Here is a 56,704-nt window from a genome sequence, read left to right on the forward strand (position 1 = left end):
ATTGGGCTTGCTGGCGGCTCTGGTCTTGCGCCTTGGTGGGCGTTTGCAAGCCGGGCAGGCCATTCACTTTGGTCCGTATCTGGTCCTGGGAGGCTGGGTCATGCTGTTTTCCCTGCCGCGCATTTTGTAAAACATGATTCGTTTTTTCCACAATTAAACAGGCTGTGCAGGCCTTGTCCGCGCTACCACAGCAAAAGTTTGGACCCGTATGGGAGTCGTGGTAAAACGTCCGGGGCCAGTCGGGCTGGCGGGAGTTCCGCCCGAGCTGTATGTGGAAGTACAACGCGGTTCCATGGACATTGTCCCGCTGACAAAGCAGACGGGAACCTGAGGATGAAGGCATGATTATTGTTGTTGGCGCCGGTGTGGCGGGCTTAGCGGCGGCGCGTCGCCTGAGTATGCAAGGTCAGGAAGTAACGCTGGTGGCTCCTCAGGAGCCCCAGCCCTCGTTTGGTGAGACCTTGTCCGAACGCGGGGCCGTGGTCTTGACCAGCCTGGGCTGGGCAGGCTGTCTGGATGAGACGGTAGCCTTGCGTTCACAAGGGCGTTTTTCGGTATGGGGTAGCGCAGGACTGCGCACCGTGCAGGATGAAGACGGGCAGGGCTACCTGCTGGACAAGGCCCGTCTGGAGCAGGCGCTGCTTGAGCGCGTGCAAAAAGAAGCGAAGGTCAGTATTCGCCAGACACGAGTTCTGGGCCTGGAGCACCAGCCTGAAGGTGTGGTTGCCAGGCTGGCAGATGGTAGCAGCCTGGAAGCTGCTGCTTTAATCGACTGTACTGGTCGTGCAGCCTTGTCCGCCGGAGCGGCCGCCCAGCGTCATCGTCTGGATAGACTGGTCGCTGCCTGGCAAGTCTTTGACCTGCCTGAAGGGGCAGAACCCTTGGCTGCTTCCCTGGTAGAAGCCGTCGAGTTGGGGTGGTGGTACTTGTCCCCCATGCCGGGTCATCGCCTGATGGTGGCCTTGTTTTCGGACTCGGATCTTTTGCCCGATGGTTTGAGTCGAGATGGTTCGGTCTGGGCCGGTTTGCTGGGCTGTGCCGACGCGGCACGAGTGCGTATGGAAAGCCTGGGCTTGGATAATCAGATGGCTGCTCACACTCCTAAAGTCAGCGCTGCCGCTAGCTGCACCGTGTCTTACTTCGTGGAAGGCCGCATCTTGCGTGCCGGTGATGCAGGCGCGGCCATGGACCCCCTGGCCGCCAATGGCCTGGCAACGGCCTTGTGGAGCGGATCACAATCGGCACAGGCTGCTGTAGCTCTGACAAAAGGCAATCCCGAGCCGGCGCGTGCTTACGAAAAGGACTATTTGTTAGGTTTGGTGCGCCACCTGAATTCGCAGCATGCTTTGTATGGCATGGAGCAACGCTACGCGGCGCAGCCTTTCTGGCAGCGTCGTCATCGCGCCTTGGAGTGATGGTAAAGAGGGCGGGACAACGAAATAGCTTGCTGTAAGACCGCCAGAATCAAAAAAGCCGAGACAGTGCTCATGCTGTTTCGGCTTTTTTTATGGCTGATTGTTCTTCGGTAAGTCAGGGAGGAGTTTTGAATACGTCTGCCTTCAGTCCAAAAGGAATTTGATTTTTCGGAAGGTCGTACCGCTGGAAGGGAGGCCCGACCATACCAACACTGATTGGATCTACGTATCTGGCTTCCTCGCCTTCAAACAGCGTGTTCAAGCTGCTTGCTTTCAGACGGAAAAAACAAAAAGCCGACCATTTTGCGATGATCGGCTTTTTGAGGAATTTGTGGTGCCCAGGAGAGGACTCGAACCTCCACACCCGAAGGCACATGGACCTGAACCATGCGCGTCTACCAATTCCGCCACCTGGGCTTTTGATCAAGGCTGCTGCCTGTCTCAAGCATTCAATTATAGAGTGAGTTTCCTTGGGAAAGCAAGCATTTTTCACTCAATAAATTTAATTTCAATTTCTAGTTGATTGGCATTCTCATTATCATTATAGTGTGTCATGTGATATAGCATAAGAGTATGGGCATGAAATTTAACACAATGGATGTCGAGCGGATGCTGCTGGATATGGGCCAAGGCCGAAAATACTCTGCTCGGGCCATGCAGCTCATGCTGATGGCCCTGCTCAAAGAGGGCAGTACTCACGGTTATCAGTTGATACGCCGTTTCGCGCAGCTTAGCCAGAACAGCTATGTACCCAGCGCTGGTGCGGTCTATCCCGCCCTGGCGTATTGCGCCACGCAAGGCTGGGTGCTGATTGAAGAAGAAGGCCGTCGCAAGATGTACAGCCTGACCAAGGAAGGGCACACGTATCTGGAAGAGCAAAAAGAAAAGTGCGATTACCTGATGCAGTCCCTGACCTATCGCGGGCGCAAGCTGGTGTGGATACGGCAGATGCTGGCCGAACACAATAGCGACGAGGATTTGAAGGCCGCGCAGGAACAAACAGGTTGGTTGCCGGAGTTTGTCCAGGTACGCCACAGCCTGAAGCAGGCCATGTTTGAACAATCGACAGCCAGTCTGGAACGACAGGCAGAGGTGGTGGCCATTTTGGAAAAAGCCATCGCTGACATACGGAACTTGCCCAAGGAGTCTTAAGAATGCAGTCTGAACAATTAACGCAGAAAGTTGCTCATACCTTGAAGTTGCGTTTGCTGACCGTAAAAAAGCGGCGCGAACTGGGGCCTGATATGGTGCGCATCACCCTGGAAGGCTCGGATCTGGAAGGTTTTTATACCCCTGGCTTTGATGACCACGTCAAACTGATTTTCCCGGACCCTGTCACTAAAGAATTGCGACTGCCTCAAATGGGCGAGCGTGGCATGGTCTTTGCCGCCGGTCAGGAAAAGCCACCTATCCGCGACTACACTCCTCGCGAGTTCCGCGAGCAGGAAAAGGAGATGGATATTGATTTTGTGGTCCACGGTGAAGGCCCGGCATGCCAATGGGCCATGCAAGCTAAAGAGGGCGACAAGCTGGGTGTGGCCGGGCCGCGTGGCTCCTTCCTGGTCAGCAAGGACCTGGATTGGCAAGTTCTGATTGGCGACGAAACCGCTGTGCCTGCCATGGCGCGACGAGTGAAAGAACTGCCTTCCAATGTGAAGGTGCAGGTTTACGTATTGGCACGTAATCTGCTGACAGTCGGTGCGATGGAGGCACCGGACCATGTCACGGTGAACTGGATTCCTTCGCTGGCCGGTTTGAATGGCATTCTGGACGCATTGCGTGCCGCACCCGAGTTGAGCGGCACCGGCTATGTGTGGGTCGCAGCAGAATATTCCATCGCTCAAAGCTTGCGTGAGTACTGGGTGCAAGAACGCGGCCTGGATAAAGGCGCGATTCGGGCCAGCAGCTACTGGCGTCAAGGTGATCAGGGCGACGACGCCCCACGCTTGGACTAAGCGGCTTTTTGCTGAGGGTAGGGCTGGGCGCGCAAGCGTCCGCCCACGTTTAACACGGGCTGTAAATCTGTATCCAGCACCGTATCGGGATGAGCCAGACGGTGTTCGTCAATCAGGCGGGCAATGGCATCCATGTTCAGCAACAAGGTGCTGTCAATATCGTGCTGGAAGCGGGCCCAATAGCCACCGCGACAACTGGAACCCAGCCAGCGCGGCTCGTAATCTCCGACCTTGTCAGCATGTACTTCGCACACTACAGCCAGCCGTGAACAACCGGGGTGCAGGACAATGCGGTAGTGGTGCTGCTCTAAAGTCAGGTAATAGCAAAACGGTGCAGACATGAAACACTCCTGTTTAGCTCTTGGAAGGGACTTCCGGGTGAGCAAGTTGGATTAAAGGACCCTTTGCCTGGAAACAACCAAGCATAAAAAAACCCGCTGGCAGCGGGTTCGTGTCTTGATGATCCCATTGATTGCCAGATGGCCATATCTTGAATCCACCTTGTGCGGGTACACAGGTTGGCATGGGTTGTCCCAACTCTTGATATAGCAATAAGCATAAAAGCGATTCTTATGAAGTGCAAGGGCTGCGCTTATTTCTGTCAGACATGAAAAAAAGCAGAAATAGTTTGCATTCTTTCAAAACCATGTTATAGTTTTTTTCTGTCTTGCAGAGACGAGTTGAAAAACAAATCCAGCAGTCAGGGCCCAGGTGGCGGAATTGGTAGACGCGCATGGTTCAGGTCCATGTGCCTTCGGGTGTGGAGGTTCGAGTCCTCTCCTGGGCACCAAAATTCCTCAAAAAGCCGATCATCGCAAGATGGTCGGCTTTTTGTTTTGTGTGTTCACAAAAAGAGGCGTGAGCAACTAGCTGCAGAGCATTGTTACAGCCAACCTAAAGGAAAGCTCAGTCATCGAGTTATTCAAACTTCCTTCAGTTCCCGGATCAAGGCTTGCAGAAAAGTGTTGACGCTTTGAGGTAGTGCCCGCTTTGCCATACTTAAAACCTGTAGATCCCTGTCCAGGCGGGGGTCCAGTATGGGAACGATTTTCAGACCGTGGTCCATGCTGCTGCGATGGCTGATCGACGCCCCCAAGGCAATCGCGTTGGTACGACGGACGAACTCGTGCAGTACTCCCGAATAATTGCAGGTAAATACCTCGTTGAAGACCAGCTTCTCCATCTGGCAGACATGATTAAACAACTGCTTTTGAGTTAGCTCCTCTCCGGGCATCACAATGGGGTAGGGCTGCAGTTGGGTCAAGGATAAACTGCGTGCCGCATTCAGGGGGTGCTCAGGTTGCATGATGGCAAAAATAGGTGAAAGGCAGGAGTAGTTCACTTCAATGTCGGGTACCGGGGCCGTGCTGAAAATGACCCCGAGATCGACCTCTCCGCTTCTGACCATTTCCACACAGTCATCGGGCGAGCTGACCTTCAAGACGAACCGCGCCAAAGGGGTTCGGTTGGAAAACTCAGCCATGACCATGGGTAGAAAATAGCGGGACAGGCCCTCTGTGGCCGCCACTCGTATCAAGTGTGCCTGGGCATAGTCGTTCTGCCGCAGGCTTTGCAAGATTGCTTCTTCCTCCAATCGCACACGCAGGGCATGTTCGGCTAGGGCCTGACCTGCTGCCGTCAGTACCATTCCCCGCCGTCTGCGTTCGAACAGCGTAACGCCTATGGATTCCTCCAACAGGGTGATTTGCCGGCTGATTGCGCTGGAGGCAATGTGCAGTCGTGCACTGGCTGCTGCCAGTGATCCTGTTTCCATCACCGCCAGAAAGTACTTGTAGTCCATGATTTTGCTCAGCTAATCCCGTCTGTACCGATAGTTTAGGACTTAACTTAAGAATTCTAAAAATTAGTTCATTCTATTCTAAAGATAGAAATATACAGAAGGTAAAACGAATTCTATAGTCCTCTTTCCTATCAATAAGACAACGAGACAAAAATGGGAAAAAGTAAAGCCTTGTCCAGGGTGCGCGCCTATTTTGAGGAGGGCGGTTTCGAGCAGGACTTGCGCCGTCGTGTGGCGATTCAAAGTGACAGCCAGACTGCGGAGAAAGCGGATCAATTGCAGCTCTACCTGGATCAGGAGCTGGGCCCTTCCTTGGTGAAACTGGGGTTTGAGGTCCGTATCCTGGCCAATCCCAAAGGGGCAGGCCCCATCCTTCTGGCTCACCGACATGAATCCGATGAGCTACCCACGATTCTGACCTATGGGCATGGCGACGTGGTGCCCGGACATGACCATCAATGGCGTGAAGGCTTGGCGCCTTGGGAATTGAAGATCGAAGGGGAGCGTTGGTACGGCCGGGGGACGGCGGACAATAAAGGCCAACACAGCATCAATCTGGCCGCGCTGGAACAGGTCATTCAAGCTCGCGATGGGCGTTTGGGTTTCAACCTCAAAGCCATCTTTGAGACGGGTGAAGAGCGAGGCTCGATCGGTTTGCGCGAGTTTTGCGAACAACATGCACAGAGCTTGTCGGCTGATCTGTTTCTGGCCTCGGACGGCCCGCGCTTGAACGCCAATCAGCCGACCTTGTTCTTGGGCTCGCGTGGCACTGCGTTGTTCTCGCTGGAGGTGATTTCGCGTGAAGGGGGGCTGCACTCGGGCAATTGGGGCGGGGTGATGGAAAACCCCGCGGTGGTGCTGGCCAATGCTCTGGCCTGCCTGGTGGGGCCTCAAGGACAGCTGTTGTGTCGCGAACTGACGCCAGGCCCCATACCGGAGGACGTGCTGGCTGCCATTGCAGATTTGGAGATTGGTCAGCATACCTTGGGGCTGGCTTTAAATGCGCATTGGGGCGAACCGGGCCTTAGCTACGGCGAACGTCTGTTCGGCTGGAACACCTTGGAAGTGCTGGCACTGGATGCCGGGAATCCGCAAAAACCAATCAATGCTATCCCGCCTCGTGCTCAGGCTTTTTGCAATTTGCGTTTTGTGCTGGGAACGCAGACAGAGGACTTGGAAAGCACCTTGCGCCAGCACCTTGATGCGCGTGGCTTCGAGCAGGTGCGTATTCATATGGGCCAGATCATGCCTGCCACCAGGCTGGATCTGGGCAATAAGTGGATCGCCTTGATCAAGGATGCGATCAGCAAAGTGACGGATCAGAAAATTGCCGTGATCCCGAATTTGGCAGGAACTGTACCCAACGATATTTTTGCCGATGTACTGGGTCTGCCCACGATCTGGGTGCCACACTCCTACCCCGGCTGCTCTCAGCACGCTCCCAATGAGCACATGCTGACTCCCATTATCCAAGAGGGACTGGACATCATGACCAGCGTTTTCTGGGAACTGGGCGAATTGAACAAGAACACTTAAAAAAACAGACGCCGTTCAGAAGTAACGGCGCATTGCCTTCGGAAACACCGGGGGCAGGAGGAGATAAAAGATGGAGCAGACCAAAAAAGCGGTGGGGCCTTTACCGCGTTCGTTCTGGAAGCCGGTCGCCGCGTCCGTGGTGGGGAATACCTTGGAGTGGTTTGATCTTGCTGTATATGCCTACTTTGCACTGACCATTGGTCGTGTTTTTTTTCCGAGCTCAGACCCTACTGTCTCTTTGGTTCTGGCTTTTGCCACATTCGGGATTTCATTTCTGATTCGGCCCATTGGAGCCGCGGTTATTGGCTCCTATGCGGACAGACACGGACGCAAGAAAGCCTTGTCCCTGTCCATCCTCTTGATGTTATTGGGCACGTTCATGATTGCGGTCATGCCTGGTTATGAAACGCTCGGGCTCATTGCGCCTATCGGTATTTTGATTGCGCGTTTTATTCAGGGTTTTTCGGCGGGGGGCGAATTTGGCAGTTCTACCGCATTTATGATGGAGCATGCTCCAGAACGCTCTCGCGCATTTGTGGCCAGTCTGCAGTTTGCCAGTCAGGGCTTTGGTGTCGTGCTGGCTTCTTTGTTCGGTTATGTGTTGACTTCTACCTTAAGCGAACAGCAGATGCTGGATTGGGGGTGGCGTGTTCCTTTTTTCTTCGGCTTGTTGCTGGGGCCGGTAGGATACTGGATCCGCAAAACGGTGGATGAGTCTCCGGATTTCAAAGAAAGTGAGCCGGGCGGTCAGCCAGTGCGAGAAGTACTGAGTTCACAAAAGGCTTTGCTGTTGATTGCTTTAGGCACCTTGATCTTGTCTACCGCCTCCAACTACCTGATTACTTATATGCCGTCCTATGCGGCGACCACATTGCATGTTCCACAATCCGCCGGATTCTTGGCAACCTTAACAGCAGGCTTGATTCTGACTATTGCTACGCCGTTGGTAGGTTATGTCGCAGGTAAAGTTGGTCGGATCAAGATCATGCTCACCGCTGCCGTGCTGTATGCGATTACGATCTTCCCGTCCTTCATGTGGTTGAATAGCGAGGCGACCCAAACGGCGCTGATTCTGGTTGTAGGTTTGATGGCTTTGCTCAAAGCCGTGTACTTCGCCCCCTTGGCCGGACTGATGGCTGATGTTTTTTCCGGTGCGTACCCGTGTTACAGGCATGTCCTTGAGCTACAACGTCGGCGTCACTGTCTTTGGTGGTTTTGCACCTGTGATTGCCACGGGTCTGATTTCACTGACCGGCTCTCCGGTGGCGCCCAGTTACTACCTGATTCTGGCCGCGGCGTTGAGTATCGTGGCCTTGCTGGCAGCCAGTCGCAAGCTGGGTATGAGGTAAGTCAGGGTCGTTCAAGGGAGGGCAGGCACTGCTAACAAGCAAAGGAGCCTGTTCAGAAAACAGTTTTCAGACCGGTTTGCCTGTGGTCAGCGGGCAAGCCGGTTTTTTTGTGTCTGCCTCCAGGCTGGCGCATCGTTCTTGTCCTGGCACCTTGCCGTATCTATAAGATGTATTTAATATATATCTTTATGGGCGGTGGCGATTTCATCAACTGCCTCACCTCATGTTAAAGGGATAAAAAATGCAAGTTGGAATGCTGAAACTGGCGGGTTTGCGACACCCTGAATGCGCCGATAAAGTGGCTATTGCCTTGGCGGCTATTGAAGGCGTACAAGCGGCAGATGCCTCGTTCGAAAACGCAAAGGCGTCGGTTCGTTTTGATGAAACCCAGGTCTCGCTGGAAGATCTGCATGCTGCGGTCGAGCGGGCCGGCTATCAAATCGCCAAACCTGCGCATGGTGAAGATGGTGCATGTTGCGGTGGCTGCGGGGGTTAAACCTACTGCATCCTGAGACTGAAAACCGACTGTAGAAACACAGTCGGTTTTTTATGGTTGTACAAAGCAGGGCAGGCGGTGTTTTGCTTTGAGTGTGTTGCCTTGGCTCCCCAGGTGCTTGCTTCAAGGGGTATTCACAGGCCTGTAAAGAAAGCAGCCGATCATGCGGTGGTGATTTTTTGTGTGGAAATGGCTGTGTGTACAAAAGAAGGGGGTCGTATTGCTGCTTGTTTTCTGCCACAGTCAGACGTAATCGGATTGATGCTGAAGGATAATAAATTCATGGAGCAACCAAATAAGAAAGGCCGACCATTGAGAAATGAGCGGCCTTTCGGAATTTTGGTGCCCAGAAGAGGACTCGGTCACACGGGCGCGACCCCGGTCGGGCTTGCATGCCCGACCTTTCTCGCCCCCACGTCAGGTGCTCAAGCACCTGACTTTCTGGGCTGGAAAGCAAAAAGCCGACCATCTTGCGATGATCGGCTTTTTTGGAATTTGGTGCCCAGAAGAGGACTCGAACCTCCACACCCGAAGGCACATGGACCTGAACCATGCGCGTCTACCAATTCCGCCACCTGGGCATATCGTTGTATGCTTATGGCTGTGCCAAAAGCCTTGAACGACTTTACTGCGTGAGCAGCAAAGAAAAAGGATTATAGGCATACTTTATTAATAATGGAAGTGTCCTTTTGAATAAAAAACATCAAGACAGTACTGAGGACCGTATTCAATCAACGGGCCGTTATGAGTTGCCGCCTGACTTCGACCCGGATACCCCGACTCGGGAAGTGATCCTGGCGGGGCTGCGCGAAGATGCAGACGGCCTGACCATGCAGGCTCTGGCGAAAAAGCTGGGCCTGGGCAAAGAAATTACGGTGGGTTTCGAGCGGCGTGTGCGCGCAATGGAGCGCGATGGTCAGTTGCTGATTTCCCCCGAAGGCAAAATTCGCAAAAATAACCAAACTGGTTTTATCGCCGGCAAAGTGTTGGGCCATCGCGACGGCTTTGGTTTCTTGCAGCGCGACGATGGGCAGCCCGATCTGTTCTTGTCGCCACGAGAAATGGCCAAAGTGTTGCACGGCGACCACGTTATGGTGCGTATCGTCGGTGAATACCGCGGCAAGCCAGATGCCTCGATTGTGGAAGTTACTGCGCGCCACACCAGCAAGCTGGTGGGCCGTTTTCTGCGGGAGCGTGGCACGTTTATCGTGGTGCCCGAAGATCAACGTATCAAGCACGACATCCTGATTCCCAACGGAGACCAGGGCGAGGCCGAGCCCGGTCAGGTTGTGACGGTAGAGATTACTCAGCAGCCCGAGCGCCATCGTCAGCCTTTGGGGCGTGTGATTGAAGTGCTGGGGGAAATTGACGATCCCGGCATGGAAATTGAAATTGCCGTGCGCAAGTTTGAAGTGCCGGTCGATTTTTCCGAGAAGGCGCTCAAGCAGGCTGCGCGCATTCCCGCCAAGGTCAAGCCATCGGAATACAAAGGCCGCGTTGATTTGCGCGATGTGCCTTTCATCACTATTGACGGTGAAGACGCACGAGATTTTGACGATGCGGTGTACTGCGAACGCGTTGATATCGGCACGGGCAAGCGCTCGCGCTGGGCATGGCGTTTGCTGGTTGCGATTGCCGACGTCAGCCATTACGTGCGTTCTGGCGATGCCCTGGATGAAGACGCTCTGGAGCGTGGCACCAGTGTGTATTTCCCGCGCCGCGTGATCCCCATGCTGCCAGAAAGCCTGTCCAACGGGATTTGTTCTCTGAATCCGTCGGTAGACCGTCTGGTCATGGTATGCGATATGGTCGTGTTGGCCGATGGTGCCAAATCCGGCACCGTGTCGGCCTACCAGTTTTATGAAGCGGTCATTCATTCACATGCACGCACCACGTATTCCGATATCTGGAGCGCCTTGCAGCAGCCCACTGGCCCGGCGGCCACCCAGATTCAGCACGTGCTGGAGCCTGTGCAGAACCTGTACTCCTTGTACCGCCTGCTGGCCGAGCGCCGTGCTGCACGTGGTGCGATTGACTTCGATACGGTTGAAACCAAGATTGTGTGCAACCCCTTGGGTCGTATTGAACGTATCGAACCCTTGGTCCGTAACGATGCGCACAAGCTGATTGAAGAGTGCATGTTGGCAGCCAATACCTGTGCTGCAGACTTTATTGCCCGCAGCCGTCGCAACGGTTTATACCGCGTGCACGAAGGCCCGACGCCGCCCAAGCTGGAAGCCTTGCGTGAGTATTTGCGCAGTTTAGGTTTGACGCTGGAAGGAGGCGACGAGCCTACTTCTGCGGATTACGCCAAAGTCGTGGCTGCGGCTCGTGGCCGTTCTGACTTTGCCGTCATTCAGACCATGTGTTTGCGGTCCATGCAGCAGGCTATTTACAGTCCGGAAAAAACGGGTCACTTCGGTCTGGCCTATTCGCAGTACGCGCACTTCACCTCGCCGATTAGACGTTACCCGGACTTGCTGGTGCACCGTGTCATCAAGGGTATTTTGAAGGGCGAGCGCTACATTCCGGCTATCGACGAGGATCCGGGCGATGCCGCCTTGCCAGCCAGCAAGCGTGACTTTGCACGTTGGGAAAAATTGGGTGCCTTGTTGTCAGCGCGCGAGCGTCGTGCTGATGAGGCTTCCAAAGATGTGGAAGCCTGGCTCAAGTGCTGGTTTGTTAAAGAGCACGTGGGCGAGGAATACTCCGGCAAGATCAGCGGCGTGACCAGCTTCGGTCTGTTTGTGACGCTGGATACCTTGTATGTGGAGGGTCTGGTCCATGTCTCCGAGCTGGGTGCGGATTACTTCCAGTACAACGAAACTTCGAACGAGCTGCGTGGTGAGCGCACCGGTCTGCGTTATCGCCTGACCGACGCGGTGCAAGTCCAGGTTGCTCGTGTTGATCTGGAAGCGCGCCGTATTGAGTTCCGTCTGGTTAAAGGCGTGGGCTACAAGGCGGTGAAGGCGGCGGCTGAAGGGGGTGATCCATCCGAGCGTCCCATCAAGAAAGCGGCCCCAACCAAACCGCTGGCCTTGAAGGGCACCACGGCATCCCAACGACGTGCTTCGCAAAAACAGGCTGAGCGGGATGAAAAGCGCAGTGCGGAGAAGGCAGCCAAGTCTGCGAAATCCACGCGTAGCCCTAGAGGACGCCGTCGATAGGCGTACAATGCCAAGCCGGGCTTTTTGCCCGGCTTTCTTTATTTGCTCTTATTTCCCCCAAGGATTGTTATGCCTCAGCAGGTTTTGGCCGGTTTTCATGCCGTTATTGCCCGAGTTCGTTTTAGCGCCGCTTCGGTGCGCGAGGTCTATGTGGATCAGACCCGGCGCGATAAACGGATGCTGGCTTTTATCGAACAGGTAGAACAGGCTGGCTTGAAAGTCATGGCTGTGCCGGTCGAGCGTCTGGATGGTCTGGCCAAAGGCACGCGCCATCAGGGCGTGGTGGCATTGGCTCTGGAGCAAGAACTGGCTGTCGATGTCAATGAATTGCTGGACGATCTGGAAGAGGCCGGTCAGGTTCCTTTTCTGTTGATTCTGGATGGAGTGACAGACCCCCACAATCTGGGGGCCTGCTTGCGTAGCGCCAATGCGGCAGGTGCCCACGCCGTAATTGCGCCTCGTGACCGCGCTGTGGGTCTGAATGCCACCGTATCACGCGTGGCTTGCGGCGGTGCAGAGTCTACGCCTTACATTACGGTAACGAACCTGGCCCGTACCATGCGTATGCTGCGCGAGCGTGATGTCTGGTTGGTTGGCACCAGCGACCAGGCCACGCATACCTTTCACCAGGTCGATGCACGCCGTCCCATGGCCTGGGTAATGGGTGCCGAGGGCGAGGGCATGCGCCGTCTGACTCGTGAAACCTGCGACGAGCTGGTTTCCATCCCCATGATGGGCGCAGTAGAAAGCCTGAATGTTAGCGTCGCCAGTGCGGTTTGCTTGTACGAAACCTTGCGCCAACGTAGCCAGTCTTAATTTCCTTTAAGTCTTGTTACTTGCTTAATTACTTATTTGTATAAAAAACGGCGGGTTTCATCCGCCGCTTCACCAGATAATAGGTAATTGGCCGTCAGCCGGGCAAAACCCAATCGGCGCTGACGGTGTGTACACGCATTATGGGCTTGGAAACGATCATGGAAGAAAACGGCTTTATTACCTCTACCTTGCACTCTGACCGTCGCTTGGGCACGCAGCATGGCGCTATCCATCAGCCATTGCACCCATCGACCGAGTTCGGTTTTCAGGATGCGCGTGAGCTGGCTGCGGTCTTTCAGGGCAAGTCCGGCTTTACCTATTCCCGTCAAGGCACGCCCACCACGGCGGCGTTGGAAGCCAAGATTACACGCATGGAAAAAGGCATAGGCAGCGTCAGTTTTGCCACAGGTATGGCGGCGCTGACAGCAACCTTGTTTACCTTGCTGCGCCAGGGCGATCACCTGATTGCCAGCAAATTCCTGTTCGGTAATACCAATAGCTTGCTGGGGACTTTGCGCGACCTGGGTGTACAAACCACGCTGGTGGATGCAACCGATCTGGCCCAGGTGCAAGCCGCACGGCAGCCCAATACCCGCATGGTCTTTGTTGAGACCATTGCCAATCCCGGTACACAGGTAGCTGATCTGCAAGGGGTGGGGCAATGGTGTCAGGACGAGGGGCTGTTGTATGTGGTCGATGCCACCTTGTCCTCGCCTTACCTGTCGCCCGGCCGTGAGTTCAAGGCCTCTCTGGTGGTCAATTCCCTGTCCAAACACATTGGTGGTCACGGTAATGCCTTGGGTGGCATGGTGACGGATACCGGCCTGTTTGACTGGACGACCTACCCCAATATTGCCGAGGTCTACCGCACGGGCAATACGCAGAATTGGGGTTTGGTACAGATTCGGAAAAAGGGCTTGCGCGATATGGGCGGCACCTTGTCGTCTGACGTGGCTCACCGCCTGGCCGTCGGTTCGGAAACCTTGCCTTTGCGTATGGAGCGTATCTGTTCCAACGCCCTGGCCTTGGCGCGCCATTTGAAGGCGCATCCCAAGGTCAAGCACGTGCAGTATCCCGGCCTGGAAGATCACCCGCAGCACGAGCGTACGGCTCAATTGTTCGGCAATCGCTTCGGTGGCCTGATGAGCGTAGTGCTGGAAGAGGGCATTGAAATCTTCGACTTCCTGAATCGCCTGAAAGTCTTTGTACTGGCTACGCACTTGGGTGACAACCGCAGTCTGGTGCTGCCCGTGGCCCACACCATCTACTACGAGATGGGCGCTGAGCAGCGCGCTCTGATGGGCATTGCCGACAATCAGTTGCGTATCTCCGTAGGTATTGAAGAGATTATCGATCTGACCTCGGACTTTGATCAGGCACTGGCCCAGTCCTAAGCTCTTCGCACATCTAGCCATGGTTCAGCCTGGGCTGTATCAGGGCTAGATGCTGCATTGCTTGCTGCAATTCCCTGCATTCCAGATTCGCATAGCCAAACAGCAGATGGCGTGGATTCGTGCTGTCTGTTTCCTGGCTGGCGGCCTGTGCCAAAGGGTAGAGCCGTATGCCATGGCGCAGTGCCGCAGCGGCAACGTGGTGGGCATTTGGGCTTTGTTGTGGCAGGCGAAAAGCCAGATGCATGCCAGCATTGTGTCCGCTGACTACGCCCGTATTTCCCCACACTTTTTTCAGTCCCTGCAACAGCGTATTGCGTTGCTCCAGATAACGGCGGCGCAGGTATTGCAGGTGCCGTGGATAGTCATACTCATCAAAAAAACGTGCCAACACGGCTTGTGTTAGCCAAGGTGACCCGTTGTTGAGCAAGGCCTTGCGAGCAATAAAATCCTGGCTCAGGTGGGGAGGACAGACCATATAGCCCAAGCGCAAACCAGGGCCCAAGGTTTTGGAAAACGAACCCAGGTAAATCACCTGTCCGGGGCTCATGGCCTTGAGTGGCGCGGGCAAGGCCGGGCCATAACAGAAGTCCCCGTCATAATCGTCCTCAATAATCAAAGCGCCACTGGTACTGGCCCAAGCCAGTAGCTCCTGTCTGCGACTTACCGTCAAGGTGTGCCCCAAAGGGTACTGATGGGAGGGCGTGACGAAAGCCAACTGAACAGCCTTGTCGGGCAGTGTGTCTGTGCGCAAGCCGTGCTGGTCCACAGGCACGGGAATACTTTGTGCACGGTGCCGCGCCAGCAAATGTCTGAAGCCGTTGTAGCCGGGCGACTCATGCACCGCACAGCTTTTTTCGTCCAGGAAATGAGCTGCGATCAGACTTAAGGACTCCTGTGTTCCTGCAGTGATGATGATGTGCTCCGGGTCAGCCAATATGCCCTTGCTGGCCGCCAGATAATCCGCAATTTGCAGCCGCAAACCCCATAGACCTTCAGGCGGTGGATAGTCTGCCATGGCAGAGCCTGCGTAACGCAGCAACTGGTTGGACAAATAAATGAACTGTCGCAGCGGAAAAGCATGGACCGAGGGGCGTCCAATCTTGAAATCAAAACGAACGGGCACGCTGGCAGCAGGCACATGCACACCGCTGGCCTGTGCCGTGCTGGTACGCGGGCTGCGTGAACAGTGGGCCGTCTCCAGCACAAAATCCGGTGCCAGGCGACTGCGACCATTGCGGGTAGGTGTAGCCACAAAGAATCCCCGGCTAGGTTCGCTATGAATCAGATTGGAGTCGATCAGCAAATCATAGGCACCCATGATCGTATTTTTGGAAACCTGCAGCAGAGACGCCATTCGGTTGATTGAAGGCAGGCGATTGCCTTCTTGCAAACGTCCCGAACAGATCAGGGTTTCGATTTGACGTGCAATTTGTCGTTTATACGGTGGGCTATGAGTATGGGAAAGCGTAATCGGTAAAGAAAACATGGCGGGACCGGAAAAATAATCAAAACCATCAAGGGCGAGCCAGGCCGGGCCACTATAGGCAGCAGCCTCTAGTTTTAACTTGAGTTAAGTCAAAATGAATATTCGTTCGTGATAAATTTATCCGGCTTCTTGATCTGCCAACTGGCTCCTTGTCATGGATGTTTTTATCTAGGTAAGAGTATTTAATATCCCGTAATTACGATATAAAAAAACCATCCCCATTATTTAATCCGTATCCATACCTTCTCAGTAAAAAATAACAATCGTTATAGTTTGTTTGGTCTTGCCCTTTAGCAAGGCAATTGTTGGAGGTAATGGAATGTATAGAAAAATGATGACCCTGGCCTTCCTGTCTACCACCGTCAGCGCGGCTTTGGCGGCCCCGACGGAAGAGCAAGTTCGGGTAGACAACTTGTTTCAGCAAAACTGTGCGGTGTGTCACGCAGCCGACCGGGGAGGGTATATCGCTCCGGGCCTGCACAGTGATCGCCTGGTTCAAAGTGAGATTGCCTTGCGCGGCACCATCATGACCGGGATTCCGGATACCTTGATGCCACCTTTTGTCGGACGCTTGCCCGACGAGGATATTCGCGCATTGGCCAAGATGATCAAGAACGAACCCGTGGTGGAACGCACTTGGGATATGGATCAGATACGTGCCAGCGTGAAAGTGCTGGTAGACGAATCCACCTTGCCCGGCAAACCCAATTACGAGATCGATTCCGTCTACGACTTGATGGTCATCATGGCCCGCGGGCGTTATGGGCGGGGCGATGGTTCCAATCAGGCTCGTGCTGTTTTCATCAATGGCAAGAACAACCAGAAGGTGGGTGAAATTGCCACGGTTGGCGCGCCACACATCATGGAATTCAGCCCCAGCCACGAGCGCTGGGGATACCTGAAAAGTGATGATGGGCACGTCTACAAAATCGACTTGTACACCTTGCAGATTGTTCGTCAGGCCAAGGTGGGGCTGACTGGTACGGGTATTGCCTTATCCAAAGATGGCAAGTGGCTGGCACTGAGTTCCTTCGTACCCAACAGCATGGTTATCCTGAAGGCCGACACCCTGGAACCAGTGAAATATATCGCTCTGGAGGGCGAGGACCCGGACGGCAATTTCATCAAATCCGCCGGTGGTCCGATTATTGGTAGTCGTATCAATAACAAGTTTGCATTGACACTGCGCCAAGCCGGGCAGATCTGGATTATTGATCCGGACAAGCCGGATATGCCGGTCACCAAACTGGCCAAGGTCGGCCGCATGTTGCACGACACCTTCCTGACGCCGGATGGTCGCTATTCCATGGTGGCCTCTTACGACGACAACAAATACGTGGCTATCGACCTGAAGGACGACAAGGTGGTACGTGACATTCCGGCTGGCTGTCAGCCTCACGCAGGCTCGGGTGCTGTCACGGAAGTGAACGGCCGCATGCTGGCCTTCGGCACCAATATGGGCACCTGCAAGTTAGGCTCTGTGGTTACTGCCTGGGATGTCAAAGACTTCTCTGTGGTGAAGCAGATTCCCGTTGCCGGAGCCACCGAATCCCCCGCCGCCCATCCTAATGCCCCGTATGTGGCGGTGGACATTATCGACAAGGACAAGCGCGCTTCCTGGATTCAGCTGATCGATAAAAACACCTTGTCCGTGGTGAAGACTTTGGACGTGGGTGGTCATGCCTTCTTCCCCAACTACAACCGCACGGGCGATTACCTCTACGTCAGTTCGGGTTACTGGGGGGATCGCTTGAAGATTTACGACAGCCGCAGTCTGGAGCTGGTAGCTGAACACAAGATGGAAAGCCCATCGGGCATTTTCTCGCGTGCCCGTACTCGTTGGCTCACCATTGGTCAGCCTGAAACCCAAAAATTCTAAGCAAAGGAACGTCATGAAAAAGCTTTTTATGGGTATGGCTCTTGTGGGCCTCTTGGGTTCCAGTGTCGCTTTGGCAGCGGACAAAGCAGTGGGTTTACAAGGCTCGCATGGGCAGTCGCAACTATCGGCCCAGGCATCGTCCATGCTGCCTTTGTGCGCGTCCTGCCATGGGCTGGAAGGTGTCAGCACGGAAGGTATGTATCCCAACCTGGCAGGGCAGAAGGTGGAGTATCTGGTCAAGCAGCTACAGCAGTTCAAATCGCGAGAGCGTAACGATCCCATCATGAGCCCGATGGCCGAGCCTCTTAGCCCGGAAATGGTGAATGAACTGGCTGCCTACTTTTCCAGCCTGAAGTAAGTGTGAACCGGGCGCCAGTGTCTGCTGGCGCCTTAAGGATGTCGTGCAATGAATGTGTTTCCCTTGTTCTTCAATCTGACCGGTAAGGCGGTTGTCGTCGTAGGTGGCGGGACGGTTGCGGAGCGTAAAGTTCGGCTCTTGCTGCGTGCTGGCGCGCGAGTCACCGTCGTCGCACCGGAGCAAACTTCCTGGTTGAGGGCCAGTGCTCAGGCGGGTGCTTTAAGCAGCTTGTTTACCTCCTTTGTTGCCGAGCATATCCACGAGGCCTGGCTGGTTGTTGCAGCAACTGGACGGCGCGAGATAAATCGCATCGTGGCTCAGGCAGCCGACGCCTTGCGTCTGCCCTGTAATGTGGTCGACGATGGGCATCTGTCTACCGTACAAGTCCCTGCCATGGTCGACCGTTCGCCCTTGATGATTGCGGTCTCCTCTGCAGGTTCAGCTCCTGTACTGGCGCGGCGTGTTCGGGAGTGGATAGAAAGCGAGCTGCCTGAGTCAGTAGGGGACTTGGCCGGTTTGCTGGCTCGCCGCCGAGCCGATATCAAACAGGCTTTCCCCGAGGTACATACCCGTCGTCATTTCTTTGATTACGTACTGGATAGTCCTATCCCCGATCTCCTGGCGCAAGGCAAGGCTACGGAAGCGCTGGCAGCCTTTGATGCTGCCTTGAGGACAGAAACCCCTCAGCAGCATATTCAGGTCACCATTTTGCCTATCGCCGACTTGGAGGCAGTGGACTTGCTGACGCTGCGCGCCTTGCGCAAATTGAACCAGGCAGATTGGGTCTTGTACCTGCCACTGATTTTGCCTGCGATTTTGGAGAAGGCACGTCGTGATGCCCGTTTGATGGCCTTGGATCAGGCGGGGGTGGTCTTGCAAGACACCTTGTTGAATCGTGATTTCTGGGCACCCCTGTGCCAGTCCTGGGTGCCAGGCGAGCGCATCGTGATTGCCTGGAAGTCATCGTGGGATGTACAGCCTTTGGTTGAGCTGTTGCAGCAGCAAGGCTTGATCTGTGAGCTGGCCTAGGTGCGCTATCAGCTTGCTTAGGTGAACTGTGTGATGAAGAACTAAGTGAAGTGTTGTTGTTGTTGTTGTTGTTGTTGTTGTTGTTGTTGTTGTTGTTGTTGTTGTTGTTGTTGTTGTTGTTGTTGTTACTGAGTTTGAGTGAGGCAAGATCGCTTGCCTCACTTTTTTTGGCCCTTCAATTTAGGCCTGTCCAGGCTGGCACTTGAAGCTGGCTGTGTTTTGATTCCGCACTCTTTTTCCCAGCAGCTCACCTGATTTTATTGGGAGTGCTGGGTACTATTTGAGGCTTCAGAAGTCAGGGGGCAGGGCAGAGGTTCCAGAACTGTGGTTGAGTAAAAATGGTTCTTGTTAATTGCCTGGAGGGCGTTCAGACAGTGATTTCCTGATCGTTGAGATAGCATCCCGGATCTTCTGCCCACACATTGCCTGTGCTTTTTTCTGCCCGAGTGCGCGTATTGCCATTGCAGATATCCAGGTAGGCACAGCCAGCACAGCGCCCCTGTACAGGCCTGGGTCGTTGCCGCAGGCCTGTCAGCAAGGGATCTTGATCGTTGGACCAAATCTCCGAGAAAGGCCGTTGCAACACGTTTCCAAGGCTGTAATGCCACCACATGGTGTCGGGATGAACATTGCCACGGTTATCGATGTTCGCAATTCCTTGGCCGGAGGAATTGCCTCCCCATTGGCACAACATAGTCAGAATTTTGGGAGCTTGCTCGGGGTAATGCCGTCGCACCCAGTGCAGAAAGAAAACACCGTCAGCATCGTTGTTGCCCGAGGTGAACTCTTTGGGTTTGCCGGCTTTTTGATAGGTCATGCAGGTTGTGAAAAGCTGCTCCATAGCCTGCCGGGTGACGGCGTGGTGACTGGCCAGGGCGCGGTTGCCCAAACCCCGACCTGCATAGTTCAAATGAGAGAGATAAAAGCGGTCGATTTGTTCCTGCTCCATCACAGCCAGCAGGCCATTTAGATCAACTGCATTTTCTTGAGTCAGGGTAAAGCGCAGGCCTACTTTCAACTGTTTTTCACGGCATAGTCTCAAGCCGTGCAAGGAGGCCGCGTAGGCTCCGTCCTCTCCACGAATTCGGTCATGGCGGGCCTGCAAACCGTCCAGGGAGATGCCTACGTAGTCAAAGCCGCAGTTGGCAATCTGATCAATATTTTGCTCGGTTATCAAGGTGCCGTTGGACGATAGTCCTACGTACATGCCCAGTGTTTTCGCACGTCGGCCCAAGTCGTAAATATCTGGGCGTAGCAAAGGTTCGCCGCCGGACAGGATCAGGGCGCGTACACCGAATTGATGCAGGTCATCCATGACAGTGCAGACTTGTTCGTAGCTCAGCTCGCCAGGGAAGTCCTTGTTGGTAGAGGCAGAGTAGCAGTGGCTGCAATGCAGATTGCAACGACGTATCAGATTCCAGATCACCACAGGGGCCTTGCTGACGCGTGTCGGCGTAACAGGAGCGTGCAGGGCAGCAACAAAACGGGATATCCGGAACATGCTCAAGGCCTCCGTAGACGCAGGCCGGTCTTTTTAAGAATGGCCGTGGAAAACAAAATATCGTGATCGTGCAGGACGCCAGGAAAGCGCTGCGATATTTGCAGGCTGATGCTCTGTGCCTGGGCACGTACCGTGTCATGGTCCTTGCCATGCAGCATGGCGAACAGGTTGTACGGCCACTGGGGTAGACGACGCGGACGACGATAGCAGTGGCTGACTCCGGCTTGCGAGCCTAGCCATGTACCGACTAGGTCTAGCTTGTCGTCCGTGATATTCCAGACGCACATGCCATTGGCTACGTAGCCCAGAGCATAGTGATTGGGGATGGCTGCAATGCGCCGTATCAAGCCTTGGTCCAGCATGGTTTGAAACTGCTTCATGACATAAGCTTCGGATACACCCAACTCTTGCGCCAGTTTTAGGTAGGGCTGTGGCTCTATCGCCAAACCCCGCTGCGAGGCATGGATCAGTGCGGTATAGGCGGGATTCAAATGCACCATATCAAAGCTCCAGTTTCAGGCTTAGGGCGTATTCCTGCTCTTTGGGAAAAGCAAAGACGGGTAGGCCGGTTTCAGCTTCAATTGTCTGCAGGCAGGATTCGATGTCTTGCGGTGTCGCCGTAGCCAGTACAAACCACATATTCAAGGCATGGGCGCGCCGGTAGTTGTGAGCGACTTCAGGATGGCGGTTGACGGCTATGACGGTACTGTCCCAGCGTTTTTCGGGTACGGCCATAGCGACCAGGCAGTAAGCACCGCCTAAAGCCTCGATCTGGAAGAGGGGCCCAAAGCGGGTCAATATCCCGGATTGCCGCAAGTGCTGGACACGTGCAATCAAGGCAGACTCGCTCAAGGAAAAATCAGGTGCCAACTGTGCAAAGGGGCGGGAGCAGATGGGGAAACCATCTTGCAGGCGATTCAGAATGTGGCGATCGGTCTTGTCCAGTTCAACCGGCGCATGCAATGGTGGGGTGTGATGATCAGTCATGATGAGCCGGGCTAAGCAGTGCGCCTCGTTGTTTGAAGCAGCGAGTGGAGAACAACACTTCCTGCGGGAGCTGACCCAAGTCAAAACGATTATTCAACTCCGCATGGTTTGTCAGTACGTCCTGACGGTTTTTGCCGTGAATCATGCAAAACAGATTGTGATTCCAATGTGGCGGGCAGGGCTGCCGCTGATAGCACAGCGTGATGTCGTCTTGCCTGGCCAGCTCCTCGCCTAGGGCATCAATGCGATGCTTGTCTACCGTCCAGACACACATGGCATTGGCTTGGTAGCCCAGTTTTCGATGGCGCAGGACCACGCCAAATCGCCGGAATATGCCTTGTTCCAGAAAGCCGCGTAGCTGTTGCAGCACTTGTTTCTCGCTGATCTGTACTTGCTCTGCCCAAGGCTTGAAGGGGTCGGCTTGAATCTTCAAACCTTGCAAAGAACACTCCAGCAGTTTGCGTTCAGTACTGCCTAATGCGGGCAGCCCCTTGCTTGGCGACAAGGGGCTGGTGCTCTTGGTATGTGGAACAAGGCTAAACCCCAGGTCAATGTGATAGGCCCGGATCATGGGCAAGGACAAGGGCAACAAGCCGGTATGTTCAGCGATGTGCTCCAAGGCCGCCTGCCGTTCTTGTTCATTCGCACAGGTCAGCACAAACCAGAGATTGATGGCATGTTCGCGCTCGTAGTTGTGGTTCACGGCGGGCAGGGCACTGATCCAGTCTGCAACCGTGTTCAGATCCTTGGCGGGCACATGCATGCCCACCAAAGTGCTGCTCATACAGGCAGGGTTCAGTACTGGCCCGATACGGCTGATGATGCCTCGGTCTTGCCAGCGTTGCAGGTAGTCCATCACGGCTTGTTCGCTAAGCCCCAAGAGCAGTCCCAGCGTGCGGAACGGTCGGGGTTCCAAGGGGAAGCCATGTTGCCAGGCGTTCAATAGTTGAAAGGCAGAAGGGGAAAGATCAGAAACCAATGCGACCACTCCGATGCGTAAAAAACACTCCACTCGGGTGCTGAATATCCAGGCTGTCCAGACGCTTGAAATTGTGGGTGTCGTACACACTGACTTTGTTGTCGTCTCGCGCTGAAATCCAGACAGCCTCACCCCTAGGGGTGAATTCCATGTGGAGAACGGCTTTGCCTACGTCCAAGGTTTGAACCACTTCCAGGGTGGCGACATCAATCACCTGTACCTTGTCGTTGTCTGGAAAAGCGAAGTTCACCCAGACCTGACGGCCATCGGGCTGAGCCATCACAAAAACGGGTTGTCCATGAACCGGAATGCGAGTTTTCTCTTGCCAGTTCACGGTGCTGGCGACCAGAACCTCATGGCGTCCAATGGCCGGTAAAAATAAGTCCTGACCAGCCAAGGACCAACCCCGTAGATGCGGCATTTTGTAGACGGGCAGGGCGGACTCTCCCCGACCATAGCCTTGCAAGATTTTTTGGACTCCATTTTCAGGATTCCACAAATCCAGCATGGCCAGGGCATCCTCGCCAAACAGTCCGGCAATGTAGTACCTCCCATCCGGGGTGACCATGGCATCGTAAGGCTGACGACCCGCTGCAAAACGCCGTGTTGTGGGGCGTAAGGGGTCGGATAAATCGGTCAGCCAGATTTCACCTGCCTCGAACAAGGAGTAGGCAAATTGCTGATTGGGTAAGTCCGCCAGACCAACCACTTTGGCACGTTTGTTGGGGGCGTAGTAAGACGGGACTTCACTGATCAGGGCCAGGGTGTCCGCATCAAAAACCTTGATACCACCCGGTTCGTAGTTTTGCACCACAATCAGCTTGCCATCCTGGGAGATGGCGCCACCTATGGCATTGCCGGACTGAATGATGCGATGAACTAGAACTTGTTGAAGCAGGTCCACTTTGCTCAGGCCGCCGTCCCGTCCAAAGACATAGCCATAACGCCCGTCACGTGAGTAGGTGATATGGGCGTGGGACAGATCACCCAAACCTTCAATTCGTGCCAAGCGGCTGCGATGACTGGTTTCAACGACAGCCACACTGCCCGTCGCACGCTCTACAACCAGCCCCAGGTCATTCGTGCCGCGTAATGGGTTGGCACAGCCGCTTAAAGCGACAAGCAGGCTCAGAGTCATCAGTGCTTTCATGGTGCTGCATCCGATTCATGGAGAAGAAAATGAGCCAGCCAGAGGCTTTCCGCTGGCTGCAAGAAGCGGTTCCAGGCAGGCATGGCTGTTCCGGGACGGCCCTGCATGATCGTCAGGGCGATCTGCTGTGCGCTTTGGTCTTGCAAGGCGTTAGCCGTTAAAGCAGGCCCCAGGCCTCCTTTCAGGAGCAAGCCATGACATGAGCCGCATTCTTGATGAAGCAGCGTCCGTAAAGAGGCTTGCCGCTCCGGTGTCAAAGCGGTTTCATCAGCAGCGGCTTGTTGTGGCCAAAGAAGGGAGAGCAGCACGGCTAGCCACATGTTGGCCAGAAACTGCCTGCCACTGAGCTTGAAAGGGAGGTGCAAACCTTTCACATCAAGGCCCAGGAGGGTGCGCAGGCGAGGACATCTTGCGTGTTTGAGGCGGGTTGCGGGTAATCCGGATGCAACTGCACCACCTGGCCGATAATCAACAAGGCTGGGGGACTGAAGGTTTGCGCAAGCTGTGGAAGTGTTTGCAAAGTACCCAAGCCCCAGCGCTGGCTTTTAAGCGTGGCATCTTGTGCCAAGGCGATAGGCGTATGCGGGCTGCGCCCATGTTGAATCAAGGCCTGGGCAATATGGCTGCAATTGGCCATGGCCATGTAGAACACCAGCGTACAGGTGGGATCAGACAAGGAGGCCCAGTTCAGTTCCAGCCCCTGGTTGTCGCGCAGGTGCCCGGTGATAAAGCGCACACTGCTGGCCAGCCCGCGATGGGTCAAGGGAATGCCTAGAGAAGCCGCACAACCTGTCGCTGCCGTAATCCCGGGCACGACTTCAACCTGGACTCCATGTTGTTGCAGATACAGCTGCTCTTCGCCTCCACGGCCAAAAATAAAGGGGTCACCGCCTTTCAGGCGAACAACGTGCTGATGTGTTCTGCTCAAGGACAAGAGCGTGCCGTTGATGTCGTCCTGCATGCTGGGCTTGCAGGCGGCAACTTTACCGACGTCATGCAAGGTGGCCTCAGGATTGATGCAGCTCATGATGGCGCGGCTGACCAGACGGTCATATACCACCGCATCTGCATGTTGCAGCAGGTATAAAGCGCGTAGTGTGAGAAGTTCAGGGTCGCCAGGCCCCGCCCCAACCAAATAAACCTTGCCGTGCATCGCTGCGCTCCTTGACGGTAGCAAGTACCGAAATACAGTCAAACAATGCAGAAAATTGTAGGAGGGCAGGCCGCTTCGATATGGGCATGGTTGGTGTTCAGGAGAGGGGTGCAGAAATGAAGCCTCTCGCCCTCAGACAAGAAGGTAGGGTGAGGCTAAGTGCGAGGCATAAAAGGAAATTTATGCGAGCGACGGCTTGCAGAGTCGCTGCTGGATGTGCGCAAGCGCTTGAAAAAATGTTCAAAAACGTAGTATCAGCCAGCTAATTTTTTGGGGTTTCAAAGCCCAAATAACATATTTGAGGCAGCCTGTTAAGTTTCTCGATGCAAAATAGGGAAAGTCCTGCAACTTGTATCAACAGTGAGCAATGATGCGGGTTACAGGGGTTTTTTTGCTTGACACGGGTATTAAACGAAGGCTTAATACGCGGTAGCCAACCGGGGCACTTGTGCGCCCGGTAGCCATGGCAGACGGTAGTGCTTGCTTGCCCTGTCGTTTGTCACTATTAAGTCTGACCGCCACAAACTGGTTCCCGCTGGGGGCCCGTAAAATAATTTTCAGGGGTATTTTCTCAATGAATAAAACCGAGCTTATCGAATTCATTTCCACCAAAGCCGATCTGTCCAAAGCTGACGCTGGTCGTGCACTGGATGCGTTTATCGATGCCGTGACCACCACGCTGAAAGAAAAAGATACGGTTACTCTGGTTGGTTTTGGCACCTTCGCTGTGTCGGAACGCGCTGCCCGTTCGGGTCGTAACCCACGTACCGGTGAAACCATCGAGATCGAAGGCGCAAACGTGCCCAAGTTCCGTCCCGGTAAGGCTCTGAAAGACGCTGTGAATTAATTTTTAAATTAATTTACGCAAAAGACTTGCAAAAAAAATTCTTTGGTCCTATAATTCTTTTTCTTCACAAGAAGAACGGCATCACAGAAATGGGTGCTTAGCTCAGCTGGTAGAGCGGCGCCCTTACAAGGCGTAGGTCGGGGGTTCGAACCCCTCAGCACCCACCATTTCTTTTGCTAGTCGAATCAAGCACTTAGGTAAAACTAAGTGCTTTTTTTGTGCCTGTTTGGTTTGTATTTCAGGTCAATTCATACTAACGCTGCTCTACCAGACCCGTGCCCTTTGTCGCCAGATATGCCTACTGAAACCATGTAAGCATTGGTAAGGCATTCACCCGCTAACAAGGACTAGTCGTGTTGCGTGTCAATAATCACCCTTGTGTTGGGTCGCAAGTGGCGAAACCGGCAGGGTGCTCCAACCGCTTAGTTTGTAACGGTGCTATCAATATATGCGGATAGCGTCCATAGTGTGTCCAGGGACATTTTTCCCCTGATTAATTAGGACATACATTGAAAACAGAAATTGGTATTGTGAAGTGGTTCAATAACGAAAAAGGCTTCGGCTTCATCATGCCGGAGAGTGGCGGTAAAGACCTCTTCGCGCACCACAGTGAAATTCAGGGTTCTGGGTTTAAATCTCTGGAGGAGAACCAACGCGTTTCCTTCGTTGCTGGCGTTGGCCAAAAAGGCCCTTGCGCTACCCAGATCCAGATCGTTTGACCCCCTGCTTGCCTGCATAGGCAAGTGTAGCGTCGGTCGATAAAGCCGAACCCTTTGAAATATTGGGTTCGGCTTTTTCATTTATGTTTCCCCCTCCATGTGGACATATTGTGCTTCTGTCCACTGTTCACAAGTGTCGTATGAGGGTGACTCTATTGGGGACTATGGCCCCAAGGGAAGCAAGGCCATGATGGATTACCTGCCCAAAGCCTACGACGAAGATATTCGTATCCGTGTTGAGGATCAAGGTCCGGTTGTGGCTGGTCGTGACTTGATGGAGTTTACGGTTGAAGACAAGGCGGTCCTTGTCTATGACGAGGCGGGCAAGGAACTGATGCAGGTGCCACGCCGATGATCTTGATTCGAGCGTTCTGCGTGAGAAGCTGAAATACGGGGAGTGGCGACAAAGGCTTATTCCTGCAACTTGTCATGCCTCTCCCGTTTGAACTGCTGCCAGGCAAAGGCAAAGGCAAAGGCAAAGGCAAAGGCAAAGGCAAAGCACAGGCAAGGCAGCGATACTAGCAACAGCTGCCCGGCCTTGAGCGTAGTGGCTATTCAGGCAACACTACACCTTGTCCATATGCGCTCCTCGGGCCTTCATGAGCAAACTACTTTCTTGCCTGTCCCCTCTTGCCACCTTGATTCTGGCATGGCTGGCCTTTATGTTTCTTTTGTTTTTCCCGCCGCTATGGATCTTGTGGCCTTTGCTGGTCGTGAGCCTGGGCTGGATCAATTACAGAGGGATACGTTACGCATTGGGCAATAGTGACAAGTCCAAGCCCTGGCACCTTTGGTTCAATGTGGGCGAGTGCCTGTTGGCGGTGATTGTCCTGACTTTACTGGTCCGTGACCTTGACGTCCCAGCGACCTGATTTTTCCTCTTGTTGTACGAGAAACGTGTTTATGTATTCGGACCCTTGGCTTGATCGCTGGTTACCCTTGATCGCTCAACGTGAAATTTCTTCGCCGGTACTGGAGATAGGCTGTGGTTTTGGCGACGATACGTTGACCTTGACCCAGGCAGGATTGAAGGTGATGGCTTTTGACCTCTCACCCGAAGGTGTGGCAATCGCACAGCAGCGCGCTCCCGAGGCTTTGATTGAGTGCAGGGATACGCGAGGTCCCTGGCCGCAGGCGGCGAATAATCTTGAGCTGGTCCTGGCCAGCTTGTCCCTGCATTATTTCCCCTGGGATGAAACCCAGGCCATTGTGCGCAGAATCTGGAATAGCTTGCGGCCCGGTGCCTTGTTTTCATGTCGCCTGAACTCCACCGAAGATGTGAATTTCGGTGCCGGGCAGGGCGAGTTGATTGAAGCCAACTTCTATCGCGACCAAGGCAATTGCAAGCGTTTCTTTGATCAGGCCAGTGTAGAGCAGTTATTTGGGGCCGAATGGCGCCGGATTTCTGTCCAGCACATGACATCGCACAAATATATAAAGCAAAAAGCGATGTGGGAGCTGGTGTTGGAAAAAGGGCAGTTGCCAGGCTGATTCCCGTACTCTGAGCATTCTGGATCTGGCAGCCGTTTCGGTCCCCTCCATCTCCCCGCTATATCTAACCAAAGAATCGGTATTTAGCCGGGTGTAACACCCTTGCTAGACTCGTTCTCATTGCTTGGAAATGGTTTCTAGGGGATGGGAAATGAAGCGGATTCAACAGAAGTGGAAGGGCGTTCGGGCAGGGGCTTTGCTGGCGTTGGTGCTGGCGGCGGCAACGGCTGTTGCAGCCGAGGTCAGTATTCTGAATGTTTCGTACGACCCAACGCGTGAACTGTACGCTGAATTCAACAAGGCTTTCCAGGCGCATTACAAAGAGCAAACGGGTGACAGTGTAGTCATCCGTAGTTCCCACGGTGGTTCCAGCAAGCAGGCCCGTACCGTGATTGATGGCGTGCCCGCTGATGTGGTGACGCTGGGTATTTCATCCGATATTGATCAGATCGCTCAGTCCGGTTTGCTGGACAAGGGCTGGCAGGCTCGCCTGCCGGACAACAGTACGCCTTACACCTCCACGATTGTCTTGCTGGTGCGCAAGGGTAATCCCAAGGGGATTCACGACTGGAACGACTTGATTCGCTCTGATGTAAAGGTGGTTACGCCCAATCCTAAAACTTCGGCGGGGGCACGTTGGAACTATCTGGCGGCCTGGTTGTACGCCCTGAAGCAAGGCAATGGGGATGAAGCGCAGGCCCGTGACTTTGTGGCCAAGCTGTATCGCAACGTCAGCGTGCTGGATTCCGGTGCGCGTGGATCGACCACAACCTTTGTGGAACGGGGCATTGGCGATGTATTGATTGCCTGGGAGAACGAGGCGCTCTTGTCCGTCAAGGATCTGGGGCCCGATCGCTTCGATATTGTGGTGCCTTCCAGCAGTATTCTGGCCGAGCCGCCCGTGGCGCTGGTAGATGCCAATGCCGCCAAGCATGGCACGGAAAAAGTGGCTCAGGCCTATCTGGAATATCTGTATAGCCCGGAAGGTCAGGAAATCGCCGCCCGTCATTTTTACCGTCCTCGCCTGGAGTCGGTGGCCGCCAAGTACCGCGATCAGTTCCCGGCGTTGAAACTGTACAAGGTTGACGATGAGCTGGGCGGTTGGACTCAGGTTCAGGCCAAGCACTTTGCGGATGGTGGCGTGTTCGACAGCATCTACTTGAGCAAGTAACCCCACTATCACCGAGGACCGTTCGATGTCACAGGCTCGTCTTTGGGGATTTCTGCCCGCTGCTCGCAAGCAGCGGGCTCTGCCAGGCTTTGGCTTGACCATGGGTTTGTCCATCAGCTATTTGAGCCTGATTGTTCTGATCCCCTTGTCTGCTGTTTTGCTCAAGACCACCTCCATGGGTTGGTCGGCCTTTTGGGAAACCATCAGTGCTGCGCGCGTCTTGGCTTCCTTGAAACTGACCTTTGGGATGGCCGCTTTGGCGGCGTTGATCAACGGTGTCTTTGGCTTGATTCTGGCCTGGGTCCTGGTGCGTTACCGCTTTCCGGGTCGTCGAATTGTGGATGCCTTGATTGATCTGCCCTTTGCCTTGCCAACGTCGGTAGCCGGGATTTCCTTGGCAGCGATTTATGCGCCTACCGGCTGGATCGGCTCCTGGGCTGAACCTTATGTTGGGCAGATTGCATTTACCCCTTGGGGGGTGCTGATCGCCCTGGTTTTTATTGGGCTGCCCTTTGTTGTGCGTACCGTACAGCCGGTTCTGGAAGAGCTGGAACAGGAGCAAGAGGAGGTCAGTGCTTGCCTGGGGGCCGATCGCTTCCAGACGGTCACCAAGGTGATTCTCCCCGCTATCTTGCCCGCCTGCTTGACGGGCGTAGCGCTGGCTTTTGCCCGTGCGGTGGGTGAGTACGGTTCCGTGATTTTCATTGCCGGTAATGTCCCTATGGTTTCGGAAATTACACCCTTGCTGATCGTGATCAAGCTGGAGCAGTTTGACTATGCCGGAGCCTCGGCGCTGGCCGTTTTGATGATGGTGCTGTCCTTCATTATCTTGCTGGCGATCAATCGCTTGCAGTGGTACTTGCAGTCGCGTCATTCGGGCCAGGCTAGTGGCAAGGCAGCCAAGGTGGCAGCGCCTTTGACTTTGGAGGGCGCACGATGAGCAGCCTGACGATGGATTCATCTGTGCAGGCGGTGCCGGTACATACGGCGCGCTTGCGGGCGGCGCAGGATGAAGGTCTGGCCGTCAAAGCCTTATTGATTGGCATTGCCTTGCTGTTCTTTGTGCTGTTCTTGCTCCTGCCTTTGATCCTGGTCTTCATGACGGCTTTTAGCCGGGGCATCATGCCGTATCTGTCCGCCTTGAGCGAGAGCGATACCTTGCATGCCGCCAGCCTGACAGTTCTGGTTGCCGTGATTGCCGTGCCTTTGAATATCGCGTTTGGTCTGGCCGCCTCCTGGGCGATTGCGCGTTTTGAGTTCCGTGGCAAAAGCATTCTGACGACGCTGATCGACCTGCCGTTCTCGGTATCACCTGTCATTGCCGGTTTGATGTTTTTACTGATTTTTGGTCGCCAAGGCCCATTTTGGGATTGGCTGGACGCTAATAACATTCGTATCGTATTTGCCTTGCCCGGTTTGGTTTTGGCGACTTTGTTTGTCACTTTCCCTTTCGTGGCGCGTGAGTTGATTCCGCTGATGCAAATGCAGGGCAGCGAGGAAGAGCAGGCTGCGCGGGTGCTGGGGGCCAATGGCAGGCAAATGTTCTGGCGGGTGACTCTGCCCAAGATCAAGTGGGGCCTGCTGTATGGTGTGATTCTGTGCAATGCCCGTGCCATGGGTGAATTTGGGGCGGTGTCGGTGCTCTCGGGCCATATACGGGGCCAGACCAACACGCTGCCCTTGCATGTAGAGATTGAGTACAACGACTATCACACGGTGGGCGCTTTTGCGGCGGCTTCGGTGCTGGCGGTCTTGGCTTTACTGACGTTGGCGCTTAAATTGTGGGCCGAGCGCAAAATGGTTCAAGACGGTCATCGTGGATGATCGCATTCGGAGTTCATTATGAGTATCGAAGTTCGTCATCTATCTAAACAGTTTGGTGCGTTTACGGCACTGGGTGATGTGACATTGGATTTCCCAGCGGGCGAGCTGGTGGCTTTGCTGGGGCCGTCGGGCTGCGGCAAGACGACCTTGCTGCGTATCGTGGCTGGCCTGGAACATGCGGATGCGGGTCAGGTGCTGATCAACGGCAAGGATGTGGCTGCTGTGGGCACGCGTGATCGCCAGGTGGGTTTTGTGTTCCAGCACTATGCCCTGTTCCGCCACATGACGGTATTTGAAAACGTCGCCTTTGGTCTGCGCATTAAGCCACGCAAGCAGCGCTTGCCCGAAGCCCAGATTCGTCAGCGTGTGCACGAGCTGTTGGAGCTGGTGCAGCTGGATTGGCTGGCCGATCGCTACCCGGCGGCCTTGTCGGGTGGCCAGCGGCAGCGTATTGCTCTGGCACGTGCCTTGGCGGTGGAACCGGGTGTCTTGTTGCTGGACGAGCCTTTTGGTGCCTTGGATGCCAAGGTGCGCAAGGAACTGCGTTCCTGGCTGCGTCGTCTGCATGATGACCTCCATATCAGTACCTTGTTTGTGACGCACGACCAGGAAGAGGCCATTGAAGTGGCTGATCGTATTGTGGTGCTCAATAAAGGCCGGGTTGAGCAGGAAGGCGCCCCGCAGGATGTCTATAACCACCCTGCCAGTCCTTTTGTGTATGAGTTCCTGGGGGCGGCGAATCGCTTGCCGGGTCAGTTCCAGCACGGACGCTTTGTGGCTGATCCTCAGTTGGGACAATTCGAGTCCAATCAGGCCTTGAATGCTCAGGATGCGGGTCAGGGGGAAGCAGTAGGCTATGTGCGCCCGCATGACCTCGATTTACAGCGTCAATTGGATGGCCAGGGCATCGTCGTGGCCGTGCAGCGCATTATTCCCTTGGGGGCGACAGTACGGGTTGAACTGGCCTTGAACGAGGGCGAGCGTGCTTGGGAAGCCGAGTTCGATCATCAGCGTTGGTCGCAGCTGGGCTTGCGGCCTGGTGAGCGGGCTTTAGCCTTGCCACGCAAGTTCAGCGCTTTCCCTATCGAATCTCAAACCGAAGCGCGATTGTCCTGATTTCTTGCAAATTATTCGCAACAGGCTGACCCTAGGTCAGCCTGTCTGCGTTAGTATCTGGAGGTTTTTTGCAGGGCGGGTTGGAGCAGGAAATATTACAGGAATTTAGTATTGAGAATCATTCCTGTTTCTGTTAAGATTCGATACTTCACTGGGCATCCTGTCCGGTCCCGTCATGGTCCATGCGGGTTGCAGAATGTGTAGAACGGATTATGACCGGAATTGCTTCTCAAAAGAATAATCGCTCGATGCTGGCCTTGAAGGCAACTGGTTTGGCATTGGCACTGGGATTGCACGTGGGTGTCGTGGCTACCATCTTGTGGACGGAAACCCCCAAGATTGTGGGTGAACCTGCCCCCATGGATGTTGTTGGGGTGACTTTGGTGGAAGTGTCGGAGTCCCCGGTTCAACAAGAGCAGGTCAGTGCCCCTCCTGAGGAAGTGGTGGCCGAGCCGGAACCTGAGCCCGAACCCGAGGTGGAACCGGACCCCGAGCCCGGGCCAGAACCGGTTGTTGAGCCGGAACCCGAGCCAGAGCCTATCGTGGAAAAACCTCCGATTCCCGAGCCGCCCAAGCCCAAACCAAAACCCAAGCCGAAACCTAAGCCCAAGCCACAGCCCAAGCCCGAGGTTCCACCGGCAGAAACACCGCAGCCTGCTCAACCAGCCGCTCAAGCAGGTCCAGCTACGGACAATACGTCCTCCCAAACTGCCGCCCGTTCTACGGATGGTGATCGGCCCAAGCTGATTGGTCGTGTGGATTATTTGGGACGTCGTCCTGTGCCGGTGTACCCCCGGGCTTCCGAGCGCCGTCGTGAGCAGGGCCGCGTGGTGGTTCGTGTAGTGATTTCAACCCAAGGAACCGTGCTGGAAGCCAAAGTGCAAAGCTCCTCAGGCTATGAACGTCTGGATGAGTCGGCACTGAAAGCAGTACGCACAGCGCGTTTTAAACCGTATACGGAAAATGGTGTGGCCTATCGTGCCATGGCCGATATTCCTTTCGACTTTGTTTACTAGGATATATCAATGATGCAGGAACTATTTCAAAGCGTATGGGTAAGCCTGGCACAAGTTGCAGGGCCTGTTGCAGATCAGGCTGCCGCCAGTGTTGCTGCCGCTGAGGAAGCGACCGGGGTGCTGCACTTTATCCAGCAAAGTGATGTGGTCGGCAAGACCTTGTTCGTCATTCTGGCCTTGATGTCGGTTGCCAGCTGGTACCTGATCATCGTCAAGGGTGTGCTGTCCTTCCGTCTGAAGCGTCGCTCGCAAGGTTTCATGCGTGAATTCTGGTCCGCCAGTTCTCTGGAGCAGGTTGAAAACGAGATCGCCACCCACGGTGCCCGCGATCCGTTCAGTCACTTGGCCAGCCACGCTATCCACGCTCAAAAACACCATGTGAAATACGGCGCCATGCGTCTGGAAGAGAAAGGCTCTACCGATGCCTTTGTCTCGCGCATCATGCGTAAAGTCATGGACGAAGAAACCGCCAAGCTGGAAAATGGCCTGACGCTGCTGGCTTCGGTGGGTTCTACCGCTCCGTTTGTGGGTCTGTTCGGTACGGTTTGGGGTGTGTACCACGCCCTGATCAATATCGGTCTGTCCGATGGCGTAACCCTGAACAAGATCGCCGGCCCTGTGGGTGAAGCCCTGGTGATGACCGGTCTGGGTCTGGCCGTGGCTATTCCTGCCGTGTTGGCTTACAACGCGTTTGTGCGTACCAACCGCGTTTACCTGTCCCAGCTGGACGCGTTTGCTCACGACCTGTTTACTTTCCTGACCACAGGCCAGCCTGTGCAAGATAACCAACCTGTTCTGCGTCGTGTCCCTAGCTCGGGCGGTGGTGCAGCATCGAGCTCGGCAGCGGCTGCCAAGCGGGAGCACTAATCATGGCTTTTGGCAGCTTTGATAATCGCAATTCGGGCTCCGCGCTGTCCGAAATCAATATGGTGCCGCTGATCGACGTCATGCTGGTGTTGCTGGTGATCTTTCTGATCACTGCTCCGCTGCTGTCGCACTCCATCAAGATTCAGCTGCCCCAGGCGACGTCTGAACCAGTCCAGCAAGATCCCAAGACGATTGATCTGGCGATTGACGCAGAAGGGCAGATCTTCGTGAACGAGCAGCCGGTGGCGCTGGAAGACCTGACCGCCACGCTGGCCCCTTACTCCAAGGATCAGCCTCAGCCTGAATTGCGTATCCGTGCCGATACCGATACTCGCTACGAAACACTGGCCCAGGTCATGAGCCGCTCCAAAGCTTCCGGCCTGACCCGTCTGGGTTTCATTACGCGTCCAGGTCCAACGACCAAGGCCGCGGGTGATGAGGGCGAGGCCAAGGAAGGCGCCGTCGTCGACCAGAAGGCCGTTGAGCCTAAACCCGCTCTGTAATTCCAGGTTCTTCTTCGTGTTGTTTTTTCTGGCCCCTCGCTTTGCATCTGCAACGCGAGGGGCCAGTTTCGTAATAAAATCCCCCGAATGCGTGTACTAGTTATCGAAGACGACGCCATACTGGGCGCCGCACTGCAGGAATTTCTCAACGATCAGGGCTACGCTGTTGACTGGCTCCAGGAAGGCGAAAGTGCCTTGAAGGAGTTGGCCGCCCAGGTCTACGATCTTCTGCTCCTGGACTTGAACTTGCCCGGCATCAGTGGCCTGGACGTGCTGCGCCAATTGCGTCAGCAGGGCAACGCTATTCCCGTCCTGATTCTGACTGCGCGTGATGGCGTGGATGATCGTGTCGGCGGCCTGGATGCCGGTGCTGACGACTACCTGATCAAACCTTTTGACCTGTCCGAGCTGGCCGCCCGCGTGCGTGTTTTTGGCCGCCGCCGCAGTGGTCAGGTACAGCCCATTATTGATGTGGGTCCCTTGAGCTTTGATACCATTGGCCGCGAGCTGCGCTGTGCCGGTCAACGTGTGACCTTGTCGGTGCGCGAGCTGTCCGTACTGGAAATGCTGATGATGCGCGCGGGCCGTGTTGTCACCAAGCAGCAAATTATCAACTCCTTGTCTGCCTGGGATGCCGATTTCAGCGACAATGCAGTCGAAGTCTACGTGTATCGTTTGCGCAAGCGCCTGGAAGGCACCGGGGCTGTCATACAGACTGTGCGCGGCTTTGGCTATTTGCTCGATGTGGAGAGCGTGGCCGGAGCATAACGGCAGCCCGTGCCCGCTGCCTGAAACCTTAGGTCAACCATGCCCGATCAGCATCTTTCTCCAGCGGTAAAAACCTCCTTGTTGCGAGGCTGGCTGGAGCGCTTTCTTGCTCCCGGTTCTTTGGCCCGCAAACTGATGGGCCGTTTGTTTCCCCCGATCTCCATTCTGGTGGTGCTCGATTTGAGCGTTACCTGGATACTGACGCGTCGCATGAGCCTGGAAGACTGGCTGCTGCGCGACATTTTCTGGACCATGGCACTGAGCCAGGTGCTGTTGGTCAGTCTGATTGCCTGGGTATTGCTGTCGGGGATTCGCTCGCAGTTGGCGTCCATTGATGATTTATCGCAGCAAATCCGTAACCGTGCTGATGATGACTTCGAGCGTCTGGATGCCAGTGCCTTGCCCGCCGAGATTGTGCCGCTGGTGGAGCACTTCAACGAGTTGCTGGAACGTCAGCGTGATACCCTGCAGGCGCAAAAGCGCTTTATTGGTCACGCAGCGCATCAGTTGCGCACACCCCTGACGGGTTTGCAGCTGGAGTCCGAGCTGATGCTGGCAAGGCCTTTGCCAGAAGATATCCGCCAACGGGCCGAGCGCATCAAAAGTGTTTCGGATCGCATGATTCGTCTGGGCCAACAGTTGTTGGTGCTGGCACGTACCGATGCGGACACTAATATTAAAGACAGCTTTGTGCGCCTGGACTTGTGTGAATGGGCGCGCGAGGAGGGCGGTGACTGGTTCTTGCAGGCTCGTCAGCATGGTGTGGAAATCCATTTGCTGGCACCTGAAAAGCCGGTCTGGATTGATGCTGCCCCCGTGCTCTTGCGGGAGTTATTGTCCAATCTGATGGATAACGCCTTGCGTTACGGACAAGGGACAGACCGCATTGTCTTGCGGGTGGCCAGTAATCCACCCTCCTTGTCGGTGGAAGATCACGGGCCGGGTATTGAGTCCAGCGAGCAGCAGCGCGTATTTGAAGCCTTTTACCGCTCCCCCGGTACCCAAGCAGGAGGTTCTGGCTTGGGCTTGGCCATTGTGCAGGAGATTGCCCGTGCGCATGGCGCCTGGTGGAGCCTGATGAGCCGTCCTGATTTTCCAGGCACTCGCATCACCATTGTTTTTCCCGGTCCGCGTATTGGTGCGCGTCTGACCCGGCACGATACTTTGATTGGAAACTAAGCCTTGAACACAGCAACAGAAAACCCCAAAAAAGCGGCTCAGGCCGCCTTGTTAATGGGCGCTTTAGGCGTGGTGTATGGCGATATAGGAACCAGCCCGCTCTACACCATGAAAGTGGCCTTGAGTGCTTACGGACAGCCTGGTGCCGAACAGGTCTATGGAGTGCTGTCCTTGCTGTTCTGGCTGCTGACCCTGGTGGTCTCCATCAAGTACGTCACAGTGGTGTTGCGTCTGGACAATAAAGGTGAGGGCGGCACGCTGGCCCTGATGGAATTGGCGGCACGCGGCATTCAGGGGCCACGTCGGCAGATTATTGTGGTGCTGGGGCTGATTGGTGCTGCCTTGTTTTATGGGGACAGCATCATTACCCCGGCCATCTCCGTGATGTCGGCGCTGGAAGGCATAGGGATGGTGTCTCACGTGCTGGACCCTTGGGTTGTACCTTTGGCTCTGGGCGTCTTGCTGGCCTTGTTTCTGATCCAGTCCCATGGCACGGGCACCATGGGTAAGTTGTTCGGCCCCATTATGTTGACCTGGTTTCTGGTGCTGGGTGGCTTGGGTCTATGGCGTGTTATTGAGCATCCCCAAGTTTTGATGGCCCTGGACCCACGGTGGGCCGTGGCTTTTATTGCTGAGGCTCCCTGGCAAACCTTTTTGCTTTTGGGGGCCTTGGTCCTGGCCTTGACGGGGGCCGAGGCCTTGTACGCCGATATGGGCCATTTTGGCCGTCCTTTAATTCGTAAAGCCTGGTTCATGATTGTCATGCCCTGCCTGGTCCTGTGTTATTTCGGCCAAGGCGCATTGTTGATTTCCGACCCAGCCGCCATTCGTAATCCGTTCTTCTTCCTGGCTCCCAACTGGGCCTTGGTGCCCATGGTGATGTTGGCAACGGTTGCAACGGTGATCGCCTCCCAGTCCGTGATATCCGGTGCGTTTTCTGTAACTCGTCAGGCGGTGCAGCTTGGTTTTTGGCCGCGCATGGTGATTCAACATACTTCAGCCAAAGAAGAAGGGCAGATCTACTTGCCGCGTGTGAATTTGCTGCTATGCGTGGCGGTGATGATTCTGGTCCTGAGCTTTGGCTCCTCGGATCGCCTGGCCCATGCTTATGGCTTTGCAGTCACGGGTACCATGCTGATGACCAGTTTGCTGGCTCTGGTACTGCTGCCGCGCCGCGCTAGCGGAATCAAGCGCTGGGCCTGGCTGGGGCTCCTGGGTGTTTTCCTGATTCTGGACATATTGCTGTTCTCGGCCAATGCGCTCAAGATTCTGGAAGGCGGTTGGCTGCCTTTGCTGGTGGGTGCTGTGCTGCTGGGCTTGATGCTGACCTGGCGTCAGGGACGAGCCGCCTTGCACGAACGTCTGCTTGAAAACAAGCAGCCGATAAAAGAGTTCTTGCTGAGCCTGGAGGAGTACGCTCCGACCCGTGTACCAGGGACGGCGGTGTTCATGAGCACCATTCCCGACTCGGTTCCTCCGGCCTTATTGCATAACCTGAAACACAATAAAGTCCTGCATGAACAGGTCCTGTTTTTGACCGTAACCAGTGCCGGTGTGCCTTACGTTCCTTTTGGGGAGCGCTATAGCCTGCAACGTCTAAGCCGAGGCAGCTGGCAGGCGGTGGCTTCCTGGGGCTTCAAGCAAGAGCCCAATGTGCCGCAGTTGCTGGAGCAGATTGCTCTGGAGCACCCGGAGCTGAATCTGGAGCCTATGCAGACGTCCTACTTCCTGTCGCGCCAGACGGTGATGATCCAATCCCGTCAGCCCTGGTACTTGGGCTGGCGTCGTCGCTTGTTTGCTTTCATGGCGCGCAATGCCAGCCGTAGCACGCGCTTTTTCAAAATCCCGCCTAATCGCGTGGTGGAGATGGGGATACAGGTGGAGCTGTAGGTGGAGACATTTGCAGCTGCAGCTAGCTATTGCAGCCAGTAGAAACAAAGAATGGGCCTTTTCAAGGCCCATTCTTTTTATCTGGCTAGCTATTATGAATAGCCGTGTTTTCTGCGTTTACTGAGCAGGCACCACAGTCGTGGTTTCGCGAAGGATACCGCCGCCTTCCACGCTACCGCGTACCGTTGTGTCCTGGCCGGTCATGGATTTCAGGCAGTCTTGCTGGCGATCAGCGGGTAAGCGATGGCAGCGCGCTTGCCGGTTGGCATCCAGATTGTGATCGCGCTTGTCCAGCTTGTGCTGACGTTCGGCTTGCAGCGCGGCACCGGCTTCGCGACGGCAAGTGGTGCGCTGGTCGCCTTTGAATTGCTCACAGCGCTGGATGTCGTGTCGGTAGTCTTGGGATGGGGTTTGAGCCCAGGCAGCAGAGGACAGCAAACCCAGGCTGAGCAAGCCAGCACTCAGAACTCGGGATGGGCGTGTAAGTAGACTCATCGATCTCACTCCTTTACTTGCTAAGGGAATCACCGGCTTGGCGAGCACTGTTACGAGCAGGTATGAGTAGCAGGCCGCAAAGCCCCAAAAGCGACTGCGTATGGGGCAATTCCCGATACGCAGTAAACACTTACTAGTATAAGTGGAGCAGTTGCAAGTGAGGGTAATAAAACTTGTCTAAACCCTCTCTGCTTGATTTAGGTCTTGTCGCTAGCTGGTGGTTGAGCCAAATCTTTGGGCAGAGGCGCTTTATGTGGCATGTCCAGATAGCCTGGCTCGTCCGGGCCATATTCGGCCAGACGTTGGCGATGTTCGCGTTTGATGGCAGCGCGCATCAGAAAGATGGCGGTGACCGGCGAGGTAATGATCAAGAGCACACTCAGGATGAGCGGATGCAGGATAGGGCGGCTCATCAGGTGGCTGGCGCTGATGGCGACGGCCAGCACCATGAAGAACGTACCCAGCGTGTTCCCCATGGTGGGAGCATGGATGCGTGAATAAAAGTGTTTGAAGCGCAGCAAGCCAGCCGAACCCACCAGGGCCACGATGCCGCTAAGAACCAGCAAAAGGGCAACCGGGACGGCCAGCCACCAAGGTAATAAAGGCGTATTCATGGCTCGATCACCTCGGCACGTAGCAGGAACTTCGCCATGGCTGCCGAGCCTACAAAACCGAACAGGGCAATCAGCAGGGCGATATCAAAGTACAAGGTAGAGTCAAAACGAATGCCCAGGGCCAGCAAGGCCAGCATGCCGTTGATGTACATGGTGTCCAGCGCCAGCACGCGGTCGGCGGCAGAGGGGCCTTTAAGCAGGCGGATGACGGCGCAGCCCATGCCCAGGACAAAGCAGCCCAGGGCAAACTGACAGGCCCAGTAAACAATGTCTATCATTGGAAAATCTCCAGTAGCGGTCCTTGGTAGCGCTTCTGAATAGTGTCTAACCAGACCTGTTCGTCTTGCAGATCCAGAATGTGCAAAGTCAGGACACGGGTCTCGTAATCGAAGCCGGACCAGACGGTCCCTGGGGTGTAGGTAATGATGCACGCCAAGGCTGCCAGACCATGTGGGTCAGTCAGTTGCAACGGGATGGCCAGAAAGCCGGGGCGGGGCGCGTTGCCGCCTTTCAGAACCAAGTGGCCAACGGCAATATTGGACAGCACAATGTCCCAGGCCACTTGGCAAATCAGTTTCAAGGCCAGAAAAGGGTGGCGGATGCTGGCCTTAACCGGACGAAATGGAATGGCCGCCAAGCTCAGGGCGATAGCCAGGAACAGGCCCAGCACCACGTAACCGGCCGAGAGCGAGTCGTTCAGCAGCAGCCACAGGCCAAGCAGCAGCAAGGGCAGGAAAAGATGTTTGGTATAGCGTCGCATCAGAATCACTCCGCTTGAACAGAACGTAGCGGGTTCTGCCGCAGGACGGACCCTATATAAATACGGGGTTCGTCCAGTTGCTGGGCTGTTTGTTCCAGGTAGGTGGTGATCGGGCCGGCATACCAGCTCAAGATTCCGCAAGCCACAATAATGCTGGCAATGGGAGCAGCTTCGATCAGCTTCAGGCGGGGAATCGTCAGGGAACTATTGCTCCAGAACAGACGAATGCCCACACGTACCATGGCGATCAAACCGGCTACGCCGGAAATCAGCACGGCAGCGGTCAGAATCCAGGCGTTTAGAGGTTCTGGCGATTGGCCCGAGGCTTTCAGCGCGGCTGTCAGCAAGGACAGCTTGGCCACAAAACCGGACAGCGGTGGCAGGCCCACAATCAGCAAGGCGCAGGCAATAAAGGACATGCCCAGGAACACCATCACGCCAGGGATAGCCACACCTACCACGTCATCGCTATTGTCTTCGGACTCCGGGTCGTCCAGGTCAAAGACCTCCTGACTGACGGCCAGCAGGTCGGCACCAAAAGGTTTGGTACGGCTAACCAGTTCCAGCAGCAGGAAGAAAGCACCCAAGGCCAGAACGCTGCTGAGCATGTAGTACAGGGCAGGGCCGGTCAGGATGACGCCGGGCATGCCCAAGGCAGCCAGCAAGGTGCCGGAGGACACGATGATGCAATAACTGGCCAGTCGTTCGGGTTGCTGTGCGGCCATGACACCAATAGCGCCGAAGGCCAGCGTGGCGATCCCGGCGGGGAACATCCAGGCTACGCCAAAGGCGGCAGGTGCTCCCGTAGGCAGTAGCAAGGAGCCGATACGTAGCAGTGCGTAAATACCCACTTTGGTCATGATCGCAAACATGGCAGCGACCGGTGCACTGGCATTGCCGTAGGCATTGGGCAGCCACAAGTTCAAGGGCCAGGCGGCGGCCTTGATCAGGAAGGCAATACCCAGGATGGCCATGGCCGCTTCAAAAACCAGACGGTCCGAGTCCGGCATGGAACCGGCGCGCAGAGCCAGATCAGCCATGTTCAGGGTGCCGGTGACACCGTAAACCAGGGCAATGGCGATCAGCAGCAAGAAGGAGGAGATCAGGTTGACGGCAATGTAGTGCAGACCGGCACTGACGCGGGCCGCGCCCGAACCGTGCAGCATCAGACCATAGGATGCGGCCAGCAGAACCTCAAAGAACACAAACAGGTTGAACAGGTCACCTGTCAGGAAGGCGCCGTTCAGGCCCATCAAGAGCAGCTGGAACAAGGAGTGGAAATGCACCCCCACGCGATCCCAGCGTGCTAGCGAATAGAACCAGCAGCAAAAGGCCAGCACATTGGTCAGCACCAGCAAGAAGGCGGCCAGCCGGTCCACGACCAGCACAATCCCGAAGGGAGCGGGCCAGTCACCGAGCAGGTACACACCGACGGACTGCGGCCAGATCGGATCCAGTGTGCCATCGGCCAGCAACAGCAGGTAGACCGCGCAGAACAGTTGAGCCAATAAGGAGCTGAAAGCGATCAGCAGCTTGTAGTGACGGCGCTTGTCGCGCAGCATCACCATCAGGGCCGCGGCCATCATGGGGATGGCAACGGGCAATACGGGCAAGTGTTGGTTGAGTAGACTCACAGATCGTCTTCCTCGCGGCCATCAACGTGGTCAGTACCGCTCAGGCCACGATTGGCCAGAATGACGACCAGAAACAGGGCGGTGGTAGCAAAGCCAATCACAATAGCGGTCAAGACCAGCGCTTGGGGGAGGGGGTCGGCATAGTCGGCCCCCAGCTTGCCGGCGTTAATAACGGGAGCGGCGCTGATTTTGAGCCTGCCCATGCTGAAAATGAACAGGTTCACGGCATAGGACACTAAAGCCAGCCCCATGATGACCTGAAAGGTACGCGGGCGCAGCAGGAGCCAGACGCCCGAGCCCGCCAGCACACCAATCGCAATTGAAAGCACGATTTCCATTATTTATTCTCCATCCCGGATGCAGCGTTCGAGGCGGATTGCAGCGACGGCAGTTTGCGATAAAAACGTAGGGACTGGTGGGCCAGCGCGACCAGAATCAGGATGGTGGAACCAATCACCAGCATGAATACGCCAATGTCAAAGATCAGCGCGCTGGAGGTATGGACGTCGCCCACCAGGGGCAGATGCAGATCCCAGCTTTGGGCAGACAGGAAGGGCTTGTTGAAGGCCCAAACCAGCATGGCAGCCACACCGGCTGTCAGCAGACCCAAGCCAATCCAGGTTTGAGGCTGAATCAGTGGGCGGGACTCCATCCAGACCACGCCGCTAACCATGTATTGCAGGATAATGCCGGTTGCCATGATCAGGCCGCCCACAAAACCGCCACCGGGCAGGTTGTGCCCACGCAGCAGGAAGTACAGGGCGATCAGCGTGGAGATAGGCAGCAGCAGGCGCAGCAAGACAGCTGGAATCTGCATGATGCCTTCTGGTAACGGTGTCTTGGGGTCCGGTTCCACAAAGACGGCTTCGCGGCTGTCCTTGACGTTCTGGCGACGGGCCAGAGGCTGGGCGATGGCTTCGATGGGTGGACGGAAGCGTCGCAGCAGCGCAAAGACCGTCAGGGCCACAATGCCCAGCACCACGATTTCACCAAAGGTATCAAAGCCGCGGAAGTCCACCAGAATCACGTTCACCACGTTCGCGCCACCGCCCAGGGGCAGGGCCTTCTCGATAAAGAAGGGCGAGATGCCGCTGGGGTGAGGGCGTGTCATCATGGCGTAGGCCAGGGCGGCAATACCGCAACCGGCCAGAATGGCAATAATCAAGTCGCGGCTACGGCGGAACAGGGCACGACCACTATTGTCCTGGCCGCCAGGCATATCACTGACGCGCTGCGGCAGCCAGCGCAGGCCCAGCAAAATCAGCACAACGGTGACCACTTCCACCGCCAACTGGGTCAGCGCCAGGTCAGGGGCGGAAAGCCAGGCAAAGGTCAGGCTGGTAACCAGTCCAGCGCCACCAGATAGCAGCAAGGAGGCCGGGCGGTGGAACTTGGCTTGACGAGCCGCACCAATCGCGCAGGCAATTCCGACTGCCCACATCAGGGCAAAGAAGGGGTCGATGGGGGTGGAAATAGTGGACTTGAACCAGTTGCCGCGAATCAGAGGCAGGGCAGCAACACAGATTGTGGCCACAATAATCAGCAAGGTCTGACGCTGCAGGCGTGGCGAGTAAAGCTTGCCCACGGCCCAGTTGGCTGCCACTTCCAGATACTCCATGGCCAGCTCAAAGAAGCGTCGGCCATCAGCACGGGTCAGCAAAGGCGTACGGCCTTGGCGGTTCCTGTAGAAGCGGTTGATGATCAGAACGAAGATCACGCCCATGCCTGTTGCGACCAGACTCATGATCAGGGGCAGGTTGAAACCATGCCAGACGGCCAGGTCGTACTGGGGCATTTCAGCGCCCAGAATCGCGCTGGCCGCGGTATGCAAGAAGGGACCAAAAGTCAGGCTGGGAATAATGCCGACCAATAGACAGGTCAGTACCAGAATCGCGCTGGGGATCAACATGCGGCGAGGCGGCTCGTGTGGCTCGCGGGGCAAGTCCTTGGCGACAGGACCAAAAAACACCTGTGCAATAAAGCGCAAGGAGTAGGCCACGCTGAAGGAGCCTGCAATCACGGCCACCACGGGCAGAGCATATTCCCAGGTGTTGCCATTGCTGGCCAGAATGGTCTCGGCAAAGAACATTTCTTTGGAGATGAAGCCATTCAATAGCGGCACACCGGCCATGGCAGCCGCCGCAACGGTAGCCAAGGTGGCAGTCAAGGGCATGGCGTGGCGCAAACCGGAAAGCCGGTTCAGGTTACGGGTACCGGTCTCGTGGTCCACGATACCGGCAGCCATGAACAGGGAGGCCTTGAACGTCGCGTGATTCATCATGTGAAACAGCGCCGCGACCAGAGCCAGTGGGCTGTTCAGGCCCAACAGCAAGGTAATCAGACCCAGGTGGCTGATGGTGGAATAGGCCAGTACGCCTTTCATGTCGCGCTGGAACATGGCCACATAAGCCCCCAGCGTCAGGGAACACAGGCCAGCGCCGCCAATAATGACAGCCCATTCCGTGGTGCCCGACAGGGCAGGCCACAGGCGCGCCAGCAGGAATACCCCAGCCTTGACCATGGTGGCCGAGTGCAAATAGGCGGACACAGGTGTGGGGGCGGCCATGGCGTGAGGCAGCCAGATATGGAAGGGAAACTGCGCGCTTTTAGTGAGTGCACCCAAGGCAATCAGGATCAGCATCCCGGTATACCAGGGGTGATTGCGAATCTGCTCGCCCGACTCCAGTACCACACTCAGGTCGTAACTGCCGGCAGCCTGGCCCAGCATGAGCACGCCCGCCAACAAGCAGAAACCGCCGGTTCCCGTAATGATCAGCGACATCCGCGCACCCCGTCGCGCATCCATGCGGTGATACCAGTAGGCAATCAGCATGAAGGAGGACAGACTGGTCAGCTCCCAGAACACGACCAGCTGGATCAGATTGCCCGACAGCACCACCCCCAGCATCGAGCCCATAAAGGCTTGCAGAAAGGAGAAAAAACGTCGGACCGGATCCTGAGCGGACAGGTAATAGTGCGCATAAAGGGCGATCAAGGCCCCCATGGCGGTAATGATGATACTGAAAAGCCAGGCATAGCCGTCCATGCGCAGCTTGAAGGTCAAGCCATGGGCGGGTATCCAGGAGCGTGACGACTCCAGCACCTCTCCGCGAGCAATGTCCGGATAGGCGTAGAGAGTGAGTAAGGCGCACGTAACGGCGACAGCGCCTGCAAGAGATGCCTGGAGTTTGCGAGAGTTCGCGGGCATCAGGGAAGATAGCAAGCTACCGATAAACGGTAGAGCTAGGATCACGAGCAAATACATCTGACTCCAACAGGCGGTAATTTAGGCGGCTAGCGCTTAATAATACGATATATGAAGCTAAATTCAGTCCAACAGCCATAAAAAAAGCGTTTTTTTAGTTATTGCGGCCTTGATGCAGGTCAAGCGCATGCTTGAGGTTTTCTCTCACAATAAATGCTTGACTAGAAGAAACAGGTCTCGTGCAGGAGGACCCTTTATGCCGCAAACACTGGAAGCATCGGATGCCAGCGCCCCCACCGCGCCGGATATCGAAATCTCTGAAGCCCTGATCCGGCGTTTTGATCGTTCCGGGCCTCGCTATACCTCCTATCCCACTGCAGATCGTTTTTTTCAGGACTTTCCTGCTCAGCCTTATATTCACGAATTATCGCGGCGCGCCTTGAGCAGCAGTAATCCGCCTCTGTCGGTTTACCTGCACATCCCGTTTTGTCAGTCGCTTTGCTATTTCTGTGCCTGCAACAAGATCATCACGCAGGATCGTAGCAAGAGCGAGCAGTACCTGGATTACCTGCTGCGCGAAATTGATATGGTCACCCAATATATGGGTGAAGACCGGCGCACCGAACAACTGCATTTGGGCGGCGGCTCGCCCACTTTCCTGGACAATGAACAGTTGGCCCGCTTGATGGCCAAGCTCAAGGAGCAGTTCGCGTTCACGGACGATGCCGAACTGGGCATCGAGATCGACCCGCGTACCTTGGCGGAAGGCACGCTCCAGAACTTGGCGGCTCTGGGTTTTAACCGTACCAGCTTCGGGGTGCAGGATTTTGACCCCAATGTGCAAAAAGCGATCAACCGTATTCAGCCCTTCGAAATGGTCAAACGCGCCATTGAAGAAAGCCGGGCTGCCGGTTTCCAGTCCATCAACACGGACCTGATCTACGGTCTGCCTTTGCAGACCCTGGAAAGCTTTGCCATCACCATTGACTCCTTGGTGCAACTGCGACCAGATCGCATCGCTCTGTATAACTACGCGCACTTGCCAACGCGATTCAAGGCGCAGCGTTTAATCAATGAAGAAGAACTGCCCGATGCCGACCAGCGTCTGCAACTGTTCCTGATGTCTTCGCAGCGTCTGCTGGATGCAGGCTATGTCTATATCGGTCTGGACCACTTTGCCTTGCCGACCGACGAGCTGAATCTGGCCCGCCTGGACGGTAGCCTGCACCGCAACTTCCAGGGCTACACCACCCGCGCAGCCTGCGATCTGGTTTCTTTTGGCGTGTCGTCTATTGGTCAGGTGGGCACCATGCATGTGCAAAATGCCCGCAGCCTGCGCAATTATTACGCCGATATAGACCGGGGGCGTTTGCCCATCGAGCGGGGTATTGTGATGCAGCAGGACGATCGCCTGCGGGCGGAAGTCATCATGCATTTGATGTGCAGCATGCCAGTGCCTATCTTGCGTCTGGAAGCGCGTTACGGCATTGATTTTGCCAGCTATTTCTCTGCCGAGCTGCAAGAGCTCAACAGCTATGCCGACGCTGGCTTGCTGACAGTCGATGCCCAATCCATCCAGGTTCTGCCCAAAGGCCGTTTGTTTGTGCGCGCCTACAGCATGGTGTTCGACAAGTACTTGAGCCAGGAAAGCGGTGCCCGCTATTCCCGCCTGATTTAACACAGTGGCCGTCCTTGCAGACGGCCACGATTCTATTGCCCTGTTTCTGGTCCCGACGTGGCCGGCAGGTTCTTGCATCAACCTAAGGTATCAACATCGTGCTAAAGACGGATTTACGTCTCATGTCCCTGAAGGGAAAACTGCTTTTGCCTATTGTTCAAGGCGGCATGGGAGTCGGTATTTCGGCGTCCCGGCTGGCCGGTACTGTGGCCGCATTGGGCGGGCTGGGGACGATCTCCAGCGTGGATTTACGGCGTCATCACGAAGACCTGATGGACAGCACCCAGGGTGATGTCGAAAAAGGCGTGGTCGATGCAGCCAATTTGCAGGCCCTGGACCGCGAGATCAATCGTGCCCGAGAGCGCTCGGGTGGCAACGGTGGCATCGCCGTCAATATCATGAAGGCTGTCTCGCAGTATCCCGAGTATGTGCGTCAATCTTGCGAAAGCGGGGCAGATGCCGTGGTGGTGGGCGCTGGCCTGCCGCTGGATTTGCCTGAGCTGGTTCAGGATCATCCCAAAGTTGCCTTGATTCCAATCTTGTCGGATGTGCGCGGCGTCACTTTACTGGTGAAGAAATGGCTGCGCCGCAAGCGTTTGCCGGATGCAGTCGTTCTGGAAAATCCCCGTTTTGCCGCAGGCCACCTGGGGGCCGCCGATGACCAATCCTTGAACAAACCTGAATATGCTTTCCAGCGCGTTCTGGAGGGCTGCCGTGCCTTGTTTCGCGAGCTGGGCCTGGAGGCCGAGCGTATTCCATTGATCGCCGCCGGCGGGATTCATCGTCCGGAACAGCTACGTCAATTAATGGATTGGGGTGCAGATGGGGTGCAAATGGGTACTGCCTTTGCCGTCACCGAAGAAGGTGATGCGCATGAGAACTTCAAGCGTGTGTTGCTGGATGCCGAGCCCAAGGACATCGTGACCTTTATGAGCGTGGCCGGACTGCCTGCCCGTGCCGTGCGTACGCCGTGGCTGGATGCTTACTTGCACAAAGAGCAAAAGCTGCAATCGGTGGCGCGAGAGCGTGCTTGCACGGAAGGCTTTGATTGCCTGGCACATTGTGGCTTGCGCGATGGCGTGCAGCGTCATGGTCAGTTTTGCATTGATCGTCAGTTGGCCTATGCTCTGAAAGGTGATGTACAGCGCGGTCTGTTCTTCCGTAGTTCCGAAGCCTTGCCTTTTGGCAAAGCCATGAAATCGGTGCGCGAGCTGATGGACTATATGTTGAATGGCCGCAGCAAAACGCCGGGCGTGGTTCCTGCGGCCTAAACGGGATCAAGGGCTTAGCCCTTGATTTCGCGGATCAAGCCTTCCTCACCGCCATCAATGGTGTGGACGGCTTCCTTCCTTTGTGTCTCCAGTGCCAGGCGGCGGGCAATTTCATAGCATTCTTCAATATGCTGGTTGCCGACTTTGCGCAGCACTACAAAGCTGATGGAAGCGGAAATGGCGCTGCCTATCAAAGGCACATATTTGGCGCCGTATTTCCCGGCCAGTTTCTTCGCTCCCAGACGCACCAGAATATTGACCACGCGATCTGTAGTCAGCACGCGTCCCACCATGCCCAGGCCCATACTGGTTCCCCCCACGACCACCAGCTTTTTCAGCTCCGGGCTCAGGGCGTCCACATCGTTGGCCGTCAAGCCGAAGCGCGCATTGATGATGGGGATGACTTTCATCAGAATCGCCACATCCGTACCTACATCCACACCGGGGATGGGCACCACGGCTGCCGCTGCTGACAGCAGAGCGCGCCGACTGATCAGTTTGCGACATTCTTCGCGGGTTTTATCCAGTTCCTGCAGTGTCATCGTGCTCATGTGTCTGTCCTGAAATCTAAGCGGATTGATCGTGCAAGCCTTAACACATATGGGGCGAGTACCGTGCTTTTCCAGTGACTGCCTGGGCAATTATGTTTCTTATCGTAGTGGATGCCGCCAGTTTTGGGAAAAAAGCAGGGTATTGGTCGCATTTGAAATTTTTTCTTTCAAATGCCATGAATGCTTCTACAAACGGGTGTCGTGAACAATTAAAGCCCGGTGTCTTTTTCTGTTGCATTTGGTGGCATTCTTTATGCGCTTTCGGGGCTAGTCAGACACGCTCAGAGGGTCTGATTTCTATTAAACTGGCGCCGAAAATAGCACATTCCATAGGGGAAGAACGATGCATCGCCAGTCTTTGCTGGGTTTGATGTTCTTGCTGGGTGTCAGTAGCGCCCAAGCCATTACGATAAGCAGTTTCTCGCCCCAAGGGGCGACATCGGATTTGCGGGATGTCAAAGTCACCTTTGCCACACCCGCAGTTCATTTTGGGGATTCGCAATTGCCTGCACCCGTTCAGGTGCAGTGTGATGATCCTTCGGTAGTCGGTCAGGGCCGTTGGCTTGATTCGCGCCGCTGGATTTATGAATTCGACGAGCGTCCAGGACCAGGCTTGAGTTGTACGGCCGTCGTGTCCAAAAGTTTTCGCAGCATCAATAATGAAGCGATTAGCGGACCGGCTCAATATCGTTTTAATTCAGGCGGCGCCATTCTGGAAAGCAACCGCCCGTATTACAACATTATTGATGAAGACCAGGTCTTTCTATTCAGCTTCAATGCGCCGGTTAATAGCGCCTCTTTAGTCAAGAACGGCTATTGCCGGGTAGAGGGTATTGGCGAGCGTATTGGCTTGAAAGCCATTGAGGGTGCCGAGCGCGACGCCATGGTTCGCGCAGAGTTCTATGTGGACGAGGTAGACGACCGATACCAGGCCGTCCAGTGTGCGCGTCCCCTGCCAGCGGATGCCAGCGTGTCGGTGGTGCTGGAGCCGGGCATCATGACCCAGATTGAGAATCGCAAGGGCGTCCCTAATACGGACCGCTATACCTACGATTACAACGTGCGCCCCGAGTTTACCGCCTCGCTCACTTGCATGCGTGAGCGCGCAGAAGCGCCTTGCACGCCGGTTGGCAGCTTCGGTGTTCAGTTCTCCGCGCCTGTCGCTTACGAGTACTTGAGCCAGATTCGTTTGGAGGCTGGCAAGCAGGTTTGGGAGCCCAAGTCTGATAGCGAAGAGGCCTGGCAGGATCGTGGCCCTGGCCAGTACGTACGTTTCGAGGGGCCTTTCCCCGAAAACGCCAAGCTGACGGTCAAGATTCCGGACAGCCTGACGGACGACGCAGGTCGCCGCCTGAAGAACCCGCAAGTGCTGAGCAACGGCATGAGCACCACGACCTATCCGCCGCTGGTGAAGTTTGCGGTGGAGCCTTTCGGGATTGTGGAGCGTTTCGGCCATGCTGATCGTGACGGATCGGACGATTCCGATCCGCCAGCCATTGGCTTGAGCCTGCGTAATGTCGAAGCCAATCTGACAACTCAGCAAATGCTGGTGTCCGCCGGTCAGGTGGGGGCTCTTGCCGTGAAGGACGACAAGGAAGTTCTGACCTGGTTCTCCCGTCTGCGCCAGCTGAACTATTCCTGGTCGGTCACCCCCGACTATCTGAAGACCATGATGGGCAGTGACTTCCATGTCACCGCTCCTTTGAATGAGAACGGCTACCTGGATCTGCGTGCCCAGCCCCTGTTGCAAGGCAAGGATCTGAAGAAGCTGGACTTGCCCGGCATGGATCAAAAAGGCGAGCGTCCTTTTGAATTGATTGGCGTGCCGCTGAAAGAGCCTGGTTTCCATGTTCTGGAAGTCGCTTCTCCACGTCTGGGAGCTTCCTTGCTGGAGGCGGCCGGTACCATGTACGTGCGTAGCTCTGTGCTGGTGACCAACCTGGGTGTGCATATCAAGAAAGGTGGTGACGATTTGCTGGTCTGGGTCACGACACTGGATGATGCCAAAGTCGTGCCCGGCGCGAAAATTCGCGTGATGAACTGCCGTGGTGAAGAGCTGCTGCAAGGTGAAACAGACGAGAATGGGATGTTCCATCACCCGCAGGCGGTGTCCAGCCCGGATTACTGCCAGGAAACCAGCTTGTCCGGTTTGTTTGTGACGGCGCGAATCGACAAGAACAACCCCATGGCTCGTGGTAAAGATGATTTCAGCTTTGCCTTGAGCGAGTGGAATTCGGGTATCGAGCCTTGGCGCTTCAATGTGCCTTACAACTGGGGCGGTCGCGATGAGGCCATTGCTCACACTGTGATGGATCGCAATCTGTTCCGTGCGGGTGAAGTGGCCCATATGAAACACTATGTACGCGAACGCGTGCGTGACGGTTTCAAGGCTCCAGCTCGCTATCCCGACACCATGATTGTCGAGCACGATGGCAGCGGCAAGCGAATTGAGCTGCCCTTGAAGTGGCAAAAGACAGCGGCAGGCAGCGTATTTGCTCTGACCGACTGGAAAATCCCCAAGGACGCCGAGCTGGGTGTGTATCGCTTGCGAACCGAAGGCGAGGATCAGTACTTCAACTTCGGCGAGTTCCGCGTAGAGCAGTTCAAGCTGCCTGTGTTGGGCGGCAGTATCAAGCTGGGTGACGGTCAGGATCGTCCTTATCTGGTCAAACCCAAAGAACTGCAGGCCGACCTGCAGTTGCAGTACCTGTCTGGTGGCCCGGCCGATTACTTGCCGGTTCAGTTGTCGGCGGTCGTCCGCTCGGCAGGAACGTCCTTCAGCGCCTATGACGATTTCAGCTTTGTCCCTCCCGAGAAAGTTGAACAGTCTGATGTCTCGGACTCCCGTGTTTTCCTGAACAAGAAGCGCTTTCAGCTGGATGCACAGGGTGGTTTGCGTGCCACGCTGGATGAGTTGCCTGCGGTGGATCGTCCTTCCGAATTTCTGGTAGAAGCCACTTTTGCCGATCCGAACGGTGAAATTCAAACCTTGACCCAAACCGTATCCGTATGGCCGGCCGATGTAGTGGTGGGTCTGCGTGCAGGTAGCTGGTTGGCAGCCGGTTCGTCCACCAAGCTCTCGGCTATCGCGGTGAGCCCGGACGGCAAGCCACTGAAAAACGTGCCTGTGCGTATTGAGGCGGCCAATGTGCAGCGTTTCTCGATCCGCAAGCGTATGGTGGGTGGCTTCTACAGCTACGACAATCAGGAGCAGCGCGAAGACCTGGGCACGATCTGCGAAGGTCGCAGCGACGATCAGGGTCTGGTGCAGTGTGATGTGAAACTGGAGAAGGGCGGTCAGGTCGAGCTGCGTGCCATTGCACGTGATGGCGAAGGCCGCGAGTCCGTTGCTGCCAGCACCGTCTGGGTCAGTGGCTCCGGTTACCTGTGGTTCGGTGGTCAGAACGATGACCGTATCGACGTGATTCCTGCGAAGAAAGTTTGGGCTCCTGGCGAGACAGCCGAGTTCCAGGTGCGCATGCCGTTCCGCGAGGCCACGGCCCTGGTGTCGGTGGAGCGTGAAGGTGTCTTGCAGGCTCAAGTGGTTCAGCTGGAAGGCGACAGCCCTAACGTCAGCGTGGAGATCAAGCCCGAATGGGGGCCGAACGTTTACGTGTCCGTGCTGGTTCTGCGTGGCCGTCTGCGTGAAGTGCCTTGGTACTCTTTCTTTAGCTGGGGCTGGAGTCAGCCTCTGACTTGGTACAAAGCCTACTCGGAAGGCGGTGGTGAATTTGTTGCCCCGACAACTACCGTGGACTTGTCCAAGCCTAGCTATCGTTTTGGTCTGGCCAGCATTGAAGTCAGCAGCCAGCAAGATGCGCTGGATGTGAAGGTAACGACGGATCGCAGCCAGTACGCGATTCGTGAGCAGGCCAAGGTTGATATTCAGGTCCTCAAGTCCGATGGCACACCGGCAGCCGGTGCGTCCGTGGCCTTGGCGGCTGTGGATCAGGCCTTGCTGGAACTGAGCCCGAACGATAGCTGGAACCTGCTCAACGCCATGCGTGCCGTGCGCGGCTACAACGTGCAGACCGCCACGGCGCAATCTGAAATCGTGGGTCGTCGTCACTATGGTCGCAAGGCTGTCGCAGCGGGTGGTGGCGGTGGCAAGAGCCCCACTCGTGAATTGCTGGATACTTTGCTGCTGTGGAAAGGCAATGTGGAGCTGGACGCACAAGGTCGCGCAACGGTGACCGTGCCGCTGAAAGACTCCCTGACCCAATACCGGATTGTGGCCGTCGCCGATCTGGCGGGCGACCGCTTTGGTAGTGGTTCGGCTCAGATCGTCACAACGCAAGACCTGCAAATCATTTCCGGTTTGCCAGCCATTGCTCGTGAGGGTGATGATTACCAGGCCCAAGTGACGCTGCGTAACAGCAGCCCACGTGCCATGACCGTGAAGGTGCAGGCGCAGTACCGTGGTAAAGGCTTGCCCTCGGCGGCCTTGCCAGAGCAAACCGTTGAGCTGGCTTCGGGCTCGGCTAAAGTGGTTTCCTGGCCCATGTCGGTTCCACTGTCCAGTGGTTCGGCCGATTCGCACCAGATGGAGTGGACGGTGGATGCACAGGAAGTTCAGCAGTCCGGCGCCACGGGCAAGGCTGCCAAAGACAGCCTTGCAATCAAGCAGGAAGTCTTTACCGCGACCCCCGTTACGGTTCAGCAGGGAACACTGGTTGCCGTGGGTATGGATGAGCCATTGAACATGTCGGTGCAGGCACCGGCCGGTGCCTTGAAGAACGAACAAGGCGTGGTTCAAGGTGGTCTGCAAATGTTGTTCCGTTCCTCCTTGGGTGGCGGTATGGAAGGGGTGCGTGCCTGGTTTGAACGCTATCCTTACAGCTGCTTTGAACAGCAAGCCTCGCGTTTCATGGGCCTGCGTTCCGAAGAGGCGTGGGCTGGCCTGATGCAGCGCATGCCGTCCTATATGGACGAGAATGGTTTGTTGCGTTACTTCCCAAGCAGCTACGGTTGGGGCAGCCGCGTGTTGACCAGCTACATCCTGGATATCAGCTACATTGCAGAATCCATGGGCCTGAACTACCCCATCCCGGACGGCTTCCGCAACGAGATGCTGCAAGCGCTGGAAAACGTGGTGAATGGTCGTATCCCGAGCATGCAAACGGTCTCTCGCCAAGAGCGGGATCTTGAGGTGATTCGTGCGACGGCCGTGTTGGCCAAGTATGGCCGTGCTCGCGTCAATATGCTGGATTCGGTGGAACTGAACCTGCAAAGCTGGCCCACTGAAATCCTGCTGGCCTGGGTGGATCTGACTCAGCGTTTGCCAGGCATCAAGAAAGCCGAGCAGACACGTAAAGAAGCCATGAATCTGATCCAGGCACGTCTGGTCAGCCGTGGTACCCGTCTGGTCTTTGGTGAGGACGCGCTTAACGGTAGCCCATGGGCCATGACCAGCCGCGTGACCAACCAGGCTCGCCTGATGCTGCTGGCCAATGAAATGTCGGACTGGGCCGAGGACATGCCTCGTCTGGCCCAAGGTCTGCTGGCGGAGCAGCAGCGTGGTGCATGGCGCATGACCACAGAAAACCTCTTGGGTAGCTTGGCCATTGAACAGTTCAGCCGTCATCACGAACAGAACCCTAGCGGTCAGTCCATGGTGATTCTGGGCTCGGAAAGTGCCCAGGTGGTGGATTGGGACATGCTCAAGCCTGACGGTCAGGGTGTGCGCTCTTCCAAGATTGATGTGCCGTGGCGCGGCGATCAGGCCGATAACCTGAGCGTTGAGCAAATGGGTGAGGGCAAGGCCTGGATCGAAGTTCGCTCCCTGGCTGCGGTGCCCGTGACCAAGCCTGTTGCGGCTGGTTTGAGCATGGAGCGTCACATCGAAGCCGTTGAGCAGGCCAAACCCGGTGTATGGAGTCGTGGTGACATCATGCGCGTGAAGATCAAGGTCAAGGCTCAAGGTCAGGCAAGCTGGGTGGTGGTGTCGGATCCGATTCCTGCCGGTGCCACTATCCTGGGCAGCGGCCTGGGTCGCGACTCTGCCATGGCAACGGCCGGTGAAGAACAGTCCGGTCATTGGCCCAGCTTTGTCGAACGCCGCTTTGATGGCTACCGTGCTTACTACGAGCGCTTTGAAGAAGGCACGACCGAAGTCAGCTACACGGTGCGTCTGAATACAGTGGGTCAGTTCGTGCTGCCAGCCAGCCGTGCTGAAGCCCTGTACGAGCCTGACGTGTTTGCTGTCTGGCCTAACGAGCAAGTTCTGGAAGTTGTGGATGCACCAGCCAATTAAAGCAGGACTGCTGGTGTTGGGACTGGCCCTGTGGGCTAGTCCCGGGCAGGCCATGCCCAGCTACAAGGAAGTTCGGCAAGCCTACCGATCGTCCGATGTGCAGGTCCTGGATCGTCAGGGCCAGCTTGTCCAGCGAGTCCGTCTGGACTTTCGTCAACGGCGCGGCGATTGGGTCGCGCTGGAGCAAATTTCTCCGGCCTTGCAAATGGCGGTCCTGGTGTCTGAAGACCGCCGTTTTGAATCTCACGGTGGGGTGGACTGGTTATCAGTGGGCTCCGCCGCGTGGGATGGCCTGTTTGCCGGACGCAGTCGCGGTGCTTCTACGATTACCATGCAGCTGGCCGGCCTGATGGATCAGGATCTGATTGGTGGTCGAGGTGGGCGCTCGGTCTGGCAAAAGCTGGATCAGGTGGTGGCCGCCCAGTCGCTGGAAGACACCTGGACCAAGCCGGAAATTCTGGAAGCGTATCTGAATCAGGTGGCTTTTCGGGGTGAGCTGGTTGGGGTGGACGCGATGGCGCGTACCTTGTTTCAAAAGCAGGCCGCTGCGCTGGATGCACGCGAATCTGCCATTGCCGCAGTTTTGCTGCGCGGCCCCAATGCCTCGGCCTTGATGGTCGAGCGCCGGGCGTGTACGACCCTGCAAGAGATGGGACGCGCCGAACTATGTCGAGAATTAAGTAATCTGGTGCCGGTGGCTTTGCGCCGGGCCGGACAAGCCCCCTTGGGGCAAGCCCAACTGGCCCCTCATTTTGCCCGTTGGGTTCTGGATCAGAATCCTGAAATCAAGGCCGGTGACAGTATTCGTACGACCTTGGATAAGCGCCTGCAAACTCAAGTGCAAGCCAGTATGCGGCGCCACTTGCTGGATCTGCGCACCGCACGTGTTCAGGATTCTGCGGTGGTGGTGCTGGATAACCATAGCGGACAGGTCCTGGCCTATGTGGGTTCCAGTGGCGATCTGTCCGAGGCGGCCGAGGTAGACCATGCCCGTTCCTTGCGGCAAGCCGGTTCCACGCTCAAGCCCTTTTTGTATGAGATGGCGATTGAAAAGCGCCTGTTGACCGCCGCATCCTTGCTGGAGGATTCGCCGCTGAATCTGTCCACCGGCAATGGCCTGTATATCCCGCAAAACTACGATAAGCAGTTTGTGGGCTGGGTCAGTGCGCGCAATGCTCTGGCTTCTTCCCTGAACATTCCTGCTGTGCGTGTGCTGACCATGCTGGGGCCTGCCAACTTGGTGGATCGCCTGCGTGCACTGGGCCTGAATCTGCGCCAGGATGGCGATTTCTATGGGTATAGCCTGGCTTTGGGCAGTGCCGATGTCACCTTGCTGGAACTGACCAATGCTTACCGTGCACTGGCCAATTTGGGCCAGACGCAAGCTGTGCAAATACGTATGGATCAGCAAGCCGCTCCCTTTCATTCTGTGATGGATGAGGGGGCCAGCTGGATTGTGGGTGATATGTTGTCGGACCGTCAGGCTCGGGTGCTGACCTTTGGATTGGACAGTGCTTTGAGTACACCATTTTGGAGTGCGGTTAAAACCGGGACCAGTAAAGACATGCGTGACAACTGGGCCCTGGGTTGGACAGAGCACTATACCGTTGGCGTTTGGGTGGGAAATAGTGCTGGCCAAAGTATGCAAGATGTATCAGGTGTCAGCGGGGCAGCCCCGATCTGGCACGAGGTGATTTCGCTCTTGAACCAGCGTCGCCCCGGTCGTCAAACGGCCATGCCTGCACAGGTGCAGGTGCGCCAGATTGAGTTTGTACCCGCCATGGAGCCTGGCCGGGAAGAGTTTTTTGTTGAAGGCACGCAGACCGATCGTGTGGAATTAAGTGATGTGAATCTGGCCTATGCCGGCCCGGCCCGTATCCGCGAGCCGGTCAATGGCACCATTTTTGCGTTGGACCCGGATATTCCACCGCAAAACCAGCAATTGCGTTTGTTGGCCCAAGGGCAGATTACCGAGCCCTTGGTATGGTGGGTGCAGGGAGTAGAAGCAGGAAAGGGGGCGCAGCTGCGAATTCCATTGGTACCCGGAACGCTGCGCATTGAGTTGAAAACTGAACAAGGTCGCTTAATGGATCAAGTCAGCGTACAAATTAGGGGTGCGCAAATGACAAGCTTTAACAAAGATTAACCGCTTGCGCTTTTACATGACTGATACACTGCTATCCTTATTGATTCTTCGTAAAGAGAGGGGGGAACTTCACTATGATGACTTTACGCACACTCGCTCGAATTTTGGCTCCTGTTGGCCTGGTCGCCTTGGCCGCTTGTCAAACCGTTCAAGAAAAGCCGAGCGACAAAGCTGGCACCTCCAGCGCCGCAACGCAAACCACTCCCTCCACGCCTGCGACGGGTGCCCAGCAGCCTCAGGCTCAAGCTGGTGCCG

The 56,704-nt window shown here is 55.8% G+C and carries 50 protein-coding genes, 4 tRNA genes, 1 pseudogene and 1 riboswitch (2 of these 56 only partly in view); of the genes and pseudogenes, 35 read left to right on the forward strand and 20 right to left on the reverse strand.

The annotated features are described in order from the left end of the window. Both MID00_RS15810 and MID00_RS15815 read left to right on the forward strand, forming a co-directional pair. On the forward strand, positions 1-130 hold the 3' portion of the coding sequence (locus MID00_RS15810; RefSeq protein ID WP_254500305.1) for an A24 family peptidase. The gene continues 548 nt to the left of window position 1, outside the view; 130 of the gene's 678 nt are visible here — the last part of the coding sequence; its start codon lies off the left edge, out of view; the stop codon is at positions 128-130. A 211-nt stretch (positions 131-341) separates the two neighbouring features. Continuing rightward, positions 342-1,415, forward strand: coding sequence for an NAD(P)/FAD-dependent oxidoreductase (locus MID00_RS15815; RefSeq protein ID WP_254499047.1), 1,074 nt, complete (start codon positions 342-344; stop codon positions 1,413-1,415). Positions 1,416-1,747: 332 nt separating this feature from the next. Here the strand turns inward: MID00_RS15815 and MID00_RS15820 are convergent. Beyond that, a tRNA-Leu gene (locus MID00_RS15820) sits at positions 1,748-1,832 on the reverse strand. 162 nt (positions 1,833-1,994) lie between these two features. Here MID00_RS15820 and MID00_RS15825 point away from each other — a divergent pair. Next, positions 1,995-2,567, forward strand: coding sequence for a PadR family transcriptional regulator (locus MID00_RS15825; protein WP_022983141.1), 573 nt, complete (start codon positions 1,995-1,997; stop codon positions 2,565-2,567). 2 nt (positions 2,568-2,569) lie between these two features. Next, complete coding sequence (locus MID00_RS15830; protein ID WP_060185223.1) at positions 2,570-3,370, forward strand: siderophore-interacting protein; 801 nt, start codon at positions 2,570-2,572, stop codon at positions 3,368-3,370. On the opposite strand, the gene MID00_RS15835 is transcribed toward MID00_RS15830, so the two are convergent. Next, positions 3,367-3,711 (reverse strand): hypothetical protein, encoded by a 345-nt coding sequence (locus tag MID00_RS15835; RefSeq protein ID WP_254499048.1) that lies wholly within the window; start codon positions 3,709-3,711, stop codon positions 3,367-3,369. The two genes, MID00_RS15830 and MID00_RS15835, sit on opposite strands and share 4 nt — an antisense overlap. Before the next feature lie 117 nt (positions 3,712-3,828). Beyond that, positions 3,829-3,922: riboswitch (SAM-I-IV-variant riboswitch) on the reverse strand. A gap of 153 nt (positions 3,923-4,075) precedes the next feature. Here MID00_RS15835 and MID00_RS15840 point away from each other — a divergent pair. Further along, positions 4,076-4,160, forward strand: a tRNA-Leu gene (locus MID00_RS15840). A 132-nt stretch (positions 4,161-4,292) separates the two neighbouring features. Here the strand turns inward: MID00_RS15840 and MID00_RS15845 are convergent. Next, a complete protein-coding gene (locus MID00_RS15845) occupies positions 4,293-5,171 on the reverse strand; it encodes a LysR family transcriptional regulator (RefSeq protein ID WP_009458923.1) in 879 nt (292 codons plus the stop codon). A 153-nt stretch (positions 5,172-5,324) separates the two neighbouring features. Between MID00_RS15845 and MID00_RS15850 the strand changes: the two genes are divergently transcribed. From MID00_RS15850 to MID00_RS15860, 3 genes and pseudogenes are all read left to right on the forward strand, one after another. Further along, on the forward strand, positions 5,325-6,707 hold the full coding sequence (locus MID00_RS15850) for a M20 family metallopeptidase (RefSeq protein WP_254499049.1): 1,383 nt from the start codon (positions 5,325-5,327) through the stop codon (positions 6,705-6,707). A gap of 70 nt (positions 6,708-6,777) precedes the next feature. Next, positions 6,778-8,056, forward strand: a pseudogene (locus tag MID00_RS15855) (MFS transporter). 241 nt (positions 8,057-8,297) lie between these two features. After that, positions 8,298-8,552: a heavy-metal-associated domain-containing protein gene (locus MID00_RS15860; RefSeq protein WP_031231948.1), complete on the forward strand. Its 255-nt coding sequence runs from the start codon at positions 8,298-8,300 to the stop codon at positions 8,550-8,552. Between the two features lie 496 nt (positions 8,553-9,048). Here MID00_RS15860 and MID00_RS15865 read toward each other — a convergent pair. Next, positions 9,049-9,133: transfer RNA gene (locus tag MID00_RS15865), tRNA-Leu, on the reverse strand. Between the two features lie 108 nt (positions 9,134-9,241). Between MID00_RS15865 and rnr the strand changes: the two genes are divergently transcribed. The 3 genes from rnr to MID00_RS15880 all read left to right on the forward strand — a co-directional run bounded on the left by rnr (position 9,242) and on the right by MID00_RS15880 (position 13,929). Further along, on the forward strand, positions 9,242-11,719 hold the full coding sequence (gene rnr, locus MID00_RS15870) for a ribonuclease R (RefSeq protein ID WP_254499050.1): 2,478 nt from the start codon (positions 9,242-9,244) through the stop codon (positions 11,717-11,719). A gap of 69 nt (positions 11,720-11,788) precedes the next feature. Further along, the gene (gene rlmB, locus MID00_RS15875) at positions 11,789-12,535 is read left to right on the forward strand and encodes a 23S rRNA (guanosine(2251)-2'-O)-methyltransferase RlmB (RefSeq protein ID WP_035272375.1); all 747 of its coding nucleotides are present in this window, start codon (positions 11,789-11,791) and stop codon (positions 12,533-12,535) included. 158 nt (positions 12,536-12,693) lie between these two features. Next, positions 12,694-13,929, forward strand: coding sequence for a cystathionine gamma-synthase family protein (locus tag MID00_RS15880; RefSeq protein ID WP_115633817.1), 1,236 nt, complete (start codon positions 12,694-12,696; stop codon positions 13,927-13,929). Positions 13,930-13,942: 13 nt separating this feature from the next. Here MID00_RS15880 and MID00_RS15885 read toward each other — a convergent pair whose 3' ends face one another. Continuing rightward, complete coding sequence (locus MID00_RS15885) at positions 13,943-15,415, reverse strand: PLP-dependent aminotransferase family protein (RefSeq protein WP_031231950.1); 1,473 nt, start codon at positions 15,413-15,415, stop codon at positions 13,943-13,945. Between the two features lie 319 nt (positions 15,416-15,734). Here MID00_RS15885 and MID00_RS15890 point away from each other — a divergent pair, with 319 nt between their 5' ends. From MID00_RS15890 to MID00_RS15900, 3 genes are read left to right on the forward strand one after another with little or no spacing between them, the layout of a single operon-like run. Continuing rightward, entirely contained in the window at positions 15,735-17,294 is a 1,560-nt protein-coding gene (locus MID00_RS15890; protein WP_235332508.1) for a nitrite reductase, read from the forward strand. Positions 17,295-17,307: 13 nt separating this feature from the next. Then, the gene (locus MID00_RS15895) at positions 17,308-17,652 is read left to right on the forward strand and encodes a cytochrome c (RefSeq protein WP_009461228.1); all 345 of its coding nucleotides are present in this window, start codon (positions 17,308-17,310) and stop codon (positions 17,650-17,652) included. Between the two features lie 48 nt (positions 17,653-17,700). Next, the gene (locus MID00_RS15900; protein ID WP_009461227.1) at positions 17,701-18,681 is read left to right on the forward strand and encodes a bifunctional precorrin-2 dehydrogenase/sirohydrochlorin ferrochelatase; all 981 of its coding nucleotides are present in this window, start codon (positions 17,701-17,703) and stop codon (positions 18,679-18,681) included. 367 nt (positions 18,682-19,048) lie between these two features. Here MID00_RS15900 and nirJ read toward each other — a convergent pair whose 3' ends face one another. From nirJ to cobA, 7 genes are read right to left on the reverse strand one after another with little or no spacing between them, the layout of a single operon-like run. Then, a complete protein-coding gene (gene nirJ / locus MID00_RS15905; RefSeq protein ID WP_250755830.1) occupies positions 19,049-20,182 on the reverse strand; it encodes a heme d1 biosynthesis radical SAM protein NirJ in 1,134 nt (377 codons plus the stop codon). A 2-nt stretch (positions 20,183-20,184) separates the two neighbouring features. Next, complete coding sequence (locus MID00_RS15910; protein ID WP_009461545.1) at positions 20,185-20,682, reverse strand: Lrp/AsnC family transcriptional regulator; 498 nt, start codon at positions 20,680-20,682, stop codon at positions 20,185-20,187. A gap of 1 nt (position 20,683) precedes the next feature. Next, on the reverse strand, positions 20,684-21,169 hold the full coding sequence (locus tag MID00_RS15915) for an Lrp/AsnC family transcriptional regulator (protein WP_254499051.1): 486 nt from the start codon (positions 21,167-21,169) through the stop codon (positions 20,684-20,686). Further along, on the reverse strand, positions 21,162-22,085 hold the full coding sequence (locus tag MID00_RS15920; protein WP_254499052.1) for an Lrp/AsnC family transcriptional regulator: 924 nt from the start codon (positions 22,083-22,085) through the stop codon (positions 21,162-21,164). The genes MID00_RS15915 and MID00_RS15920 overlap by 8 nt, the downstream gene beginning before the upstream one ends. A 52-nt stretch (positions 22,086-22,137) precedes the next feature. Further along, positions 22,138-23,298 carry a cytochrome D1 domain-containing protein gene (locus MID00_RS15925; RefSeq protein ID WP_009461551.1) on the reverse strand — a complete coding sequence of 387 codons (1,161 nt, stop codon included), beginning with the start codon at positions 23,296-23,298 and terminating at the stop codon, positions 22,138-22,140. Next, a complete protein-coding gene (locus tag MID00_RS15930) occupies positions 23,295-23,618 on the reverse strand; it encodes a c-type cytochrome (RefSeq protein WP_035272739.1) in 324 nt (107 codons plus the stop codon). The genes MID00_RS15925 and MID00_RS15930 overlap by 4 nt, the downstream gene beginning before the upstream one ends. Positions 23,619-23,668: 50 nt before the next feature. After that, complete coding sequence (gene cobA / locus MID00_RS15935) at positions 23,669-24,451, reverse strand: uroporphyrinogen-III C-methyltransferase (RefSeq protein ID WP_254499053.1); 783 nt, start codon at positions 24,449-24,451, stop codon at positions 23,669-23,671. A gap of 574 nt (positions 24,452-25,025) precedes the next feature. Here cobA and MID00_RS15940 point away from each other — a divergent pair. From MID00_RS15940 to MID00_RS16015, 16 genes are all read left to right on the forward strand, one after another. Continuing rightward, positions 25,026-25,298: an HU family DNA-binding protein gene (locus MID00_RS15940; protein WP_003799450.1), complete on the forward strand. Its 273-nt coding sequence runs from the start codon at positions 25,026-25,028 to the stop codon at positions 25,296-25,298. Between the two features lie 91 nt (positions 25,299-25,389). After that, positions 25,390-25,465: transfer RNA gene (locus tag MID00_RS15945), tRNA-Val, on the forward strand. Between the two features lie 342 nt (positions 25,466-25,807). Beyond that, positions 25,808-26,017 (forward strand): cold-shock protein, encoded by a 210-nt coding sequence (locus MID00_RS15950; protein ID WP_009461560.1) that lies wholly within the window; start codon positions 25,808-25,810, stop codon positions 26,015-26,017. A 187-nt stretch (positions 26,018-26,204) separates the two neighbouring features. Then, a complete protein-coding gene (locus MID00_RS15955; protein ID WP_022983143.1) occupies positions 26,205-26,372 on the forward strand; it encodes a hypothetical protein in 168 nt (55 codons plus the stop codon). A 244-nt stretch (positions 26,373-26,616) separates the two neighbouring features. Continuing rightward, positions 26,617-26,889, forward strand: a complete 273-nt coding sequence (locus MID00_RS15960) for a hypothetical protein (RefSeq protein ID WP_254499054.1) — start codon at positions 26,617-26,619, stop codon at positions 26,887-26,889. A 31-nt stretch (positions 26,890-26,920) separates the two neighbouring features. Further along, a complete protein-coding gene (locus MID00_RS15965; protein ID WP_254499055.1) occupies positions 26,921-27,508 on the forward strand; it encodes a class I SAM-dependent methyltransferase in 588 nt (195 codons plus the stop codon). Positions 27,509-27,659: 151 nt separating this feature from the next. Beyond that, positions 27,660-28,679, forward strand: coding sequence for a sulfate ABC transporter substrate-binding protein (locus tag MID00_RS15970; protein ID WP_060185199.1), 1,020 nt, complete (start codon positions 27,660-27,662; stop codon positions 28,677-28,679). A 25-nt stretch (positions 28,680-28,704) separates the two neighbouring features. After that, positions 28,705-29,619 carry a sulfate ABC transporter permease subunit CysT gene (gene cysT, locus MID00_RS15975; protein WP_035274669.1) on the forward strand — a complete coding sequence of 305 codons (915 nt, stop codon included), beginning with the start codon at positions 28,705-28,707 and terminating at the stop codon, positions 29,617-29,619. Continuing rightward, a complete protein-coding gene (gene cysW / locus MID00_RS15980; RefSeq protein WP_250755825.1) occupies positions 29,616-30,503 on the forward strand; it encodes a sulfate ABC transporter permease subunit CysW in 888 nt (295 codons plus the stop codon). Before cysT ends, cysW begins: the two co-directional genes overlap by 4 nt. A gap of 18 nt (positions 30,504-30,521) precedes the next feature. Beyond that, positions 30,522-31,619: a sulfate/molybdate ABC transporter ATP-binding protein gene (locus MID00_RS15985; RefSeq protein WP_009461727.1), complete on the forward strand. Its 1,098-nt coding sequence runs from the start codon at positions 30,522-30,524 to the stop codon at positions 31,617-31,619. Positions 31,620-31,867: 248 nt separating this feature from the next. Next, positions 31,868-32,635, forward strand: a complete 768-nt coding sequence (locus tag MID00_RS15990) for an energy transducer TonB (RefSeq protein WP_254500306.1) — start codon at positions 31,868-31,870, stop codon at positions 32,633-32,635. A gap of 9 nt (positions 32,636-32,644) precedes the next feature. After that, positions 32,645-33,502, forward strand: coding sequence for a MotA/TolQ/ExbB proton channel family protein (locus MID00_RS15995; protein WP_009461741.1), 858 nt, complete (start codon positions 32,645-32,647; stop codon positions 33,500-33,502). Between the two features lie 2 nt (positions 33,503-33,504). Further along, complete coding sequence (locus tag MID00_RS16000) at positions 33,505-34,005, forward strand: biopolymer transporter ExbD (protein ID WP_021446501.1); 501 nt, start codon at positions 33,505-33,507, stop codon at positions 34,003-34,005. 87 nt (positions 34,006-34,092) lie between these two features. Further along, positions 34,093-34,773 (forward strand): response regulator transcription factor, encoded by a 681-nt coding sequence (locus MID00_RS16005; RefSeq protein WP_009461744.1) that lies wholly within the window; start codon positions 34,093-34,095, stop codon positions 34,771-34,773. A 39-nt stretch (positions 34,774-34,812) separates the two neighbouring features. After that, entirely contained in the window at positions 34,813-35,952 is a 1,140-nt protein-coding gene (locus MID00_RS16010; RefSeq protein WP_009461745.1) for a HAMP domain-containing sensor histidine kinase, read from the forward strand. Between the two features lie 54 nt (positions 35,953-36,006). Next, positions 36,007-37,842, forward strand: a complete 1,836-nt coding sequence (locus MID00_RS16015; protein ID WP_250757233.1) for a potassium transporter Kup — start codon at positions 36,007-36,009, stop codon at positions 37,840-37,842. Positions 37,843-37,959: 117 nt separating this feature from the next. Here MID00_RS16015 and MID00_RS16020 read toward each other — a convergent pair whose 3' ends face one another. The 7 genes from MID00_RS16020 to MID00_RS16050 form a co-directional block, all read right to left on the reverse strand. After that, entirely contained in the window at positions 37,960-38,337 is a 378-nt protein-coding gene (locus MID00_RS16020; protein WP_009461749.1) for a hypothetical protein, read from the reverse strand. A gap of 197 nt (positions 38,338-38,534) precedes the next feature. Beyond that, on the reverse strand, positions 38,535-38,951 hold the full coding sequence (mnhG, locus tag MID00_RS16025; protein ID WP_021446503.1) for a monovalent cation/H(+) antiporter subunit G: 417 nt from the start codon (positions 38,949-38,951) through the stop codon (positions 38,535-38,537). Next, entirely contained in the window at positions 38,948-39,229 is a 282-nt protein-coding gene (locus MID00_RS16030) for a K+/H+ antiporter subunit F (RefSeq protein ID WP_009461751.1), read from the reverse strand. Before MID00_RS16030 ends, mnhG begins: the two co-directional genes overlap by 4 nt. After that, positions 39,226-39,711, reverse strand: a complete 486-nt coding sequence (locus tag MID00_RS16035; protein ID WP_021446504.1) for a Na+/H+ antiporter subunit E — start codon at positions 39,709-39,711, stop codon at positions 39,226-39,228. Before MID00_RS16035 ends, MID00_RS16030 begins: the two co-directional genes overlap by 4 nt. A 5-nt stretch (positions 39,712-39,716) precedes the next feature. Further along, positions 39,717-41,297 (reverse strand): monovalent cation/H+ antiporter subunit D, encoded by a 1,581-nt coding sequence (locus tag MID00_RS16040; protein ID WP_250757232.1) that lies wholly within the window; start codon positions 41,295-41,297, stop codon positions 39,717-39,719. A gap of 44 nt (positions 41,298-41,341) precedes the next feature. After that, positions 41,342-41,683 (reverse strand): Na+/H+ antiporter subunit C, encoded by a 342-nt coding sequence (locus MID00_RS16045; protein ID WP_009461754.1) that lies wholly within the window; start codon positions 41,681-41,683, stop codon positions 41,342-41,344. Next, the gene (locus tag MID00_RS16050) at positions 41,683-44,610 is read right to left on the reverse strand and encodes a monovalent cation/H+ antiporter subunit A (RefSeq protein WP_254499056.1); all 2,928 of its coding nucleotides are present in this window, start codon (positions 44,608-44,610) and stop codon (positions 41,683-41,685) included. The genes MID00_RS16045 and MID00_RS16050 overlap by 1 nt, the downstream gene beginning before the upstream one ends. Before the next feature lie 196 nt (positions 44,611-44,806). On the opposite strand from MID00_RS16050, the gene hemN reads away from it, so the two are divergent. Together hemN and MID00_RS16060 are read left to right on the forward strand one after the other, a co-directional pair. Beyond that, positions 44,807-46,228 (forward strand): oxygen-independent coproporphyrinogen III oxidase, encoded by a 1,422-nt coding sequence (hemN, locus tag MID00_RS16055; RefSeq protein ID WP_021446507.1) that lies wholly within the window; start codon positions 44,807-44,809, stop codon positions 46,226-46,228. 122 nt (positions 46,229-46,350) lie between these two features. Beyond that, entirely contained in the window at positions 46,351-47,499 is a 1,149-nt protein-coding gene (locus MID00_RS16060) for a nitronate monooxygenase family protein (RefSeq protein WP_021446508.1), read from the forward strand. Positions 47,500-47,513: 14 nt separating this feature from the next. Here MID00_RS16060 and MID00_RS16065 read toward each other — a convergent pair whose 3' ends face one another. Next, a complete protein-coding gene (locus MID00_RS16065) occupies positions 47,514-48,050 on the reverse strand; it encodes a hypothetical protein (RefSeq protein WP_009461759.1) in 537 nt (178 codons plus the stop codon). Positions 48,051-48,393: 343 nt separating this feature from the next. On the opposite strand from MID00_RS16065, the gene MID00_RS16070 reads away from it, so the two are divergent. The 3 genes from MID00_RS16070 to MID00_RS16080 form a co-directional block, all read left to right on the forward strand. Beyond that, positions 48,394-54,303, forward strand: coding sequence for an alpha-2-macroglobulin (locus MID00_RS16070; protein ID WP_254499057.1), 5,910 nt, complete (start codon positions 48,394-48,396; stop codon positions 54,301-54,303). After that, the gene (pbpC, locus tag MID00_RS16075; protein ID WP_254499058.1) at positions 54,287-56,449 is read left to right on the forward strand and encodes a penicillin-binding protein 1C; all 2,163 of its coding nucleotides are present in this window, start codon (positions 54,287-54,289) and stop codon (positions 56,447-56,449) included. Before MID00_RS16070 ends, pbpC begins: the two co-directional genes overlap by 17 nt. A 74-nt stretch (positions 56,450-56,523) precedes the next feature. Then, a protein-coding gene (locus tag MID00_RS16080) for a hypothetical protein (RefSeq protein WP_009461761.1) crosses the window boundary here: on the forward strand, positions 56,524-56,704 show its 5' portion. 407 nt of this gene lie beyond the right edge of the window; 181 of the gene's 588 nt are visible here — the first part of the coding sequence; the start codon lies at positions 56,524-56,526; its stop codon lies beyond the right edge, outside the window.

Source organism: Alcaligenes sp. NLF5-7, assembly GCF_024266725.1.
Taxonomy (GTDB): Bacteria; Pseudomonadota; Gammaproteobacteria; order Burkholderiales; family Burkholderiaceae_B; genus Alcaligenes; species Alcaligenes phenolicus.

Excerpts from the sequence above, each read along its gene's own strand:
- MID00_RS15815 (WP_254499047.1), top strand. The coding sequence starts at position 342 with ATGATTATTGTTGTTGGCGCCGGTGTGGCGGGCTTAGCGGCGGCGCGT.
- MID00_RS15825 (WP_022983141.1), top strand. The coding sequence starts at position 1,995 with ATGAAATTTAACACAATGGATGTCGAGCGGATGCTGCTGGATATGGGC.
- MID00_RS15830 (WP_060185223.1), top strand. The coding sequence starts at position 2,570 with ATGCAGTCTGAACAATTAACGCAGAAAGTTGCTCATACCTTGAAGTTG.
- MID00_RS15835 (WP_254499048.1), bottom strand. The coding sequence starts at position 3,711 with ATGTCTGCACCGTTTTGCTATTACCTGACTTTAGAGCAGCACCACTAC.
- MID00_RS15845 (WP_009458923.1), bottom strand. The coding sequence starts at position 5,171 with ATGGACTACAAGTACTTTCTGGCGGTGATGGAAACAGGATCACTGGCA.
- MID00_RS15850 (WP_254499049.1), top strand. The coding sequence starts at position 5,325 with ATGGGAAAAAGTAAAGCCTTGTCCAGGGTGCGCGCCTATTTTGAGGAG.
- MID00_RS15860 (WP_031231948.1), top strand. The coding sequence starts at position 8,298 with ATGCAAGTTGGAATGCTGAAACTGGCGGGTTTGCGACACCCTGAATGC.
- rlmB (WP_035272375.1), top strand. The coding sequence starts at position 11,789 with ATGCCTCAGCAGGTTTTGGCCGGTTTTCATGCCGTTATTGCCCGAGTT.
- MID00_RS15880 (WP_115633817.1), top strand. The coding sequence starts at position 12,694 with ATGGAAGAAAACGGCTTTATTACCTCTACCTTGCACTCTGACCGTCGC.
- MID00_RS15885 (WP_031231950.1), bottom strand. The coding sequence starts at position 15,415 with ATGTTTTCTTTACCGATTACGCTTTCCCATACTCATAGCCCACCGTAT.
- MID00_RS15890 (WP_235332508.1), top strand. The coding sequence starts at position 15,735 with ATGTATAGAAAAATGATGACCCTGGCCTTCCTGTCTACCACCGTCAGC.
- MID00_RS15895 (WP_009461228.1), top strand. The coding sequence starts at position 17,308 with ATGAAAAAGCTTTTTATGGGTATGGCTCTTGTGGGCCTCTTGGGTTCC.
- MID00_RS15900 (WP_009461227.1), top strand. The coding sequence starts at position 17,701 with ATGAATGTGTTTCCCTTGTTCTTCAATCTGACCGGTAAGGCGGTTGTC.
- nirJ (WP_250755830.1), bottom strand. The coding sequence starts at position 20,182 with ATGTTCCGGATATCCCGTTTTGTTGCTGCCCTGCACGCTCCTGTTACG.
- MID00_RS15910 (WP_009461545.1), bottom strand. The coding sequence starts at position 20,682 with ATGGTGCATTTGAATCCCGCCTATACCGCACTGATCCATGCCTCGCAG.
- MID00_RS15915 (WP_254499051.1), bottom strand. The coding sequence starts at position 21,169 with ATGACTGATCATCACACCCCACCATTGCATGCGCCGGTTGAACTGGAC.
- MID00_RS15925 (WP_009461551.1), bottom strand. The coding sequence starts at position 23,298 with ATGAAAGCACTGATGACTCTGAGCCTGCTTGTCGCTTTAAGCGGCTGT.
- MID00_RS15930 (WP_035272739.1), bottom strand. The coding sequence starts at position 23,618 with ATGTGGCTAGCCGTGCTGCTCTCCCTTCTTTGGCCACAACAAGCCGCT.
- cobA (WP_254499053.1), bottom strand. The coding sequence starts at position 24,451 with ATGCACGGCAAGGTTTATTTGGTTGGGGCGGGGCCTGGCGACCCTGAA.
- MID00_RS15940 (WP_003799450.1), top strand. The coding sequence starts at position 25,026 with ATGAATAAAACCGAGCTTATCGAATTCATTTCCACCAAAGCCGATCTG.
- MID00_RS15955 (WP_022983143.1), top strand. The coding sequence starts at position 26,205 with ATGATGGATTACCTGCCCAAAGCCTACGACGAAGATATTCGTATCCGT.
- MID00_RS15960 (WP_254499054.1), top strand. The coding sequence starts at position 26,617 with ATGAGCAAACTACTTTCTTGCCTGTCCCCTCTTGCCACCTTGATTCTG.
- MID00_RS15965 (WP_254499055.1), top strand. The coding sequence starts at position 26,921 with ATGTATTCGGACCCTTGGCTTGATCGCTGGTTACCCTTGATCGCTCAA.
- MID00_RS15970 (WP_060185199.1), top strand. The coding sequence starts at position 27,660 with ATGAAGCGGATTCAACAGAAGTGGAAGGGCGTTCGGGCAGGGGCTTTG.
- cysT (WP_035274669.1), top strand. The coding sequence starts at position 28,705 with ATGTCACAGGCTCGTCTTTGGGGATTTCTGCCCGCTGCTCGCAAGCAG.
- cysW (WP_250755825.1), top strand. The coding sequence starts at position 29,616 with ATGAGCAGCCTGACGATGGATTCATCTGTGCAGGCGGTGCCGGTACAT.
- MID00_RS15985 (WP_009461727.1), top strand. The coding sequence starts at position 30,522 with ATGAGTATCGAAGTTCGTCATCTATCTAAACAGTTTGGTGCGTTTACG.
- MID00_RS15990 (WP_254500306.1), top strand. The coding sequence starts at position 31,868 with ATGCTGGCCTTGAAGGCAACTGGTTTGGCATTGGCACTGGGATTGCAC.
- MID00_RS15995 (WP_009461741.1), top strand. The coding sequence starts at position 32,645 with ATGATGCAGGAACTATTTCAAAGCGTATGGGTAAGCCTGGCACAAGTT.
- MID00_RS16000 (WP_021446501.1), top strand. The coding sequence starts at position 33,505 with ATGGCTTTTGGCAGCTTTGATAATCGCAATTCGGGCTCCGCGCTGTCC.
- MID00_RS16005 (WP_009461744.1), top strand. The coding sequence starts at position 34,093 with ATGCGTGTACTAGTTATCGAAGACGACGCCATACTGGGCGCCGCACTG.
- MID00_RS16010 (WP_009461745.1), top strand. The coding sequence starts at position 34,813 with ATGCCCGATCAGCATCTTTCTCCAGCGGTAAAAACCTCCTTGTTGCGA.
- MID00_RS16015 (WP_250757233.1), top strand. The coding sequence starts at position 36,007 with ATGGGCGCTTTAGGCGTGGTGTATGGCGATATAGGAACCAGCCCGCTC.
- MID00_RS16020 (WP_009461749.1), bottom strand. The coding sequence starts at position 38,337 with ATGAGTCTACTTACACGCCCATCCCGAGTTCTGAGTGCTGGCTTGCTC.
- mnhG (WP_021446503.1), bottom strand. The coding sequence starts at position 38,951 with ATGAATACGCCTTTATTACCTTGGTGGCTGGCCGTCCCGGTTGCCCTT.
- MID00_RS16030 (WP_009461751.1), bottom strand. The coding sequence starts at position 39,229 with ATGATAGACATTGTTTACTGGGCCTGTCAGTTTGCCCTGGGCTGCTTT.
- MID00_RS16035 (WP_021446504.1), bottom strand. The coding sequence starts at position 39,711 with ATGCGACGCTATACCAAACATCTTTTCCTGCCCTTGCTGCTGCTTGGC.
- MID00_RS16040 (WP_250757232.1), bottom strand. The coding sequence starts at position 41,297 with ATGATGGCCGCGGCCCTGATGGTGATGCTGCGCGACAAGCGCCGTCAC.
- MID00_RS16045 (WP_009461754.1), bottom strand. The coding sequence starts at position 41,683 with ATGGAAATCGTGCTTTCAATTGCGATTGGTGTGCTGGCGGGCTCGGGC.
- MID00_RS16050 (WP_254499056.1), bottom strand. The coding sequence starts at position 44,610 with ATGTATTTGCTCGTGATCCTAGCTCTACCGTTTATCGGTAGCTTGCTA.
- hemN (WP_021446507.1), top strand. The coding sequence starts at position 44,807 with ATGCCGCAAACACTGGAAGCATCGGATGCCAGCGCCCCCACCGCGCCG.
- MID00_RS16060 (WP_021446508.1), top strand. The coding sequence starts at position 46,351 with ATGTCCCTGAAGGGAAAACTGCTTTTGCCTATTGTTCAAGGCGGCATG.
- MID00_RS16065 (WP_009461759.1), bottom strand. The coding sequence starts at position 48,050 with ATGAGCACGATGACACTGCAGGAACTGGATAAAACCCGCGAAGAATGT.
- MID00_RS16070 (WP_254499057.1), top strand. The coding sequence starts at position 48,394 with ATGCATCGCCAGTCTTTGCTGGGTTTGATGTTCTTGCTGGGTGTCAGT.
- pbpC (WP_254499058.1), top strand. The coding sequence starts at position 54,287 with ATGCACCAGCCAATTAAAGCAGGACTGCTGGTGTTGGGACTGGCCCTG.